At 64.4% G+C, this 57,671-nt stretch carries 58 protein-coding genes, 1 tRNA gene and 1 riboswitch (2 of these 60 cut by a window edge); of the genes, 55 read left to right on the top strand and 4 right to left on the bottom strand.

Annotated features, from left to right (window positions below):
- Positions 1-2,623, bottom strand: part of the annotated coding region (locus U1E26_05395) for an NHL repeat-containing protein (protein ID MDZ4169070.1) (this coding region is incomplete at its 3' end). 3,464 nt of the annotated region lie to the left of the window's left edge; 2,623 of its 6,087 annotated nt are in view.
- 176 nt (positions 2,624-2,799) lie between these two features.
- Here U1E26_05395 and U1E26_05390 point away from each other — a divergent pair.
- The 5 genes from U1E26_05390 (at position 2,800) to U1E26_05370 (ending at position 7,689) form a co-directional block, all read left to right on the top strand.
- A complete protein-coding gene (locus U1E26_05390; protein ID MDZ4169069.1) occupies positions 2,800-4,287 on the top strand; it encodes a sugar transferase in 1,488 nt (495 codons plus the stop codon).
- Positions 4,288-4,330: 43 nt separating this feature from the next.
- Entirely contained in the window at positions 4,331-5,413 is a 1,083-nt protein-coding gene (wecB, locus tag U1E26_05385) for a UDP-N-acetylglucosamine 2-epimerase (non-hydrolyzing) (protein MDZ4169068.1), read from the top strand.
- A 65-nt stretch (positions 5,414-5,478) separates the two neighbouring features.
- The gene (gene wecB / locus U1E26_05380) at positions 5,479-6,570 is read left to right on the top strand and encodes a UDP-N-acetylglucosamine 2-epimerase (non-hydrolyzing) (GenBank protein ID MDZ4169067.1); all 1,092 of its coding nucleotides are present in this window, start codon (positions 5,479-5,481) and stop codon (positions 6,568-6,570) included.
- Positions 6,571-6,603: 33 nt separating this feature from the next.
- Positions 6,604-7,581 (top strand): UDP-glucose 4-epimerase GalE, encoded by a 978-nt coding sequence (gene galE, locus U1E26_05375; GenBank protein MDZ4169066.1) that lies wholly within the window; start codon positions 6,604-6,606, stop codon positions 7,579-7,581.
- A 33-nt stretch (positions 7,582-7,614) separates the two neighbouring features.
- Positions 7,615-7,689: transfer RNA gene (locus U1E26_05370), tRNA-Val, on the top strand.
- A 226-nt stretch (positions 7,690-7,915) separates the two neighbouring features.
- Here the strand turns inward: U1E26_05370 and U1E26_05365 are convergent.
- The gene (locus U1E26_05365) at positions 7,916-8,590 is read right to left on the bottom strand and encodes a DUF2510 domain-containing protein (protein MDZ4169065.1); all 675 of its coding nucleotides are present in this window, start codon (positions 8,588-8,590) and stop codon (positions 7,916-7,918) included.
- Between the two features lie 298 nt (positions 8,591-8,888).
- Here U1E26_05365 and U1E26_05360 point away from each other — a divergent pair, with 298 nt between their 5' ends.
- Together U1E26_05360 and U1E26_05355 are read left to right on the top strand one after the other, a co-directional pair.
- On the top strand, positions 8,889-9,314 hold the full coding sequence (locus U1E26_05360) for a putative toxin-antitoxin system toxin component, PIN family (GenBank protein MDZ4169064.1): 426 nt from the start codon (positions 8,889-8,891) through the stop codon (positions 9,312-9,314).
- Positions 9,311-9,547: a DUF6290 family protein gene (locus U1E26_05355; protein ID MDZ4169063.1), complete on the top strand. Its 237-nt coding sequence runs from the start codon at positions 9,311-9,313 to the stop codon at positions 9,545-9,547. The genes U1E26_05360 and U1E26_05355 overlap by 4 nt, the downstream gene beginning before the upstream one ends.
- A gap of 135 nt (positions 9,548-9,682) precedes the next feature.
- Here U1E26_05355 and U1E26_05350 read toward each other — a convergent pair whose 3' ends face one another.
- Together U1E26_05350 and U1E26_05345 are read right to left on the bottom strand one after the other, a co-directional pair.
- On the bottom strand, positions 9,683-9,979 hold the full coding sequence (locus tag U1E26_05350; GenBank protein MDZ4169062.1) for a type II toxin-antitoxin system RelE/ParE family toxin: 297 nt from the start codon (positions 9,977-9,979) through the stop codon (positions 9,683-9,685).
- Positions 9,976-10,254 (bottom strand): addiction module protein, encoded by a 279-nt coding sequence (locus U1E26_05345; protein ID MDZ4169061.1) that lies wholly within the window; start codon positions 10,252-10,254, stop codon positions 9,976-9,978. The genes U1E26_05350 and U1E26_05345 overlap by 4 nt, the downstream gene beginning before the upstream one ends.
- 227 nt (positions 10,255-10,481) lie before the next feature.
- Between U1E26_05345 and U1E26_05340 the strand changes: the two genes are divergently transcribed.
- From U1E26_05340 to mnmA, 48 genes are all read left to right on the top strand, one after another.
- A complete protein-coding gene (locus U1E26_05340; protein ID MDZ4169060.1) occupies positions 10,482-11,210 on the top strand; it encodes a response regulator in 729 nt (242 codons plus the stop codon).
- Between the two features lie 69 nt (positions 11,211-11,279).
- The gene (locus tag U1E26_05335) at positions 11,280-13,331 is read left to right on the top strand and encodes an ABC-F family ATP-binding cassette domain-containing protein (GenBank protein MDZ4169059.1); all 2,052 of its coding nucleotides are present in this window, start codon (positions 11,280-11,282) and stop codon (positions 13,329-13,331) included.
- A gap of 164 nt (positions 13,332-13,495) precedes the next feature.
- Entirely contained in the window at positions 13,496-13,855 is a 360-nt protein-coding gene (locus tag U1E26_05330; GenBank protein MDZ4169058.1) for an NADH-quinone oxidoreductase subunit A, read from the top strand.
- On the top strand, positions 13,843-14,397 hold the full coding sequence (locus U1E26_05325; GenBank protein MDZ4169057.1) for an NADH-quinone oxidoreductase subunit B family protein: 555 nt from the start codon (positions 13,843-13,845) through the stop codon (positions 14,395-14,397). Before U1E26_05330 ends, U1E26_05325 begins: the two co-directional genes overlap by 13 nt.
- Positions 14,394-14,864: an NADH-quinone oxidoreductase subunit C gene (locus tag U1E26_05320; GenBank protein ID MDZ4169056.1), complete on the top strand. Its 471-nt coding sequence runs from the start codon at positions 14,394-14,396 to the stop codon at positions 14,862-14,864. Before U1E26_05325 ends, U1E26_05320 begins: the two co-directional genes overlap by 4 nt.
- Positions 14,865-14,886: 22 nt before the next feature.
- Positions 14,887-16,032 (top strand): NADH-quinone oxidoreductase subunit D, encoded by a 1,146-nt coding sequence (locus U1E26_05315; GenBank protein ID MDZ4169055.1) that lies wholly within the window; start codon positions 14,887-14,889, stop codon positions 16,030-16,032.
- On the top strand, positions 16,029-16,991 hold the full coding sequence (locus tag U1E26_05310; protein ID MDZ4169054.1) for a complex I subunit 1 family protein: 963 nt from the start codon (positions 16,029-16,031) through the stop codon (positions 16,989-16,991). Before U1E26_05315 ends, U1E26_05310 begins: the two co-directional genes overlap by 4 nt.
- Positions 16,982-19,039, top strand: a complete 2,058-nt coding sequence (locus tag U1E26_05305; protein ID MDZ4169053.1) for an FAD-dependent oxidoreductase — start codon at positions 16,982-16,984, stop codon at positions 19,037-19,039. The genes U1E26_05310 and U1E26_05305 overlap by 10 nt, the downstream gene beginning before the upstream one ends.
- On the top strand, positions 19,039-19,527 hold the full coding sequence (locus U1E26_05300) for an NADH-quinone oxidoreductase subunit J (protein MDZ4169052.1): 489 nt from the start codon (positions 19,039-19,041) through the stop codon (positions 19,525-19,527). Before U1E26_05305 ends, U1E26_05300 begins: the two co-directional genes overlap by 1 nt.
- A complete protein-coding gene (locus tag U1E26_05295) occupies positions 19,524-19,817 on the top strand; it encodes an NADH-quinone oxidoreductase subunit K (protein MDZ4169051.1) in 294 nt (97 codons plus the stop codon). The genes U1E26_05300 and U1E26_05295 overlap by 4 nt, the downstream gene beginning before the upstream one ends.
- Positions 19,817-21,658 carry an NADH-quinone oxidoreductase subunit L gene (nuoL, locus tag U1E26_05290; protein MDZ4169050.1) on the top strand — a complete coding sequence of 614 codons (1,842 nt, stop codon included), beginning with the start codon at positions 19,817-19,819 and terminating at the stop codon, positions 21,656-21,658. The genes U1E26_05295 and nuoL overlap by 1 nt, the downstream gene beginning before the upstream one ends.
- Positions 21,659-21,665: 7 nt before the next feature.
- The gene (locus U1E26_05285) at positions 21,666-23,105 is read left to right on the top strand and encodes an NADH-quinone oxidoreductase subunit M (GenBank protein MDZ4169049.1); all 1,440 of its coding nucleotides are present in this window, start codon (positions 21,666-21,668) and stop codon (positions 23,103-23,105) included.
- Position 23,106: 1 nt separating this feature from the next.
- Positions 23,107-24,594: a proton-conducting transporter membrane subunit gene (locus U1E26_05280; protein MDZ4169048.1), complete on the top strand. Its 1,488-nt coding sequence runs from the start codon at positions 23,107-23,109 to the stop codon at positions 24,592-24,594.
- 238 nt (positions 24,595-24,832) lie between these two features.
- Positions 24,833-25,087, top strand: coding sequence for a flagellar biosynthesis anti-sigma factor FlgM (locus tag U1E26_05275; GenBank protein ID MDZ4169047.1), 255 nt, complete (start codon positions 24,833-24,835; stop codon positions 25,085-25,087).
- Between the two features lie 123 nt (positions 25,088-25,210).
- On the top strand, positions 25,211-25,495 hold the full coding sequence (locus tag U1E26_05270) for a hypothetical protein (GenBank protein MDZ4169046.1): 285 nt from the start codon (positions 25,211-25,213) through the stop codon (positions 25,493-25,495).
- Positions 25,496-25,537: 42 nt separating this feature from the next.
- The gene (locus tag U1E26_05265) at positions 25,538-27,208 is read left to right on the top strand and encodes an ATPase, T2SS/T4P/T4SS family (protein MDZ4169045.1); all 1,671 of its coding nucleotides are present in this window, start codon (positions 25,538-25,540) and stop codon (positions 27,206-27,208) included.
- 2 nt (positions 27,209-27,210) lie between these two features.
- Entirely contained in the window at positions 27,211-28,407 is a 1,197-nt protein-coding gene (locus U1E26_05260; protein ID MDZ4169044.1) for a phosphopentomutase, read from the top strand.
- Entirely contained in the window at positions 28,404-29,714 is a 1,311-nt protein-coding gene (locus tag U1E26_05255; GenBank protein MDZ4169043.1) for a thymidine phosphorylase, read from the top strand. Before U1E26_05260 ends, U1E26_05255 begins: the two co-directional genes overlap by 4 nt.
- A gap of 17 nt (positions 29,715-29,731) precedes the next feature.
- Positions 29,732-32,362 (top strand): CBS domain-containing protein, encoded by a 2,631-nt coding sequence (locus U1E26_05250; GenBank protein ID MDZ4169042.1) that lies wholly within the window; start codon positions 29,732-29,734, stop codon positions 32,360-32,362.
- Complete coding sequence (locus tag U1E26_05245) at positions 32,359-33,018, top strand: site-2 protease family protein (protein MDZ4169041.1); 660 nt, start codon at positions 32,359-32,361, stop codon at positions 33,016-33,018. Before U1E26_05250 ends, U1E26_05245 begins: the two co-directional genes overlap by 4 nt.
- 133 nt (positions 33,019-33,151) lie before the next feature.
- Positions 33,152-34,231 carry a tryptophan--tRNA ligase gene (gene trpS / locus U1E26_05240; GenBank protein ID MDZ4169040.1) on the top strand — a complete coding sequence of 360 codons (1,080 nt, stop codon included), beginning with the start codon at positions 33,152-33,154 and terminating at the stop codon, positions 34,229-34,231.
- Between the two features lie 12 nt (positions 34,232-34,243).
- On the top strand, positions 34,244-35,020 hold the full coding sequence (locus tag U1E26_05235; GenBank protein MDZ4169039.1) for a segregation/condensation protein A: 777 nt from the start codon (positions 34,244-34,246) through the stop codon (positions 35,018-35,020).
- Complete coding sequence (gene scpB, locus U1E26_05230) at positions 35,020-35,649, top strand: SMC-Scp complex subunit ScpB (GenBank protein MDZ4169038.1); 630 nt, start codon at positions 35,020-35,022, stop codon at positions 35,647-35,649. The genes U1E26_05235 and scpB overlap by 1 nt, the downstream gene beginning before the upstream one ends.
- Positions 35,650-35,653: 4 nt before the next feature.
- Positions 35,654-36,424, top strand: a complete 771-nt coding sequence (locus U1E26_05225; GenBank protein MDZ4169037.1) for a pseudouridine synthase — start codon at positions 35,654-35,656, stop codon at positions 36,422-36,424.
- Complete coding sequence (locus U1E26_05220) at positions 36,425-37,036, top strand: bifunctional adenosylcobinamide kinase/adenosylcobinamide-phosphate guanylyltransferase (protein ID MDZ4169036.1); 612 nt, start codon at positions 36,425-36,427, stop codon at positions 37,034-37,036.
- Between the two features lie 25 nt (positions 37,037-37,061).
- Positions 37,062-38,144 carry a nicotinate-nucleotide--dimethylbenzimidazole phosphoribosyltransferase gene (gene cobT, locus U1E26_05215; GenBank protein ID MDZ4169035.1) on the top strand — a complete coding sequence of 361 codons (1,083 nt, stop codon included), beginning with the start codon at positions 37,062-37,064 and terminating at the stop codon, positions 38,142-38,144.
- Positions 38,141-38,926, top strand: coding sequence for an adenosylcobinamide-GDP ribazoletransferase (locus tag U1E26_05210; GenBank protein ID MDZ4169034.1), 786 nt, complete (start codon positions 38,141-38,143; stop codon positions 38,924-38,926). Before cobT ends, U1E26_05210 begins: the two co-directional genes overlap by 4 nt.
- Positions 38,926-39,507: a histidine phosphatase family protein gene (locus U1E26_05205; protein ID MDZ4169033.1), complete on the top strand. Its 582-nt coding sequence runs from the start codon at positions 38,926-38,928 to the stop codon at positions 39,505-39,507. The genes U1E26_05210 and U1E26_05205 overlap by 1 nt, the downstream gene beginning before the upstream one ends.
- Positions 39,508-39,627: 120 nt before the next feature.
- On the top strand, positions 39,628-40,734 hold the full coding sequence (hisC, locus tag U1E26_05200; protein ID MDZ4169032.1) for a histidinol-phosphate transaminase: 1,107 nt from the start codon (positions 39,628-39,630) through the stop codon (positions 40,732-40,734).
- The gene (locus tag U1E26_05195) at positions 40,731-41,888 is read left to right on the top strand and encodes a prephenate dehydrogenase (GenBank protein MDZ4169031.1); all 1,158 of its coding nucleotides are present in this window, start codon (positions 40,731-40,733) and stop codon (positions 41,886-41,888) included. The genes hisC and U1E26_05195 overlap by 4 nt, the downstream gene beginning before the upstream one ends.
- Positions 41,885-43,201, top strand: coding sequence for a 3-phosphoshikimate 1-carboxyvinyltransferase (aroA, locus tag U1E26_05190; GenBank protein ID MDZ4169030.1), 1,317 nt, complete (start codon positions 41,885-41,887; stop codon positions 43,199-43,201). The genes U1E26_05195 and aroA overlap by 4 nt, the downstream gene beginning before the upstream one ends.
- 52 nt (positions 43,202-43,253) lie before the next feature.
- A complete protein-coding gene (gene cmk, locus U1E26_05185; GenBank protein ID MDZ4169029.1) occupies positions 43,254-43,925 on the top strand; it encodes a (d)CMP kinase in 672 nt (223 codons plus the stop codon).
- Positions 43,922-44,608 (top strand): lysophospholipid acyltransferase family protein, encoded by a 687-nt coding sequence (locus tag U1E26_05180; protein MDZ4169028.1) that lies wholly within the window; start codon positions 43,922-43,924, stop codon positions 44,606-44,608. The genes cmk and U1E26_05180 overlap by 4 nt, the downstream gene beginning before the upstream one ends.
- Entirely contained in the window at positions 44,605-45,438 is an 834-nt protein-coding gene (locus tag U1E26_05175; GenBank protein ID MDZ4169027.1) for a 4-hydroxy-3-methylbut-2-enyl diphosphate reductase, read from the top strand. Before U1E26_05180 ends, U1E26_05175 begins: the two co-directional genes overlap by 4 nt.
- Positions 45,438-46,832 carry a DUF512 domain-containing protein gene (locus U1E26_05170; protein ID MDZ4169026.1) on the top strand — a complete coding sequence of 465 codons (1,395 nt, stop codon included), beginning with the start codon at positions 45,438-45,440 and terminating at the stop codon, positions 46,830-46,832. The genes U1E26_05175 and U1E26_05170 overlap by 1 nt, the downstream gene beginning before the upstream one ends.
- Before the next feature lie 5 nt (positions 46,833-46,837).
- On the top strand, positions 46,838-48,145 hold the full coding sequence (der, locus tag U1E26_05165) for a ribosome biogenesis GTPase Der (protein ID MDZ4169025.1): 1,308 nt from the start codon (positions 46,838-46,840) through the stop codon (positions 48,143-48,145).
- A gap of 6 nt (positions 48,146-48,151) precedes the next feature.
- Entirely contained in the window at positions 48,152-48,811 is a 660-nt protein-coding gene (gene plsY, locus U1E26_05160; GenBank protein ID MDZ4169024.1) for a glycerol-3-phosphate 1-O-acyltransferase PlsY, read from the top strand.
- A 2-nt stretch (positions 48,812-48,813) separates the two neighbouring features.
- The gene (locus tag U1E26_05155; protein MDZ4169023.1) at positions 48,814-49,830 is read left to right on the top strand and encodes an NAD(P)H-dependent glycerol-3-phosphate dehydrogenase; all 1,017 of its coding nucleotides are present in this window, start codon (positions 48,814-48,816) and stop codon (positions 49,828-49,830) included.
- 31 nt (positions 49,831-49,861) lie between these two features.
- Positions 49,862-50,536, top strand: a complete 675-nt coding sequence (gene rpe, locus U1E26_05150) for a ribulose-phosphate 3-epimerase (protein MDZ4169022.1) — start codon at positions 49,862-49,864, stop codon at positions 50,534-50,536.
- Between the two features lie 6 nt (positions 50,537-50,542).
- The gene (locus U1E26_05145) at positions 50,543-50,971 is read left to right on the top strand and encodes a hypothetical protein (GenBank protein MDZ4169021.1); all 429 of its coding nucleotides are present in this window, start codon (positions 50,543-50,545) and stop codon (positions 50,969-50,971) included.
- Positions 50,972-51,010: 39 nt separating this feature from the next.
- Positions 51,011-51,130: riboswitch (FMN riboswitch) on the top strand.
- On the top strand, positions 51,115-52,272 hold the full coding sequence (gene ribD / locus U1E26_05140; protein ID MDZ4169020.1) for a bifunctional diaminohydroxyphosphoribosylaminopyrimidine deaminase/5-amino-6-(5-phosphoribosylamino)uracil reductase RibD: 1,158 nt from the start codon (positions 51,115-51,117) through the stop codon (positions 52,270-52,272). Its footprint overlaps the riboswitch before it by 16 nt.
- A gap of 16 nt (positions 52,273-52,288) precedes the next feature.
- Positions 52,289-52,957, top strand: a complete 669-nt coding sequence (locus U1E26_05135) for a riboflavin synthase (GenBank protein MDZ4169019.1) — start codon at positions 52,289-52,291, stop codon at positions 52,955-52,957.
- 2 nt (positions 52,958-52,959) lie between these two features.
- Entirely contained in the window at positions 52,960-54,189 is a 1,230-nt protein-coding gene (locus tag U1E26_05130) for a bifunctional 3,4-dihydroxy-2-butanone-4-phosphate synthase/GTP cyclohydrolase II (protein MDZ4169018.1), read from the top strand.
- Positions 54,190-54,216: 27 nt separating this feature from the next.
- Positions 54,217-54,681, top strand: a complete 465-nt coding sequence (gene ribE / locus U1E26_05125; protein ID MDZ4169017.1) for a 6,7-dimethyl-8-ribityllumazine synthase — start codon at positions 54,217-54,219, stop codon at positions 54,679-54,681.
- 385 nt (positions 54,682-55,066) lie between these two features.
- Positions 55,067-55,513 (top strand): Rrf2 family transcriptional regulator, encoded by a 447-nt coding sequence (locus U1E26_05120; protein ID MDZ4169016.1) that lies wholly within the window; start codon positions 55,067-55,069, stop codon positions 55,511-55,513.
- Positions 55,514-55,517: 4 nt separating this feature from the next.
- Positions 55,518-56,699: a cysteine desulfurase family protein gene (locus U1E26_05115; protein MDZ4169015.1), complete on the top strand. Its 1,182-nt coding sequence runs from the start codon at positions 55,518-55,520 to the stop codon at positions 56,697-56,699.
- A gap of 28 nt (positions 56,700-56,727) precedes the next feature.
- On the top strand, positions 56,728-57,198 hold the full coding sequence (gene nifU / locus U1E26_05110) for a Fe-S cluster assembly scaffold protein NifU (protein ID MDZ4169014.1): 471 nt from the start codon (positions 56,728-56,730) through the stop codon (positions 57,196-57,198).
- A 28-nt stretch (positions 57,199-57,226) separates the two neighbouring features.
- A protein-coding gene (gene mnmA / locus U1E26_05105) for a tRNA 2-thiouridine(34) synthase MnmA (protein ID MDZ4169013.1) crosses the window boundary here: on the top strand, positions 57,227-57,671 show its beginning. The gene runs 614 nt beyond the window's last position; 445 of the gene's 1,059 nt are visible here — the first part of the coding sequence; its start codon is at positions 57,227-57,229; its stop codon lies beyond the right edge, outside the window.

The raw sequence follows: 57,671 nt of genomic DNA, 5'->3' as shown, positions 1-57,671 counted from the left end.
CCGTCAAGTTGATCTGTACGCCGGTGATCACACTGCCGTTGTCCAGACGGTAGCGCGGCAGCGCGCTTGATAGGTTGTCCTGGGCGAACAGGTTGATGGTCGCCGGACCCGCATAGAACTCCACAGCATCTGTCCACGAGGTGGGTGGCGTGGAGTCCACGCGCAGGGTGCGTGTCTGGGTCGTCTCTTGGTTCTCCTGGTGGTCAATAGAGTAGAACGAGATCTCGTACTGGCCTTCGGCGAACTGGTGGGTGCCCGGGACGTACGGAATCCAGGGACCGCCGTCCACCGAGAGAACGGTTTCTGAGACACCAGATCCACCCACGTAGTCGGAGGCGGTAAGCACCAGCTCGCGCAGCGGCAGACCCTGCACCCATCCCGATTCGGGAATGTTTGAGTCGGTCGTGGGCGGCTCTTCGTCGGGCCGTTCGATAGAGACGTACAGGGTGTGAACGCCTTCGGAGTTCCCGGCCACGTCAGTTGAGCGATAGAAGATCGTGTAGTTACCCCAAGTCGGCAGATCGATCACGGTGCCCTCAGTGAAGCTCGGCTGGTAGTCGAAGCGCCACTCAGTCCGCTGGAGACCTGATCCTCCGTCGAAGGCTTCGAGGGTCACCGTGCCGGTGCCGATGGCACCGACCGGTACGTTCGCCGTTGTCTGGGGCTTTGTCTTGTCCAGCTTCAACGTCGCGGTCTGCGTGGCCTCTTTGTGTCCCAGCGGGTCGACGGAGTAGAACTGGAGGGTGTGGATGCCCTCGTCTGTGAAGAGCACTGGTGCCGTGTAGGTGGCCCAATCAGACTCACCGAGCTTGTAGTAGGTAGCCTCGACACCCGAAACGGTGTCCGTGGCAGTGAATGACACGAGCGTGTCCTCGGTGAACCAGTCATCACGGCGCTGATCCCACGTCGTCTGAGGCGGATCCTCGTCATACGGGGCTACCACGAACGAAACCTCGTGGGCCTGCTCAACGTTGCCTGCGCGATCGCGGGAGTGGTAGGACAAGTAGTGAGTGCCTTGTACGTAGGTGACGCGGGTCGTATCTGTTTGGAACACGCCGTCCAATAGTGACTCGGTCACCGCTACCCCTGACAGGGTGTCGGTGGCGATCAGCGAAATTGAGGCGAATCCGTAGTAGGTGGTTTCGACGCTGGCGAAGGTCTCAGGCGGCGTACCATCGAGGAAGATGCTCTCTTGGACCACATCCTCGATGTTGCCTATGCGGTCGACCGAGAAGTACTTGAGTATTCTCTCGCCCTCACCTTCCACGGTGATCGAGTCCACGTAGGACTCCGACGGGGGGCTGCCGTCAAGCGAGTAGTACGTGCCAGAGACCGTGGTGCTGGCGTCAGTGGCAGACAGGTGGAGCGAAATCGGAGGAATCGCCCATCCGCTCTCCCAGTTGGCCACCCAGTCGCTTACCGTGGTGGGGGGCGTGATATCCGGCTCTCCGGCATTAAGCCCGAACTTCCGTACCGCGCCATCGAAGAGGTACATGCCATCGTGGTCTAAGTAGTTCGTCGTCAAGACAGTGCCGTCTTGGTCGACGAGAATCTTCATGGGAGACGAGAAGACGAAGCCCGGGGCGGTCGTTGAGAATGCCCCGAGCCACTCTGCATCCTGAGTGAAACGGACGAAGCGGTCCTCGGTGTTCCAATCGAGCACGTACACGACGCCGAAGCTGTCGATATGCACATCGCGCGGGTTGTACAGGGAGTCTGTGGAGCCAGTGAAGTCGGCGGAGTACGATGCCACGAGGGATGCCTGCGTGCCCTCAACTGAGAAGTGCTTCACCCGGGAGTTGTAGCTGTCCGCGACCCAGACGGCTCCGGCGGTTGTGAGGAAGGATCCGGCCGGGTGGTCGAAGTCGGTGTCGCCGGTACCGGGGGTGATGCTGCCGATCGCCATCACGGGAACATCGGCTTGATTGAACTTCACGACACGGTTGTACGCGTAGTCGGTCACGACATAGGTGCCGTCGGAGGTGAACGCTATGTCGATCGGGCACTTGAACCGATCCATCGACTCGGTGACCTGGGAGAGATTAGTAGGACCCGGCTGGTTGTCGACGGGGTACTGACCGACCTTGGCCCCCGTGCTGGGGTTCACGATGATAATCCGACCGTCGCCTTCGCGCGAGTCCCACGCCTCGTCGCCGGTGACGCTCAGGTTGAGGCCGGCATCGGCGATGTAGAGTAGCCCGTTCGGCGAGAGCTTCACGTCCAAGGGGTAGCGCAACCCGAGCCCGTCGGAGTACACGTTGAGCACAACCCCTTCGGGGCTGTACTGGACGAGCCGTGCAGGAGCGTAGTCGAGCCCGGTCCAGTCGTTCTCGACGGTCCAGACGTTGCCCTCGACGTCGACGGCGAACCCTTCCGGAACCATCGTGGCCAGACCGGGGTCGTTCGTGTACACGGAACCGGTCACAGCGTAGGTGTCGGTGATCTGCGGAAGCGAGTACTCCGCGCTTGCCGTCAGCGGGAGGGACGCGACGATCACGGCGAGCGCCGCCACGACGAAGCGTGCCACATTCGACCCCTTGAGATGTGTGCTCAACACCGGTTCCTCCTCGATCGCCGGGCCCGTGCCCGGTGGTCCGTCAATAGCGCACAGGGCGCGCTGCATGCGCACCCCTCTTCTATATCGAACGGTTCAGGCGCGAACCTTATAGGCGCACACGAGAAATGTGAGCAATATCACGGAACGACTGACCGTTCATCCTCACATGCGCCCGTTTGTCGCAAACGCTATAGTGGGGTGTCGCGTCAACCGCCTGTGCACAGCAAAGGAGAGCCCCGTTCATGACCGATGAGGCGCCGGTTCGCGTAGTCCGGCCCGTGGTGCGCTCAGGTGGCAGTCGACGCTCGCGACGCTTTCGGTTGGCGCTGGCGCTCGCGATGGCAGACGCCGCAGCCATCTTCGTGGCGTTGATGCTCGCCACTTGGGTGAGATTTGGCTCCGCTACTGCGCGGGTGGCATTCGACTACACCGATCTGCACATAGCGTTCTGGCAGTTGACGGTCGTCACCGTGCCGCTGTGGGTCGGATTCATCGCGCTGGCGGGTCTGTACGATCTCGATCGCGTGACCTTCGGCATCACGGACTCAGGGCGGATCGCGCGCGCACTGTCTCTCGGTCTTGTCGCACTGATTCTTGTTACCTATATGGCGAGAGTCCCGGGTCTGTCCCGAGCATGGACGCTCCTGGCCTGGGTGTTCTCGATCCTGCTCGTACTGCTGGCAAGAGTCATCTTCTCCGCGGTCCGTTCGGCCGGCCATCGACGTGGTCGCTGGCTGCAGCCGACGCTCATCGTGGGCAGCAACGCCGAATCCGCCGATATCATCAGGGTGCTTCACGCGAGTCCTGAGGCAGGGCTGGTTCCGCTCGGATGTTTGACATCGTCGCAGGCCGAGCGCCTTGAGCTCGACTTCTGTTCCGACGACGTCCCGGTCCTAGGGAGCGCTCGTGAGATCACCGCGGTGCTGGAGGAGTCGTGCGCCCGTACGGTCATCATCGCCTCATCCGCGTTTGACCACGACGTCCTGGCTCGCATGATCGCGGAGCTGCGGGACGCTGACGTCGATGTGCACATCTCCTCGGGACTCTTTGAGGTCCTGACCAGTCGCGTCTTGGTAAGTGAGATCGCCGGCGTCCCGCTCATTACCGTCAAGGGAATCTCCCTGTCACGGGGCAACCTTCTGGTGAAGCGGGTATTCGACCTCGTCATGTGCTCGATCATCGTGGTTCTCGGCGTTCCCGTCTGGATCGCAATCGGCCTTGCGATCAAGCTCACCAGTCCGGGTCCGATCTTCTATGCACAGCAGCGCGTTGGTCGGGCGGGAGAGACGTTCGGCATGCTGAAGTTCAGGTCCATGTACCGGGACGCGGACAGCCGCTTGGCCGATCTCAGGGCTGACAACGAAGCCAGCGGGCCTCTGTTCAAGATGAAGGACGACCCCCGCGTGACCCCCACCGGGAAGTGGCTGCGCAAGTTCTCTCTCGATGAGTTCCCTCAGCTCATCAACGTAGTGCGCGGCGAGATGTCTCTCGTCGGGCCCAGGCCCCCGCTACCCCACGAGGTGGAGAAGTACTCGCCGAATGACTGGAGGCGGCTTGAGGTCGTCCCCGGAATGACGGGGCTGTGGCAGGTGTCCGGGCGCAGCAGCCTGACCTTCGACGAGATGGTACGTCTTGACCTGTTCTACATTGAGAACTGGTCGGTCGGACTCGACCTGACCCTGCTGTTCCGCACGATTCCTGCGGTGCTGTTCGCCCGCGGGGCCTACTGACGACCGCGACACCGTCGGCGTCTGACCGAGAGGACCACTGCGCATGCGATTGATCGTCGTAGTCGGGGCGCGCCCCAACTTCATCAAGGTCGGGCCGCTCATGCCCGCGTTTGCCGCCGCGGGGATCGAGGCCTCCATCGCCCACACCGGTCAGCACTACGATGCGTCGATGTCCGACGTGTTCTTTCGTGACCTCGCGCTTCCCGAGCCGGCTTGGTTTCTCGGTGTGGGATCCGGCACTCACGCGGTGCAGACCGGCAAGGCGATGATCGCGCTGGAGGAGCTCTTGATCCGGGAGCGTCCCGATGCGCTGCTCGTGGTCGGTGACGTGAACTCTACGCTCGCCGGGGCGCTTGCCGCGGTCAAGATCGGGATTCCCGTCGTTCACCTCGAGGCCGGACTGCGCAGTGGGGACATGTCTATGCCCGAAGAGGTGAACCGCCTCGTGACAGACCAGCTGTCGGCGATGCTGCTCACGCCGGTGGCGACGGCTGCGGACAGTCTGCTCGCAGAGGCCTGTGATCCGGCGCGCATCCACTTTGTCGGCAACGTCATGGCCGAGTCCGTACTTCGCCATCTTCCTCAGATTGCCGATCGTGACGTGTGTGGGTCGCAGGGCCTCGTTCCCGAAGCCTACGTGCTCTCCACGGTTCATCGTCCCGAGAACACCGATCACCCGCTGCGTCTTGCCCAGATCATCGCAGCATTTGGAGACATCGGTATGCCGGTGCTGCTGCCGGCGCACCCTCGCACGCGGCCGCTCCTTGAGGCTGCGGGCGTTACGGACGGCGGGCCTGTGCGCGTTGTCGATCCGGTGGGCTACCTGGATATGCTCGCTCTGCAGCGCGATGCCGCCGTCGTGGTCACCGATTCAGGGGGAGTTCAGGAAGAGTCCTGCATGGTGGGGACGCCGTGCGTCACGGTTCGCAGGAATACTGAACGTCAGGTGACCCTTGAGATCGGTTCCAACCGGTTGACCGGCGCGGATCGTGGCGCAATCGGCAGTGCAGTCTCGGCGGCGCTTGCGGGGACTCGCGAGTGGACCGCGCCTGAGCGCTGGGACACTGCGGTGGCCACGCGGGTGGTGGACGCACTTCAGGGCGGAATCCTTCCGCTCAGCGATTAGCTAGCGGCAGACTCGGGAAAGCGTAGGGGAGAGAGTCAACCCCTCTGCCTGCGAGAGAGCTGCCGTTGCGAATCATAGTCGCCCTCGGTGCACGACCGAACGTGGTCAAGGTCGGTCCGCTTCTGCCTGAACTGGCGCGGGCGGGTATTGAGTGCGACGTCGCATTCACGGGTTCGCGGGGAGCCCCCCACGATGATGACTCGGCTGAAGGCCTCTCGTTCTACGGCGTCGACCTCATCACTCCGCGCTGGTTTCTCGATATCGGCACGGGGACTCACGCGATGGAGACCGGCAAGGCCATGGTCGCCTTCGAGGGTCTTTTCGGCCGCGAGCGTCCCGACGCGGCTCTCGTGGTCGGGGACGTGTCTGCAACCCTTGCGGCCGCCGTCTCAGCAGTGAAGGCCGGTGTGCCGGTCATCCACCTCGATGCGGGGTTGCGCTGCGGGGATCTGCGCGTCCCGGAGGAGGTGAACCGGGTTCTCGTATCCCGTATCGCGTCGTTGCATCTGACGCCCACTGAGAGGGCGTTGGAGAACCTGGAAGACGAGGGCGTGGAACCTGAGCGCGTTCACTTCGTCGGTAGCATTCTGGCGGAATCGGTGATCCGACATCTTGATGCGATCGCGGGAATCGACGTGGCTGGAGCATACGGTTTGGTGACCAACGGCTACGCGCTCGGCTGCTTCCATCGTCCTGAGAACCTCGCGGATCCTGCGCGGCTGTCGGCCATACTCGAAGGGCTCGCGGCTCTGCCGCTGCCCGTGCTCGTGCCCGACACGAACGGGCTGCGCGCGGCGATGGCAGAGGCGGGACTGCAGGCCGCTGGAGCCGTGTCAGTGGTAGACGCGGTTCCCTATCGGTCGATGCTGGCGCTGGAGCGCGATGCGGCTGTAGTGCTGACCGACTCCACCGGAGTCCAGGAGGAAGCGTGCTCCATCTGCACACCCTGCATCACGGTGCGCGACTGCACCGAGCAGGTCGCTACCGTGGAGGCTGGCGCCAATCGCCTGGTTTCGGCAGACAGTGATGCGATCATCGAGAGCGTTGCGAACATTCTTGCGGAGCCACCCACGTGGGTGGTGCCCAAACGCTGGGACCGCGCGGTGTCCGACCGTATCGTCCGCGCCATCAAACGCGGAGTGGCCCCGCTCGTGTAGAGTCGGTTTCCGCCATCGACCACAGGAGGCTTCATGCGCGTTCTGCTGACCGGTGCCGCCGGATACATCGGTTCGATCACGACACGTACCCTCCTTGACCGCGGACACGAGTGCATCGTCCTCGACAACCTCGTTCACGGGTGGAGGGAGTCTGTCGATGCGCGGGCGCAGTTCATCGAAGGCTCGGTGGGCGATTCTGAGGTCGTCGCTCGCGCGCTCGATGGGTGCGACGCCGTGGTGCACATGGCCGGTTTGATCGAAGTGGCCGAGTCACAGAAGAATCCCGACCTGTACTTTCGAGTGAACTCCCTCGAGCCGCTGGTGCTCCTTGACGCCATGCGAGCTGCAGACGTCAAGGCACTCGTGTTCTCGTCCACTGCAGCGGTCTACGGCGAGCCCACCCGCGTTCCCATCGCAGAGACGGCACGTACCGAGCCGGTCAACGCCTACGGTGCCAGCAAGCTCGCGTTTGAACGCAGCGTGACGGATTGCGAGTCTTGGGGGCTGCGCGCGGTGCGCTTTCGCTACTTCAACGTGGCCGGCGCGTGGCCCGACGGCTCTGTGGGCGAAGCGCACGCGCCTGAGACGCACCTGATTCCCCGCATACTGACCGCGATCAGGGACGGGGCTGAGCGAGTCGAGGTCTTCGGCGGCGACTACGCCACCAAGGACGGCACGTGCGTCCGCGACTACATCCATGTGTGCGATCTGGCCGCTGCACACGCCTTGGGTATCGAGCGCCTGGGGGCTGGTGAGGACGGCGGGGTTTTCAACCTAGGCAACGGTTCGGGCTTCTCCAACCTCGAGGTGGTGCGGGCGTGCATGCGCGCCGCGGGCCGTGAGATCGAGGTCATGATCGGCCCGCGTCGAGAGGGAGACCCAGCGAAACTCGTCGCATCCGCGGCCCGGGCCAAGTCGGTGCTCGGATGGGTTCCTGAGCGGGCTGAGCTCGATGGCATCGTCGCCGATGCATGGCGATGGCACCTTGCCCACCCGAACGGGTACCGCTAGACTGTTTCCTCGCCGTCTGAGCACGGTGAACACGGGCGATTAACTCAGCGGGAGAGTGCCACCTTCACACGGTGGAAGTCACTGGTTCAAATCCAGTATCGCCCACCATCTGCATTTGAAGGCCCCGGAAGGCTCCCTAGACAGGAGCTCGAAGGGGCCTTTCCACTGGTAGGAGGCTATGTCGCCGTCCTCCACCCCTAGGTTCCAAAGTACCGTCTGGACTACAAAGCCCTGCCCACACATCAAGCGCAAGGATAGAGAGGCCCGACTCCGCGGGCTGGAGCCGGGTCCTTTCTGCATCTCTGGCGAAGGCCTAGCCGAAACCGCGCAGTCTCTATCGCTTCTCTAGAATCGTCAAGGTCCAGTCGCAGTTCGCAGAAGTCACGTCTAGGTAGTACGTCCCAGGATCCTTCACGAGCATCGTGGAGTCCTTCCCGGCTTCACTCACCATGACTTCCGGAAAACCGCCTTCCTTCTGGAGGTTCTGGCCTTCAGGCACGACGTAGATGCCGCATATCAGCGATTCTCCACCCTTCACGGAGTACTTGAGTTCAACCTCCCCGCTGCCGATTTCGAATGTCTTCGATCGCTTGTTCCCTTTCCCGGAAAGGGACGTTACCTTGACCCACTTCGGTTCGGGCTCCGGTTCGGGCTCCGCGGCCGCTGGTTCCTCAGCAGCCGGCTCGACAGATGGCTCTGCGGGAGTCGAGGCGGCAGGCTCGTTCTGTGCAACTGAAGACGGCTCGGAGTCGTTTCCGCCCAACATGTTGCCGACGATCGCAAGCCCTATCAGAACGGCGAGAACGATGAACCACGTCCGCTGATAGACAGGCTTCTTGCCCACTTGCTGGCCGGCCGGAGTAGGTGCGGCCGCCTGTGCGGGTGCAACAGGTTGTGATGGAATGCTGGCGGTTGGTGCGAAGTCTTGAGTCCATGCGGCTCCATTCCAGTACCGCTGTTGCCCTGGGTTCTCCGGATCGGGATACCAGCCAGCAGGCGCGTTGCTCACGCGATCACCCCCATCACTAATGAGCCGTCCCTCCCGAACGACCCTCTGAGCCGCATCATACCTGAACCGGTGGAGTGCCCGTCCGCCCCCATTGCGCTAATGAGCCAACCGGCTCCGAAGTCGTCCACCAAGGCCCACCACTCACATTGAAACGCCCCTTCGGGCCCTCTTCGGAGGAACTCGATGGGGTGTTCTAGCTGGTAGGACGGCGGTCTATGGCAAGCGCTCTACCTGCGCGGTCTTGTCTTCTGTGCCACAGCGGTTTGACCCAAGGTGTGGTATCGCATATGATACCGTTATGGTTGAGCGCATCGTCATCGACACCAGCGTCGCGGTTGCCGGGCTCCGGAGCTCGCAAGGCGCGTCTTTCCGCGTGCTTCAACTCGTCGATACCGGAAACTTCGAGATCGCCCTCTCCGTTCCGCTCGCCCTTGAGTACGAGGATGTACTCAGGCGGGAGAGTACCGGAGTCGGTCTCGCCACAAAGGATGTGGACGTGCTGGTGGAGTACTGGTGCAGCGTGGCCCACCTGCAGGAGATTCACTTCCTGTGGCGCCCGGTATTGAAAGATCCGAAAGACGACCATGTTCTGGAGCTCGCGGTCGCCGCCGGGTGCGGCATGATCGTCACCCACAGCATCCGCGACTTCTCGCGATCGGTCGCTTGGGGCGTTGAAGCGGTTCGGCCCGGTGAGTTCCTACGAAGGATCGGAGTGACATCATGAGCACGATTAGCCTGCGTCTGCCGGAGTCGCTGCACAAGAAGGTGCGCGAGCTCGCCAAGGAGGAGGATGTGTCTATCAATCAGCTCATCACCACCGCCCTGGCGGAGAAGATGGCCGCGCTCATGACGGTTGATTATCTCCGCGAGAGGGGAGCGCTTGGTGATCGGGCGTCGTACGACGCCGTTCTGGCCAAGGTGCCAGACGTCGAGCCGGGCGAGGGAGACGAGCTGTAGGCGTCATGCGCAGCGCGACGCCGATTGAGCTCCGCTCGCTGCGCTTCACTGACCGGCTCGCGGTCAGCCGATGCCACGATGCTGTCCCAGACTCCTGGCGTTCTGCTAGCGAAACGCTTGTTCGACCCACGCGGACTAGTGTCGCCCGCTCCAGTAGTACGGCCTTCTGCTGCCATGCGCAACGGCCAGTATGCGGACGTGACCGCCGACGAAGGAGTAGACAAGTGAGTAAGGAAATCCGTGGACGAGCATTCTACGATTCCGGTCGCGCAGCACCGCGCACGACTCCGGGTACTCGCGAATGTGCGCGATCGCGCTCACCACGGCATCGATGAACAGCGAGCCGAGACCCCGGTGCTCGGTGTCGTAGTACGCGGCCGCCTCGTTGAACTCGTCGGTGGCGACCTCATGAAACGAGTAGGGCGCGATCACCGCAGGCGGGCCCGGGCGTCAGCGATGACCTGGTCACCAGGAATGAGTCGAGCAGTGCCGGCGTCGATTTCTGCATCCCGCCGCGATGCCTCCTCAAGCCACAGATGCTCGATCTCAGATTCGCTGAGGGCGTCCAAGCTGAGAAGGAGATCGGTCGCGAGTTCCGCTCGCTCCGCTGGGCTGAGTTGGCGCGCCACCAGTTTGAGTTCCTCAACGGTCATGGTGAACCTCACGTTCTTCGCGAAGGGCCTGTCGTCATTGTACGACGAGCCCAAGACATCGTCGCTCCCCGTGGCGTTGGGTCGAAAAGAGGAATGTACCGACGCACACGTCGCTTCGCCGCTCTACTGCGTCTAAGTATATCCCCGCCGACAAGCAGCACGGCGCCACCGTCGCGTTCATTCGGTCGCTTCCCTCGGGGCTTCCGCATTCGCGAGTCGGCAGGTATCATTCAGCGCGAGCCGCGGGGGCGGCCCACTACGGGAGAGGCGCACCACGCTCCATGGAGAACAATCATTTCAGCATTCTCGTTGTTGACGATTCAGAGGTTCTGCGCCGACTTGCGGCCGTGACCCTCACGAGTCTGGGCAACTACGAAGTCGATCAGGCGTGCGACGCGGCTGAGGCCCTCGAGTGTCTGATCGACAAAGACTACGACGTCATCATCACCGACTACTACATGCCGGGAATGGATGGGATCGAGTTCATCCGCCGTGTACGTCGGCGCTCTGGCTGTGAGCGTCTTCCCATCCTCATGGTCACCACTGAGCGCGACCCCTTCATCGAAGAAGAGGCACGCGCGGCCGGCGCAGACGAGTTCCTCACCAAGCCGTTCGAGCCGCTTGTGATCCGGGAAACCCTCGATCGCGTGCTGCAGGCAGCCAAGGCGCCCGCGATGTCTCTGCGTATCGATGCTCAGAGCCTGCTCGATTCGCTGCCCTACGCCGCGATGGTTCTCGATCGCCACCACAACGTCATTCTGGGCAACGGGGTCTTCTGGCGTAGCGCCGGAGGGGGTATTGACGATGCGGGTGTCAACTGCGCCCGCGCGATGCATGAAGCGCAGACTGCGCCCGCCAACTGCCCGTTGGACTCTGCCGTTAGCTCCGGAGGCCCCGCCGAGGAGGTAGTGGCCGAGGCAGGTGCTCTCTACCGGGTGTCGGTCTTTCCGATGGCACTCTCCGACGATGAGGGCCAAGCGCTCTACCTGCATCTCACGCAGCCGATCTGAGCTGAAGCCAGACTCCGGCTCGACGGTGAACTCGGGCCTTGGCGCGCACGGTGGTAGAATCCACCGGCTGTGATTCTCACCTGTGACAACCTCACCAAGACCTTCGGCGAGCGGGTTCTGTTCCGCGATGTCTGTTTGCGCGTGGGGGCCAGAGACCGCGTCGCCCTTGTCGGTGCCAACGGTGCGGGCAAGACCACCCTGCTCGACATCATCGCGCGCCGCACCGATGCCGACGAAGGCAGCGTCAACTTCTCCAAGGACGCCGTAGTCGGCTACCTCGAGCAAGAGGCGATCGAGATGGCCGGGCGAAGCGTGCTCGCTGAGGCGCTCACCGCTGCCGAACACGTCACCTCGCTTGAGCATCGGTTGCGACTGCTCGAGGAGCAGATCGCCGAGGCCGACGAGTCTGACCACGAGCGTCTGCTTGCCGAGTACGGGCGGCACCAGGAGCGCTTCGAATCACTGGGAGGCTACACCGTCGAGTCAGAAGCGCGCGCCGTGCTCGGGGGTCTCGGCTTTCGCGAGGCTGACCTGGCCCGGGACGCGAGCGAGTTCTCCGGTGGATGGCTGATGCGCCTGGCGCTGGCCAAGCTTCTTCTCACCAAGCCCGACGTCTTGCTGCTTGACGAGCCCACCAACCACCTTGACCTTGAGAGCGTCACGTGGCTTGAGTCGTTCCTGCGTGGCTACGAGGGCGCGATCGTCATCGTGAGTCACGACCGGGCGTTCATGGACGGCATCGTCGACCGGGTTGCCGAGATCGAGAATCGCCAGCTCACCCTGTACGTGGGCGACTACTCGGCCTATGAGAAGAGCCGCGAGTTGCGGCTTGAGCAACTGCGTGCGCAGCGCGAGGCCCAAGAGAAAGAAATCGCCCACATGCAGGTGTTCGTGGATCGATTCCGCTACAAGAACACCAAGGCTAAGCAGGCCCAGGACCGGATGCGGCGCATCGAGCGCATACGAGCCGAGATGGTCGAGGTACCTGAAGAGCGCAAGAAGGTTCGCTTCGCGTTCCCGCAGCCTCCGCGTACCGGGGAGATGGTCGCCTCGCTCAGTGAGGCGCGCAAGGCATACGGCGACCTTGTGGTCTACGACGGCTTGGACCTGAAGCTGTATCGCGGCGACAAGGTGGCGCTGGTGGGTCCCAACGGCGCGGGCAAGTCCACGCTGCTCAAGATGCTCGCGGGCGTTTTGCCCTTGGACGCCGGAGAGCGGGAACTGGGCGTGCGCGTGGAGACGGCGTACTTCGCTCAGCATCAGCTCCAGGCGTTGAGCCTCTCAAGCACGGTCTATCAGGAGCTCGATGCAGCCGCGCCTGGCTGGACGCAGAGCCAGGTCAGGGGCCTGCTGGGAGCCTTCCTGTTTCATGGCGACGATGTGGACAAGAAGGTGAGCGTGCTCTCAGGCGGAGAGAAGGGCCGGATCGCCCTGGCCAAGATGCTGGTACAGCCGGCACCGTTTCTGTGCCTGGACGAGCCGACGAACCATCTCGACATCGCATCAAGCGACGTTCTTGAGCAAGCGCTTGAGCGCTACGAGGGCACGATTGCGCTGATCACGCATGACAGGCACCTGATCCGCGCGATAGCGAACAAGGTGATCGAGGTCATCGACGGTCGCGTCACGGTGTTCGATGGCGACTACGACTACTACCTGTGGAAGCGTGAGCAGCGCGACGCGGTGGTGGCCCCGGGCTGTGCCCCGGAGCCCACGGCTACTCGCACTCCGGCCCCTGAGGTCTCCGAGGCGCGCGAGGGACGAACGCCCCGCCGGGTTCATGGGCCTGCTGCGGAGCCCGCGAGCTCAGGCGAGTCCGTGATCGGACCAAAGACCCGCGATCAGAAGCGGCTTGAGGCGGACGCCCGCAATCGAGCGTACCGCGCCACCAAGCTGCGCAAAGAGCGCCTTGCGGCGGTTGAGTCCCAGCTTCTGCGTGAGCAGACGCGCTATGACGAGCTGGTCGAAGCGATGGCTGACTCATCGCTGTACTCCGACCGCGTGCGCTTCGACGCCGCGATGGCCGAGTACACGGCTCTGAAGGGCTCGATTCCCGTACTGGAAGGCGAATGGCTCGACCTGTCGGAGCAGATTGCGCTCCTCGAAGCTGACTGCACGTAGTCGCTGCCGGTACGCGAGCCTGCTGGGTGCGGACCGCGTTTCTGAAACCCGTTCTGACCTGCGCATTACCTCGCGCGAACCGGACTTTGTAACAATGTTTACATGCGCAGGGGCTGACGATACACTGTCAATCACTTGGCGTTCTGCGTGAAAGGGGCGGGGGGTTGCCCGGCGGCACTGTCTGGTTTGTGATCGGCTTCTCTCTGGCTGCGACGGCCTTCATCGGCGTCGTGTTCCTTGCTAACGCTCTGCTCTCACCGCGGCGCCCTACGCGGGAAAAGGGCGAACCCTACGAGTGCGGGATGGATCAAGCCGGGGCGCCCTGGTCCGCACAACGCGTGCGCTTCTCCACAGTCGCCATGCTCTTCGTCCTGTTCGACGCAGAAGCGGTGCTCCTCTTCGCCATCGCCACTCAGCTGCGCGGCAGTCTGATAGCCGTTCTCGAGGTTGCCGTCTTCGTCGCTTTTCTTGCTCTCGGGCTTGTCTACGCATGGCGCAAGGGGGCGCTTGAATGGCGCTCGTAGACAAGGTCGGATCCGCCATGGACACCGGTCCGGGTGGGGTGGTGCTCACGAGCGTCGACGCCCTCGTGAATTGGTCGCGGGGGCAGTCGCTGTGGGCGTTTCCGATGGGCACGGCATGCTGTGCTATGGAGCTCATCGCCGCTTCCTTCTCGAAGTTCGACTTCGATCGCCTGGGGACGTTTCCCCGGCCCGATCCTCGCCATACCGACGTCATGATCTTGGCCGGTACCATCACCGAGAAGATGAAGCCCGTGGTCAAGCGTCTCTACGAGCAGATGCCTGACCCGAAGTGGGTCGTCGCCATGGGCAACTGCACCATCTCAGGGGGAATCTTCTACTACGACACGTACTCGGTGGTGCGCGGCGCCGACGAGTTTCTACCGGTTGACGTCTACATCGCAGGGTGTCCGCCGCGGCCGGAGTCTCTGCAGGATGGCATCGTCCAGCTCAGAGAACTCGTGCGCGAGGAGTCGATTTCGCCTGGGCGCCGGCACGAGAGGCGCATGTTGCTGCCTCGACCTGGTGACGGTGAGCACCGGTGACTCACGACGAGATGACGGCGCTTCTGGAGCGCATCGCAGCGCACAACCCCGTGCTTTTCCCCTTGTTCTCACTCGAGTTCGGAGACGCAGTCGTGGGGGTTGAGCGAGGCGAGCTGCTGGCCACCTGCCGTGACCTCTTCGACGCGGGCTTCGATCGGCTGGGTATGGTCACCGCCGTCGACCGCGGCGAGGTCTTCGTTCTCGTCTACCGACTGCACTCCCGCTCGCTGTCAGCGGCCATCTTCGTGAAGACCCAGGTGCCCCGACACGATCCATGGGTGGACACCGTTGTGGACGTGTGGCCTGCGGCCCTGTGGCAGGAGCGAGAGGTCTTTGACCTGTTCGGGGTGGAGTTCCAAGGTCACCCGGACCTGCGGCGCATCCTCCTTCCCGAGGATTTCGTCGGTCATCCCCTTCGCAAGGATTACGACGACCCGCGCATGATTCGTCGACCCGACTACATCTGAGAGAGGGGGTGAACGTAGCACGATGCCCATGACCATCGAATCCAGTCGCCCTGCGTCCACCCCCGACGGCACGCCTGTTGAGGAGCTGGTGGTCAACATCGGTCCCTCGCACCCGTCGACTCACGGTGTCGGCCGCGTGATCGTGCACCTCGACGGGGATATCGTCGTTCGGGCGGAGCCGGTCATCGGCTACCTGCATCGGGGCATCGAGAAGATGGCCGAGAGCCGCACGTACCTACAGGTGGTGCCGCTGACGGATCGGCTGGACTACGTCGGCTCGATGTATGCGAACTGGTCGTACTGCCGCGCTGTCGAGCGCCTTGCGGGGATCCGCGTGCCGGAGCGCGCCGAGTACCTGCGAGTCATCGTGTGCGAGCTTCAGCGCATCGCGAGCCACATGATGGGCATCGGTGCTTCGGCGGCCGATACCGGGGCGTCCACCTTCTTCATCTACGCGTTCGATCACAGGGAGCGCATCGTCGAGCTATTCGAGGAGCTGTGCGGCGCTCGGCTGACCTACAACTATGTTCGGCCCGGGGGCGTCTCCTACGACGCCCCCGAGGGCTGGTTCGACCGCGTCACCGCGTTCACCCAGGCGTTCCGCTACGGTTTCGACGAGTTGGACCAGCTCTACTTCGGCAACGCGATCGCCCGTGGGCGGCTGAAAGGGGTCGGGGTGCTGACCCCGGAGGATGCCGTCGCATGGGGCGCTTCCGGGCCCACTGCGCGTGCCAGCGGCGTCAACTGGGACCTGCGCAAGCACGATCCCTACTCCGTCTACCCTCGCATGGACTTCGATGTCGTCGTCGGCGAGCGAGGCGACGCGTATGACCGGGGCCGTTGCCGCCTGTTCGAGTGTCTGGAGAGTTGCCGCATCATCGATCAGGCGGTCGCCCAGATCTCGGGCGGTCCGGTTCGCACTGAAGGACTTCGCCGGCTGATCGCGCCCAAGCCGGGCGAGGCCTACGATCACATCGAGTCGGCACGGGGTTCACTCGGCATCTATCTCGTGAGTGACGGGACACCGAAGCCGTACCGCATGCACGTCCGCAGTCCGGCGTTCTGCAACCTCGCACTGCTGCCCATGCTCGCCGAAGGGCACACGCTGTCCGATCTCATCGTCGTGCTCGGATCCTTGGACCCCGTGTTCGGGGAGGTGGATCGGTGAGCACCGCAGCTTCGTCGTTCGGCTGGGGAGCCCTGTACGGCCTGGCGGCCTCAGTTGTCATTGCGCTGGGTGCTCTGGTCGGGGTGTGGGGCGAGCGCAAGATCGCGGCGAAGATCCAGATGCGCCTCGGTCCTCAAGAGGCCGGGCCGTTCGGTCTGCTGCAGACGCTGGCCGACACGGTGAAGCTCGTGCTCAAGGAGGATGTGACACCGAACTCGGCCGACGTGCCGGTCTTTCGCACCATGCCGTTTCTGGTGTTCGTTCCCTGCGCTGCGGCGCTTGCGGTCGTGCCGTATGCGGCAGGTTGGTCACCCTTCGGTATCGAGGCGGGAGCCGTCTTCTTCCTCGCCGTCCCCGGCATCAGCGTTTTGGGGATCCTCTTGGCCGGCTGGTCCAGCCGCAACACTCTGGCGTCCATCGGAGGCGTGCGTGCTGCGGCCCAGATGGTCTCCTACGAGCTGCCCCGCACGCTGTCGGTGCTGGCCCTGTGTTTGTTGGCGGGTTCGCTCGACACCGGCGTCATGCGAGCCGAGTGGCGTTGGTGGTGGATCCCGCTCGTCGCCGTGGGTTTCCTCGTCTACTTCATAGCGTCGCTCGCCGAGCTCAACCGGGGGCCTTTCGACCTGCCGGAGGCCGAGTCTGAGCTGGTGGCGGGCTACTTCGCCGACTACTCGGGCATCCGATGGGCGATCTTCATGATGGCCGAGTACGGCGGAGTCGTCGCCGCATCACTTTTCGGCGCCGCCGTGTTCTTCGGTGGAGGGCTGGGGGTTCCCGGCCCGGTCGGTGGCGTGATCTTCGTCGTGCTCGCAGTGCTCATCGCCGTGGCCATGATCTGGGCCAAGTGGACGTTTCCGCGCATGCGGCCCGACCAGCTGATGGGCTTCGCCTGGAAGGTACTCACGCCCCTGGCGCTCGTGCAGCTTCTTCTCGTGGGGGTGGTACTCCCATGGCTCTAGAGACGAAACGGCCGCACGGCTCCGTGCCGGATCGCACACCCACGAGCGTGCGCATCGCCGTGAACGTGACCGATGAGTACGCCCCGGGGATCAGGGGTTTCTTCGAGAAGTGGGCGAGCGCCTTCACCGGTCTGGGCATCACCGCGCGGCGAACCCTGGTCAAGCCGGGCACGTTGCGCTATCCGGCAGAGAAGGTGACGATCTCGCCGCGGTGGCGCGGTGCACTGAAACTCACCGGAATCCTCGGCCGCGACAGCGTCGCACTCATCGAGGGCCCGGCGGGATCCTACAACGACGTCGTTGACTCGCTGTACCGGGCCGATCGCCTGCCTCCGTGCGTGGGCAACTGTCCGGCCAATGTTGACGCCAGAGGCCAGGCCTTTCTCTTGGCCGATGACCTCGTGGCCGAAGCCTATGAGCTGGTGCGTTCGCGCAATGTGATGCCCGGGGTTCTGGGGCGTATCTGCCATCACCCCTGCGAGTCGGCATGCAAGCGCAACTACTACGACGACCCGGTTGCCATCCGGCCCCTTCACCGGGTCGCCTACGAGCGTTACGCCGATCACCGCGAGGAACGGGTCAAGCCACTTCCGATCACGCGAGACGAACGTGTGGCGATCGTCGGTTCAGGCCCGAGTGGGCTGGCTGCGGCCCTTGACCTCATGCAGGCTGGCTTCGAGGTCCACGTCTACGAGAAGGAGCACTCCCCGGGTGGTGCACTCCTGTCCGGCGTGCCGGCGTACCGCCTGCCTCGTGACGTTCTGGCGCAGGAGATCGCCGATCTTCAATCCATGGGAATGCGGCTTGTGACCGGTGTGCAGATCGGCGTGGACGTGCCCATCGACCACCTGGTGGGCGAATACGAGGCGGTGCTGATCGCCGCGGGGCTTCAGGTGAGTCGGCTTCTGCCCATACCGGGGGCCGACGCGGAGGGTGTCTGGGGCGCGCTCGACTTTCTCAAGGCGGGCAACGGGAAGGGCGACTGCGGCGCCAAGGGCAAGCGAGTGCTTGTCATCGGCGGAGGCAATGTCGCGGTCGATTGCGCCCGTGTCGCGCTGCGATGTGGTGCTGCCGAGGTGACCCTCTCGTCGCTCGAGTCGATGGACGAGCTTCCTGCCCATCCCTGGGAGATCGAAGAAGCGCTCGATGAAGGCGTTGTGGCGATGTGCTCTTACGGGCCCAACAAGGTGCTCGTTGCCGACGGACAGACCACCGGCATGCGTCTGCAGAGCTGCCTGTCGGTGTTCGACGCCCAGGGACGCTTCGCGCCGGTGTTTGCCGAGGAGTTCACCGACCTTTCGGCCGACGTCGTGGTCTTTGCCGTGGGCCAGGCCCCCGATCTATCGGGCTTGGTGGCCGGGAGCGATCTGGTGCTCACCGAGCGCGGGCTGCTGCCGGTTGACGGCACCCTGATGACGACGCAGGTCCGCGGCATCTTCGCCTGCGGTGAAGTCGTGACCGGGCCGGGTTCGGCCATCGCATCCATAGCGAGCGGGCATGAGGCGGCCACATCGATTCTTCGCCACCTCGACGGGGTAGACCTCGGTGCGGACCGCGTGTATCGGCCGGTGCCCGTCTACCCGCGTTATCAGTCGGCCACGCTGGACGGTGTCGAGGTGGCCAGGAGGCGCACCGAAATGCCGATGGCCAAGGGCACCGATCGTGCCCGGGACTTCCGTCAAGTAGAACTCGGCTTCACCCATCTCGAGGGGCTCGCTGAGGCGGCGCGGTGCTTGAGATGTGCCTCTGAGGTCTGTGTCGGATGCACGTTCTGCGCCCGGACGTGCCCGGACTACGCGATAGCGGTCGAACGCATCGACGACCCCGGAGAGCGTTCCGTGACGCGCTTCGACCTGGACCTGTCGAAGTGCTGCTTCTGCGGCTTGTGTGCCGAGCAGTGCCCGACCGATGCGCTGCACCACACCGGTCAGTACGAGCTCAGCTTCTACCAGCGCGAGTACACGGTGTTCGACAAGGAAGAGATGGTGCGCTCCGGTGACGGGTATCGTGCCACTGGTCGGGACGCCCCTAGAGCGGGTGAGGCCTGATGGGAGCCACGGTGCTCTTCTGGCTTCTCGCCCTTCTGGCGGTTGGCGGCGCGCTCAGCGTTCTGCTGACGCGTGATGTGATGCGTCTCGGGCTTGGGCTCGGAGCGTTTCTGCTGGCTTTGGCCGGATACTTCGCGGCCTTCGGCTTCGGCTTCCTCGCGCTGGCGCAGATCTTCCTCTACGTCGGCGGCGTTCTCGTCCTCATCGTGTTCGCCATCATGCTCATCCACCGGGACCAGCCCGGTTCGCCCAGTCTCCAGTCGCGACACGACCCGATCGCCGCCGTGGCCGCCATCGGGATCTCGGTGCTGCTCGCGGCGGTTCTCCGTCCACTCGTCATCGACGGGCCCGCGGCCGCACCGAGCGGTGTGGATGCCCTCGGTGCGGAGCTGCTGGGTCGGATGCTTCCGCAGTTCGAAGTCGCGGGGCTCCTCCTGCTGGCCGCCTTGGTCGCGGTTGTCACCCTCACCGGCGGTGATGACGAATGAGCTCGGTGATACTCGCCTGCGCGCTCTTCGGCATCGGTCTGTACGGCACGCTCGTGCGACGAGACCTCATTGCGGTGCTCGCATGCGTCGAGGTGATGATGGGCGCTGCGCTACTGCTCCTGCTGGCGCTGGGCTCGAACCTGGGCGGGGGCGCCGCCATCGAAGCGATCGGAGTGCTGGTCCTTGTTCTGGCTGCTGCTGAGGCGGCCGTCGGGCTTGCATTGGTCGTGGTTGCGGCGCGCGTACTAGGAACCACCAGGCTCGACGAGATCGACGAGGTGCGCGGATGATGAGCGCACTGGTGTCGAACGCCTGGATCGTGGTCGTCGGGCCGATTCTGATCGCCCTGCTGGGGGCGCTGGTCGTGCGCGGCCAGGGGCTTGTAGCGCCGGCGCTGGCGGCCACGGGCCCGCTTGCCACCGTCGCGGTCGCGCTCGCAGCACTCGTATCTCTGCCGGCCGGCGGGCACGCGGAGGCGGGTACCCGATTGGCCGAGGGGTCGGTGACGTGGTTCGCCACGAGTACCGCGTCTCTTCAGCTGGCCTGGGCGGTAGATGCGCTCACGGGGTGGATGCTGCTGGTGGTTGGCGTGGTTGCCACGTGCGTCGTGGTCTTCTCCATCGGATACCTCAGCGGCGATTCAGGGTGGGGGAGGTACTTCGCGCTCATCTCCCTGTTCACCGGTGCGATGAACCTTCTTGTCATTGCAGACTCCTTCACCGCGCTGTTCGTGGGCTGGGAGCTTGTCGGCGCCTGTTCGTACCTCCTCATCGGATTCTGGTATCAGAAGCCCGCGGCGGCTGCCGCTGCGACCAAGGCCTTTCTCACGACGCGCGTGGGTGATGTGGGCTTGCTCGTGGCCATAGCGGTGCTCTGGGTGGCCACCGGCACCGACTCCTACTCGGGCGTCATGTCGCAGTTGGGCGCTCTGCCGGCCGCCACCATCAACCTGGCTGCGGTCGGTCTTGCCATCGGCGCGATGGGAAAGTCCGCGCAGTTCCCGTTGCACGCATGGTTGCCGGACGCCATGGAGGGGCCGACGCCGATCTCGGCCTTGATCCACGCTGCAACGATGGTTGCTGCCGGTGTCTTCCTGGTGGTCAGGGTGTGGCCGCTCTTCGAGGCTTCGGCTCAGGCTACGTCCCTTCTGCTTGCGGTGGGATTGGTCTCGGCTCTGGGTGCGGCACTGGTGGCGACCGTCCAGCGAGACATCAAGAAGGTCCTGGCCTACTCGACCGTCTCGCAGCTGGGATTCATGTTCGCGGCGCTCGGCGTCGGAGCACCTGAAGCAGCATTCTTCCACCTGATGACGCACGCGGCGTTCAAGGGGCTGCTGTTCCTTGTCTCGGGCAGCGTCATCCACGGCGCAGGCACGCAGGACCTGCACGAGATGGGCGGGCTGCGTCGTGCCATGCCGATCACCTTCGCCGCATGGAGCATCGGGGTTCTGGCGCTGGCGGGCGTGGTCCCGTTGTCCGGGTTCTTCAGCAAGGACGCCATTCTCGAAGCCGTGTGGCACGCGAGTCCGCTCGCGGGTGGTGTGCTGTTCGCAGCGAGCCTGCTGACCGCGTTTTACGCCGCGCGAGCTACGCGGTTGGCCTTCTTCGGGTCTGCGGTGCCCGGGGCGCACGCACACGAATCCCCTCCGATCATGCTGGTGCCGCTCGTCGCGCTGGTGCTGCCTGCGGCGGTTGCGGGCAGCGGGATGGGCATCGTCTCGTCCTCGCTGGGCGCCCAGCATGCGCCGCTGGCCATCGGTGTGTCTGCGGCAGCACTTCTGCTCGCGGCCATCGGGGGGATCGCGGGGTGGATGTCGTCTGCAGGACCTGCCCGCGATGGGGTCACGCGTGCACGCTGGGGAGGTGCTGGCGACACGATCGCGTCGGCCTACTACTGGGACGCGCTGGTGGATCGCGCCATCGTGCGCCCCACGGTCGGTCTCTCGCGCGGGCTGTGGGCGTGGGGTGATCGGCTGATCGCTGACGGCTGGGTCGAGGGACTCGCGCGTGCGGTTACCTCGATCTCATCCGGCGTGCGCCGACTGCAGTCCGGCGACGCTCAGGCGTATGCGTCGGTGATAGCCGCTTCGGTGGCGATCATTCTTGCAGCTACGATCTGGCTGGGGAGGTAGCGGCGCGATGGTCGTACTGGATCTGATCGTTCTCGTGCCGCTGGTGCTGGCTGTGGTGTCTGCCGTGGCCGGGCGCAGATGTCCGGGATGTCCGCGTTGGCTCGCGTTGGGCGGGGCTGCCCTTCAGGCCGCGATGATCGCCGTGGTTGCTCCATCCGTGGTCGCGGGTGAGGTGCTCACCGGGCTTCCAGCGGGAGCGGGTCAGATCGTGTGGTCTCTGCGCCTCGACGGGCTCGCTCTGCCGTTCGTGGCGCTGACGGCATTGATCGGCCTTGCGGCTGCTTCGGCGTCATGGGGCGAGAGCAGGCGTCCAGGCGGCCATTTCGCGTTGCTACTTCTGCTTCAAGCCGCCCTCGGCGCGGTGTTCATGGCCGACAGCCTTCTGTTGTTCTACATCGCCTGGGAGTCGGTTCTCGTGCCGATGTTCCTGCTCATCGGGGGCTGGGGTTCTGCGGATGCGCGCCGTGCTTCGATGAAGTTTCTCGTCTACACGTTTGCCGGAGGCGCGGTGCTGCTGGCTGCGATTCTGATGGCGCTTGTCCGGGTCGGAAGCACCTCCATCCACACCATCTCCGAGGCTGGCGGCGTTCCGGGGATGCCCGCATGGTTCTTCTGGGTCATCGCCTTCGGGCTTCTCGTCAAGGTGCCCGTGGTCCCGTTGCACACGTGGCTGCCCGATGCGCACACCGAGGCGCCCACCGCGGGGTCGATCATCCTTGCGGGCGTCCTGCTCAAGATGGGCGGATACGGCCTGATGCGTGTTGCCGTGCCGTTCGCACCGCAGGGCTTCGCTTCGGCAGCGGATGTCTTGGCGGCCTTGGGGCTCGTGGGTATCGTCTGGGGAGCCGCCACGGCGCTCGTACAGACCGACCTGAAGCGCCTGATCGCCTACTCTTCGGTTGCCCACATGGGCTTTGCTACCCTGGCCATCGCCGTGGCGACCCCGGCTTCGTGGGCCGCGGCCGTTGTTGTGATGGTCAGCCACGGATTCGTGGCGGGCATGCTGTTCCTGCTTGTGGGCGTGTTGTACGAGCGCGTTCACACTCGGGAGCTGTCTGCCTTCGGAGGGCTGGGCTCGATCATGCCTCGCTGGGGGACGGCGTTCGTCTTCGCAGCGCTTGCCTCTGCCGGGTTGCCCGGGCTCTCTGGCTTCCCGGGCGAGTTCATGACGTTTCTGGAGGCGTTCCGCAGCTACGGTGCGTGGATGTTACTCGCGGGTGGGGGAGTCATCCTCGCTGCTGCGTACAATCTGCGTGCTGTCAGGTCGGCGGTACAAGGACCACCGGGAGAGTTCACCGCTCTGCGGGATCTCGGTACGCGCGAGACCCTGACGGTGGCTGCCCTCGCCGTAGCCATCGTGCTGATCGGCCTGGCCCCCCACCTCATCACCGGTGTCGTGGATGCCGTCTTGAGCGGGTCTTCGTGGCTCACAAGCGGGGGAGTGTGACATGGAGGCCACTGCGTTGTTCTGGCTCATGGTCGCGCCCGCTCTGACGGGTTGCGTGCTGGCTCTGATGGCGGATGCCTTCGGCTCCCGAGAATCACACGCTTCGAGCGCCATAGCAGCAGCACTGCTTGGCGCCGCGGGGCTCGCCGGAGTGGTCGGTGGTGCGACGACGGCACCCACCCCAGTCTACGAGACGTTCTCGGTGGGTGGCGCGCAGTCGACGGTCTCGGGGCTGATCCTTGCGCTGACCGGCGCAGCGGTCGCCTCACTTCTCGGTTCCAAGGTGGCGTGGCGAGGGAGAGTCACCGTGCTCGCGGCTCTGGCTGCCACCGCCGGCGTCCTTGCCGCGTCGTCCACAGACCTCGTCCTGACGTTTCTTGCCCTCGAGACGGTTTCCGTATGCGCCTACGCTCTTGTCGGGGCATCGCGCAGTAGGGCTTCGTCCGAGTCAGCCCTGAAGTACTTCGTCCAAGGGGCCGTTGCGACGGCTGTTCTCGTCATGGGTATCGGTGTGCTGAGCGCCGTGACACGCGGTGATGCCGCGTACTCCTCGTTGAGCAAGACGGTTCTGATCGCCGGGGTCACGATTCCGATTGTCGCCGGCTTCGCTCTGGTCTTTGTCGGTCTCGCCTTCAAGGTCGGTCTTGCTCCGTTTCACACGTGGGCCCCTGACGCCTATCAGTGCGCCCCGGCCCCGGCGGCAGGTGTCCTCGCGGGACCTGCGAAACTCGCGGCCGGAAGCGCGTTGGCCATCTTCTTCTTCAGCGCGGTCCCCGCTTCTGAGGCTGTATTCGAGTCTGGTTCGGCGATGGGCGATCTGCTGCCGATACTGGGTGTGATCGCAGCCCTATCGATGGTGTGGGGATCGCTCGGGGCCCTGGGTCAGGGATCGTACACGCGGATGCTCGGGTACGCCGCGATCGCCCAGGCCGGTTACGCGTTGGTTGCCGTGGTTTCGCTCAATCCGGGCGCGGCCATCATGCAGCTGAGCCTGTACGCCCTGGGGTCGGTCGCAGCGTTCGTCGGGGCGTTCGCCGTGACGTCGGTGCGTCCGGAGTGGGATGGCTCGATCGCCGGTCTCAAAGGGGTCGCCCGAGCCCATCCGCTGCTTGGGGCCAGCATCGCGCTTGCCATGGTCTCTCTTGTCGGCATCCCGCCCCTGGCGGGGTTCTGGGGCAAGTTCCAGGTGTTTGGCGCCGCCGTGTCGGCTTCTTCGGCCCTTGGCGCACGCGGGCTGGACGTAGCCTCCTGGTGCTACGCGGGCCTCGTTGTCGTGGGTATTGCCTCGTCGGTCGTCTCCGTCGCCTATTACGGGGCCGTCGTCAGAGCCCTGTACTCGGGTGAGGGGGAGTCGTCCGATGCGGCTGATTCCGGCGGCCTCACGGTGCCGATCGTGGTGACCTGCGTGCTGGCTGGGGCGTTGCTCGTGATCGGCTGGGTGCCCTTCCTCCTTGGACTGGAAGCGCCCCTGCGACTCTTCGCCCTTTAGGCGGCTTCCTGAATGCACGTAAAGGGACTCTTGAGGAGTCTTGTTCTGGGGTGATAGAATCGTCAACAAGTTGCATGCGAATGCAACCCCTTACCCCTGAGCCTCAAGGTGCCGGCCTTGGGGCTCCCCCTTTTTTGGGGTAGGTGACGACCACCCGGCGTGCGCGGCGTCACAGAAACACACGACCTCCATGATCCTGGATGTTAAGGCCTCGCTTCACGCGGCCGATACAGTGCACATGATTATCTCAGATGAACAAGCCAAGCTTGCCGCCCAGTTTTGTGCCGGTGGTCCTTGCGTCGCCACCAGCAGCCACATCCCCGTGTCTGCGGAGTTCATCGCCCAGGTGCACGACGTGGTCGATCGTCAGCCCGAGATCAGGGCGGACCGTGTAGCCGAGGCGAGGCAGCGTCTTCTGAGCGGTGGGACTCTCGACTGCGGAGAAGTCGCCCGCAAGATGATCTCCCGCATCGTCTCCGACAGCTTGCGGTAGCGGCGGGCGGGGTGGCGCTGCGGCGGCGGGCGGTCACGCCCAGCGCTGGCGCTTTGGGGGCGTTTGCGCGGATAATCAGATTCGGTGGTACCGCACCGTTCTGACGCCGCGAAAGGACCCCCCGTGAGCTCGAAGCCCCTTCGTACCATCCTCACGATCGTCATGGATCTGCTGATCGTCGTGGCGATCGCTCTCACCGCACGCATGGTCATCTCGTTCTTCGGCACGCTTGCCGCGACTCAATGGGGTGAGCTCATCCTGACGATCACCGACAGGTTCGTGCTCCCGTTGGGCATAGAGCCTATCAAGACCCCTTACGGCGGCGTCTTCGATATCACTGCGGCCATCACCATCGGCGTCCTGCTGCTGGTGGAGTGGCTTCTCAGCGTGGCTCGCTCGCGAGGATGAGATCAGCTCGTCGCCTGGTGAACCTGACCTAGGAGCAATCGAATGACGTACTCACGCGAGCGGCTCGGCGAGATTCTCGTGACGGCTGGGTTGCTCTCCACCGAACAGCTCGGCTCCGCTCTCCTTGCGCAGGAGGAGTACAGCGGCAAGATCGGCGAGCTGCTGGTGCACGAGGGCATCTTGTCGGAAGAGCAGATCGCTCAGGCGCTGGCCGATCAGAAGGGGCTGGCTCACGTCAATCTCGCAACGGTCTCCATCGATCGGCAGGCCGCTCTCGCCCTGCCGTTGCGGGTGTGTCGTCGTCACGCGATGATCCCCATCGCGCTGGAGGGCGAGACGCTGACCGTCGCGATGGCCGACCCTCTCGATATAGAGGCCGTCGACGACGCGCAGCTCATGACCGGATATCACGTGCTGGCGGTGGTCGCCGCGGCCACCCAGATTCGTCTGGCTATCGAGAAGTACGTGGCCGGGGCGGACGTCTTGCAGGAGCTTGAACTCGTTGAGCGGGGCAATGACTCGGTCGACGTGGTGGCCAGCGGTGATGACGACTCAGGAGTAGCGGTCGTCCGTGTGGTCAACCAGATCATCCGGGAGGCGGTGCTCGAGCGCGCGAGCGACATCCATTTCGAGCCTGACGAGCAAGGAATCCGCGTCCGCTACCGCGTAGACGGCGTGCTCAGAGAGGCGGCGGGACTGCCGAAGAGCTCTCAGGCCGAGCTTCTGTCGCGGGTGAAGGTCATGGCCGACCTCGACATCACGGAGCGGCGTCGACCTCAGGACGGCAGGTTGAGCGTGCGCGTCGCAGAGCGCTCCCTCGATGTGCGTGTTGCAACGTTGCCTACTCCGCGAGGTGAAGCGATCACGCTGCGCATCCTCGACGGTGAAGTCGCGTTTCATCCGATCGAGGACATCGGGATGAACTCCGAGGACCTCAAGCTGGTGCGCTCAATGCTCAGCAAGCCGTACGGGGCGCTCTTCGTTGCCGGGCCCACAGGTTCCGGCAAGTCCACGACCCTCTACGCGCTTCTGAGCTCCATCAGCACATCAGCGCGCAAGATCATCACGGTAGAGGACCCCATTGAGTACACGATGGACGGCATCACTCAGATAGCCGTCAATCAGAAGGTCAACCTCACCTTTGCCGCTGGACTCAGGACGATTCTGCGGGCTGACCCGGACATCGTGATGGTGGGAGAGGTGCGCGATCCGGAAACGGCTGAGATCGCCGTGAGGGCCGCGCTGACCGGCCATTTGGTTCTCACATCCATCCACACGAACGACGCGCCTTCTGCGCTCACCAGGCTCACCGACATGGGAGTGCCGCCCTACATCACGGCATCGGGCCTGCTGGGCGCGGTTTCTCAACGGCTCGTGCGCCAGCTGTGTCCTCACTGTAAGCGAGAGGCGCACAAGGAGAACGAGCTCCTCAGGGCGATCGGCTTTCCCGAGGCCGAACTAGAGAGCCTGGTTCTCTACGAGGCGGTTGGGTGTGAACGGTGCGGCATGACCGGATACCGCGGCCGGTTGGGCGTGTTCGAAGTGATGGAGTTCACGCCGGACATGCACGCCATGTTCCTGCGCCACGCAGCGTCTGCGGAGCTTCGAGAGGCCGCCATCGCCCGCGGCATGCGCACTCTGAGGCAGGACGCGCTGCGCAAAGTCGCTTTGGGCCTGACCACGCTCGATGAGGTCGAGAGGGTGGTGGTCTGATCATGGGACGACAGCCCCGAGCTATCGTCTTGGTTCTGGACAGCGTCGGTGTCGGGGAGCTGCCCGATGCCGCAGAGTACGGTGATGCCGGCGCCAACACCATCGGAAACACCTCCCGTGCCGCCGGTGGCCTTTCGATGCCGAACCTGGGCGCGATGGGCCTGGGCAACATCACCGATATCGAGGGTGTCGCGCGCGTGGCGAAACCGCGCGCTTCGTGGGGTCGCAATGCTGAGGCTTCTGCGGGCAAGGACACCACGACCGGGCACTGGGAGATGATGGGAATGCAGCTCAAGCGGGCGTTCCCCACCTACGAGGATGGCTTCCCCCACGACGTGATGGAGGCCTGGACGCGGGAGACGGGGCTCGGTTGGCTCGGGAACCACCCCGCAAGTGGCACGGTCATCATCCAGGAGCTGGGCGCTGAGCATCTGTCCTCGGGAAACCCCATCATCTATACGAGCGCTGACAGCGTCTTCCAGATCGCAGCCCACGAGGATGTGATTCCGATCGAGCGCCTGTACGAGCTGTGCTCGATCGCCCGCAACCGCGTCTGCGTGGGCGAGCATGCGGTGGGGCGCATCATCGCGCGGCCCTTCATCGGCCCTGATGCGGCCGGCGTATTCCAGCGCACCCATCGTCGGCGCGACTTCGCACTTGAGCCACCTGAGCCCACCGTTCTTGATCGGCTCTCCGAGGCCGGCATCCTGAGCTACGGCATCGGCAAGATCGGCGAGATCTTCGCATGGCGCGGCATCTGCGAGTCACCCCACTCCGAGAACAACATGCACGGGTTCGACAATCTGCTCGCCCGCGTCAACGACGATACGGACAACGGATTCGTCTTCGCGAACCTCGTGGATTTCGACATGATCTGGGGGCATCGCAACGACGCCGAGGGGTACGCACGCGGACTCGAGGCGGTCGATGCCCGCATTCCCGAACTCGTGGAAGCCATGCGCCCCGGAGACCTGTTCATCCTCACCGCGGATCACGGGTGCGATCCGACGAGCGACTCCACGGATCATTCGCGCGAGTACACGCCGTTGATCGCATGCGTGAAGGGCGTCGAAGGCGGGGTCGATCTGGGCACTCGTTCGACCTTCGCCGACATCGGTGAGACCGTCTTGGACTTCTACGGGCTCGCGGGGTCGTGTGGCAGGGGAGCGAGTTTTCTTGCCGAGGTGCGCGGGCAGTGAGCGCTCCGACCTTCGAAGAGCTCATCGAGGTCAAGCGTGACGGAGGCGCACACGCGCGGCGCGACATCGATCGGGTCGTCGCCGGCTTCTCGACGGGCGAGATGCCTGACTACCAGATGGCCGCATGGATGATGGCCGCCTACCTCAAGGGCTTGAACGCCGATGAGACCGTCTGGCTCACGGATGCCATGGTGCGGTCAGGCAGAGTCGTCGACCTGTCGTCGATTCCTGGCGTCAAGGTGGACAAGCACTCCACGGGCGGGGTGGCCGACACTGCCACGCTGGTGATCGCGCCCATCGTGGCGGCGTGCGGGGTTCCTGTGGCCAAGATGAGCGGGCGAGGGCTCGGGCACACCGGCGGGACCCTCGACAAGCTGGAGTCGATCCCGGGCTTTCGAGTGGAGCTGTCCGCGGAGGACTTCGTCGAGCAGGTTCGACGCATCGGCATCGCGGTCATCGCGCAGACTCCGGACATCGATCCTGCGGACAAGAAGATGTATGCGCTGCGTGACGTGACGGCGACGGTGCCGAGCATTCCCTTGATTGTCGGATCCATCATCTCGAAGAAGATCGCCGGGGGAGCCGATGCCATCCTGCTCGATGTGAAGGTCGGTTCCGGCGCGTTCATGCGCACCCTCGACGACGCCCGTGAGCTCGCATCTGAGCTCGTGCGCGTGGGCCGGGAACTGGGACGCGAGGTCGTGTGTGAGCTCACCGACATGAATGAGCCTCTTGGCATGAGTGTGGGCAATGCGCTCGAGGTCGCCGAAGCGATCCGGGTGTTGCAGGGATCGTCGACGTCGGCTGCGCTTCGCGAGGTGTCCTGTGCTTCGGCGGCACGACTACTCGTCATGGGTGGCGCTGCTGCGGATCGAGATGCTGCCCGGGTGCGGGTCGCCGAAGCGATCACTTCCGGGGCTGCCTTGGCCAAGATGCGGGAGTGGGTCGTAGCGCAGGGCGGCGATCCGGCCGTGGTTGATGACCCTGCGTCGCTGCCCGGAACAGCGCTCGAGCGTGTCGTACGATCGGATCGCTCCGGCTATGTCGCAGGATTCGATGCGTCAGGGGTGGGTAGGGCGGCGATGCTGACCGGCGCGGGTAGGGAGACCCTCGAAGACCTCATCGATCCGGGCGCCGGACTCGTCTTGAAAGTCCGGACGGGGGACGCGGTGGCAGTGGGCGACCCCTTGGCGACGCTCTACGCTGCGTCCACGGAGCGACTCGATGCCGCGCAGGAGCGCTTCATGTCGTCTGTGGCGGTGGCCGCAGAGCCGCCGCTGCCACCGACGCTCTTCCACGAGCTATAGAGGAGAGGTCGCCCACCGTGCGCATCGTCGTAGGACATGCGAATCCTGACTTCGATGCGTACGCGTCCACCGTTGCAGCTGCCCGGCTCTTCGACGGCTCACTCGGGGTGTACCTCGGTTCTCAGAACGCGAACGTCCGCGCCTTTCACAACCTGCACGAGGAGTTCCTGCCCTTCACCGATCTCAAGGGTCTCGAGCTTGCCAAGATCGACTCAGTCGTGATGGTTGACACCCGGGATCCGCGCCGAATCGGAGAGTTGTCCGAAGTCGTGACGCGCGCGGACGTGGAGGTCGTGATCTACGATCACCATCGGCCTCAGGAAGGAGATCTGGTCGGGGCGGACGACCGGAGCATCGACACCGGGTCCACTACGAGCATTCTCGTCCACGAACTCAGGCGGCGTGGCCTTGATCCTCCTCCGTTGGAAGCGTCGCTGTATCTGCTCGGTATCCATGAGGACACCGGGTCGCTGACCTACCCGGGAACCACCGCTTTCGATGCGGATGCAGCAGCCTGGTTGCTGGCGCGCGGGGCCGACATCGAGGTACTCAACCAGTTTCTTTCACGGGCCCTCGATCCCGCCCAAAGAGACCTCCTCGAGCAGTTCGAGGAGTCTCTCGAAGTCTGGCCAATCAACGGGCAACGCATCGCTGTCGGCGTCGCTTCCGCCGACGAGTATGTCGACTCGGCCAGCGTTTTGACCCACTACGTCGTTGAGGATCTGGGGTATCGAGCCGCCATCGGGATCGTCAGCATGCCCGAACGGCTCCAGGTCGTAGCGCGCTCGCGGCTGGCCGAGGTCGATATGGGCGCGGTGATGGCACACCTCGGGGGAGGTGGTCACGCACAAGCGGCGTCAGCCGGCTTCCGTGAGCTCAGCATCCCTGAAGCTCTCGCCCGAGTCCGTGGTGCCCTTGAGGCCGAGGTGCGCCCACCGGTCACGGCGAGCGATGTGATGAGTTCTCCGGTTCGCTCGATCGGGCCCGAGGTGTCGATGCGGGCGGCGGGTGACGTCATGGCCCGTTGGGGGCACGGCGGGTTGCCCGTGGTCGATGGCCAGATACTCATGGGTCTTGTGACGCGCAAGGACGTCGACAAGGCTCTCCGTCACGAGCTCGATCACGCACCGGTGAAGGGCTTCATGGGGCGCAGCGTCGTCACAGTCGGACCTGAAGCCGACCTGCCTGAACTCGAGCGGTTGTTGGCGAGCAGGGGCATCGGGCGCGTCCCGGTCGTCGAGGACGGGGTGATGGTCGGCATCGTGACGCGCAAGGACGTCTTACGTGCACAGCACGGCTCCTCGTATCTGGAGGGTGGTCCCTTTGCCGGAAGCCCGGGTGCCGCACGCCGGTTCAAGGCGGGCGTCGAGGCCCTGCTTCCCCCGAAGGCGCGGGGTGTGCTCGAGGTGCTCGGCCAGGTCGCAGCCGACCAAAGGGTTCGGGCTCACGTCGTCGGCGGATTCGTGCGCGACATGCTCATCGGACGTGAGAATCTCGACATCGATATCGTGGTGGAAGGCGATGGCGTGGCGTTCGGTGACGCCGCAGCCAAGGCCTTGGGGATACAGGCGCGCAGCCATTTGCGATTTGGTACGGCCGTGCTGGTGGTCAGCAAGGAACTTCACGTCGACATCGCGAGCAGTCGCTCTGAGTACTACAGCCGACCCGGCGCTCTCCCCACCGTGGAGAGGTCGACGCTGCGCCAGGACCTGTTCCGGCGTGACTTCGCCATCAACGCGATGGCTGCATGCCTCGATCCGGGCTGCTTCGGCCAGGTTGCTGACCCGTTCGGCGGCCTGGGCGACTTGGACGCCGGCGTGGTACGTGTGCTGCACGGACTGTCCTTCGTCGAAGACCCGACCAGGGTGCTTCGAGCCGCACGCTTCGAGGTACGGTATGGGTTCGACATGGATGCAGACACCGAGCAGCATGCGGTGCGTGCCGTTGAGCTGGATCTGCTCTCTGAGGTGTCGGGCGCCCGTGTCCGTGAAGAGCTGCTCGACGTTCTATCCGAGGCCGACCCGGTCTCGGTCCTGCGCAGACTTGACGAGCTGGGGGCGCTTGCGGAGATTCTGCCCGTCGGCGGGTCGGGGTCAGCGGCGCTCTACTCGGTGACCGAGGCGCTTGTGGCGGCAGACGGTCTCTTCGAGGGGGCGACGCGGCTCGATCGGACCGGACTGCTTCTGGCTGGGCTTGCCGGAGCGGGTCGGCGAGACGGTATAGAGCGTTGGATTCGCCACTACCGCATCGGGCGCGACGGCGCGAGGGCCTCACTCGAGTTGTCGGCTTGCGGGGGGACGGAGAAGGCACTCGCCGACGGACGCGGCATGCGTGATTCGAGGCTGGTGCGGATGCTTCAGGATCTGGCTCCGGAGACCATCGCGATCCTATGGGCGCGCGGCAGTGACGTGAGCCGGTCGCGGATCGAGCGCTACGTGCGTACCCTTGCAGCGATCAGACCGTCGGTGAGCGGTGCGGACCTGATCGCCTTGGGGGCCGAACCATCCGAAGCCTTCTCGGCTATACTGGCGCGTACTCGTGACGACCTCGTCGACGGGCGCGCCGTTGGGCGAGAGGCTGAGCTGGCCAATCTGCGTAGGCGGTCCGTGCGTGCGGGGCTCATTTCTTCTCGGAAGGACCCCGCTTGAACGTCGGTACCCAGACGATCATCCAGCTTGGGCTGTTACTGATATCGATCACCGTGCACGAGTACATGCACGGCTACGCCGCGTTTCGACTGGGGGATCCCACCGCCAAGAACGCGGGCCGGCTGTCCCTCAATCCGATACGGCACATCGATCCCTTCGGCACGGTGCTTCTGCCCTTGCTGTTGTCTCTGGGCGGGGGCCCTATCTTCGGCTACGCCAAGCCCGTGCCGGTGAACCCGCGCTACTTCCGCGATATTCGCCAAGGTGACCTCATCACGGGGGTCGCCGGACCAGCGGCCAACCTGGGCTTGGCCCTTGTCGGCGCCGCCCTCGCGTGGATGGCCCTCTTCGCGGGAGCGATCCTCGGTGAGGGAATCGCCCAATGGCTCTACCTGATCGGCGTACTGCTCACCCAGACGAATCTGTGGCTGATGTTCTTCAACCTGATTCCCATACCGCCGCTGGACGGGTCAAGCGTCGTTCCGCTGTTTCTGAACGACCGGGCCTTGATGAAGTGGTACGAGATGCAGAAGTACTCATTCGGTGTGCTGATGGTGCTGTTGTGGGGAATCCCCGCACTGACGAACTTCAACCCGCTCGGCGTCTACTTCAGCTGGACGGTCGAGCCACTCATGGCCCTGTTGCTGCCGGGGTAGCGGGCTTGGTGTACGCACGGTCGTCGGGGAGCCGGCCGACTGCGTTTGGCGGCGTATCGCGACAACGCCCTATCGCTGCTGCGCTACAATCATCCGCACTCGCCGCGAACGCATAATCGAGGGGATTTCACGCGTGACCAAGAAGCGAACTCTCACCGGTTACCGGCCCACCGGAAAGCTCCACCTGGGCCACTGGTTCGGTAATCTTCAGAACATGCTGCGCATGCAGCACGAATACGATGCGTACTACTTCATCGCCGACTTTCACGCCCTCACGAGCGACTGGGCGGACCCTTCGGGTGTCACGCAGTACACCGAGGAGATGGTTCTCGACTGGTGCGCAGCCGGCCTGGACCCTGAGGTCTGCACGATCTATCGCCAAAGTGACGTACCCGAGGTTGCAGAGCTGATGCTCTACTTCTCGATGGTGTTGCCCATGCCGTGGCTGGAACGTACGCCCAGCTACAAGGAGCAGCGCGCGCAGGTGACCACGAAGGATCTCGGTAACGTCGGGTTCTTCCTGTACCCGGCGCTCCAGGCGGCTGATATCGCTATCGTTCTGGCCGATGCTGTTCCCGTGGGCGAGGATCAGTTGCCGCACCTCGAGTTGACACGTGAGATCGTGCGGCGCTTCAACAACACCTACGGTGAGTTTCTGGTCGAGCCGCAAGCCATCATCGCTACCGCCGGAGCGCGTGTTCCCGGGACCGATGGGCGCAAGATGTCCAAGTCGTACGGCAACTCCATCTTCATCTCGGATTCCGAAGATGAGATGCGGACCAAGGTCATGAGTTTCATGACCGACCCTGCACGCAAGCTCAAGACCGACCCTGGTGACCCGGACATCTGCCCCCTCCACCAGGTGCACAAGCTCATCGCACCTGCCGAAGAGATCGCCGAATGGGACCGATGCTGCCGCGTGGCAGACTGCGGCTGCGTCGCCCACAAGCGCAAGCTGGCCGATGACCTCGTCGCCTACCTCGCGCCGTTTCGCGCGAAGCGTGCCGAGCTTGCGGCGCGCCCCGGTTATGCGGCCGAGGTCCTGTCCGCAGGCGCCGGAAAGGCCAAGCCGGTGACCAGTGGTGTCGTGGCCACGTGCCGTGAGCTCATCGGCCTCGATCCTCGCACGGAGCGCTCTGCCGGTATCGGTCCGGCGACTCATGACACTGCTGTCGAGGAGTCCCGGCCGTCATTCCTCGACGCAGGCGAGTAGGCGGCCACGCGCGTGGGTTACACGGTCAAGACAGATGTCTTCGAGGGTCCGTTCGATCTTCTGCTGCACCTTGTCAGCCGGCAGAAGCTCGATGTCGGTGCCATCAACGTCACGAACGTGGCTGACCAGTACTTGGATCACATCGAACGGATGCACGATCTCGACCTCGATGTGGCCAGTGAGTTCCTGCTCCTGGCCGCGACGCTCCTGGAGATCAAGGCCGCATCCCTGCTTCCCAAGGCCGATGCGTTCATCGGTGACGAACTCGATGATCTCAGCCCCGGCGAGGCGCGTGACATCCTCATCGGCAGACTGCTTGCCTATAAGCAGTTCAAGAACGCCGCGTCCGAGCTATCCCAGCGTATGGAGAACGAGGGCCGGCAACACCCGCGTCAGGCGGGGCTTGAAGTCGACTTTCTCGGGCTCATGCCCGATTACCTCGAGGGCCTGACCCTTCACGCCCTTGCGCTCATCTGCGCGGAGCTCGAGCACCGGCGTGAGGTGATCTTGCTCGAGGCCGAGCATGTCGCGAGCATGCCCATCTCGCTCGAACTGCATGCGGAGAGCGTCAGGCGGCTCATCGCGCGATCCGGGACGGCATCCTTCAGCGAACTGATCGGCGTCGACTCCGACCCTGAGATCGTCGTTGTGACGCTCCTTGCCGTACTCGAGCTCTACAAGCGTGGGGTCGTGGAAGTCACTCAACAGTCGCAGTTCGGCGACATCATCATCACCCAGTTGAGCCCAGAGGAAGCCGCAACACGCGGCTGGCGTGGAGAGGACGACTGATGACGGCGGAATCAAGTATGAGAGGTGCCGTCGAGGCGCTGCTTTTCGTGAGCGATGAGCCGGTGAGCGCTGCTCGCCTGGCTAAGGTTCTTGATGCTTCACCGGGCGATGTCGAGTCGGCGCTTGCGGGGCTTGCACAGGACTACCGGGAGGCGGAGCGCGGTTTCCAGCTCAGAGAGGTCGCGGGAGGATGGAGGCTCTACACCCATCCCGCGCACCACGACATCATCGAGGCCTACGTGTTGTCGTGGGACACGCGGCGGCTGTCACAGGCAGCTCTTGAGGCTCTGGCCGTCGTGGCCTACCACCAGCCGGTGACCCGTGCAGGAGTCAATGCCGTTCGCGGCGTGAACTCAGAGGGCGTCATCGCCTCACTCATGGAGAAGGGGCTTGTCCGCGAGGCCGGCCGAGACAAGAATCAGGGCAACGCCATCCTGTACTCGACAACGCGCACGTTCCTCGAGAAGTTCGGGCTCAAGGACATCTCTGAGCTGCCGCCGATCGACGAGTTCGCGCCCGACGGTGATACCGAGCGCGCGATTCGCGATCGACTGTCGGCCACGCAGGGACCCTTGAGCATCGAGGTCGACGGCGACGTGGATGAGGACGAGATCGCAGTGGTGGACTAGAGCCGTGACTGAGGCACGCGACGACGGGCTCCTCCTCCCCATGCGCCTCCAGCGTTTCCTCGCACGGAGCGGGGTGGCCTCTCGCAGGGGCAGCGAGAGCCTCATGAGCGCGCGCCGCGTACGGGTCAACGGAGTCGTTGTCACCGAGATGGGCGCTAAGGTCGACCCCGCAGTCGACGTGGTGGAAGTTGACGGGGTCACCGTCGGAATCGCCGCTGAATGCACCTATCTCGCTCTTCACAAGCCACGAAGCGTCATGACCACGATGCGGGACCCTGAGGGCCGGGTGACGGTTGCTCAGTACGTGCCGGTGGAGGAGCACCCGGGCCTGTTCCCGGTTGGACGTCTGGACTTCGACACCACGGGATTGCTGCTGTTCACCACCGATGGTGAACTCTCGCACCGGCTCTTGCATCCACGCCGCAAGGTGCCCAAGTGCTATCGCGCGCTGGTCGATGGGCATCCCGACGAGCAGGACCTGGCCGCCCTGTCGGTGGGGGTGGAGCTGGACGACGGCATGACTGCTCCGGCAGTGGTGGAGGTTCTTGAGAACATCGGTCCGCGATCACTGATGGAGATCGTCATCACCGAGGGACGCAAGCGCCAGGTCCGACGTATGTTCAGCGCAGTGGGTCATCCCGTGATTGAACTGGAGAGAGTGACCTTCGGTCCGGTGTCGCTTGGGGGCCTCGAGCCCGGGCGGTGGCGCCGGTTGAGCGCTGAGGAAGTCACTGCCCTCAGAGACGCGGTAGCCAATGAGGACGGTGAATCGTAGATGGGTCTGGTGGTCTTGACGGGTGGCGCTCGAAGCGGCAAGTCCCGCATGGCGCAGAGGCTCGCAAGTGACTTGCAGGCCCGTGGTCACGCGGTTACCGTCATCGTTTTCGGGGTCGAAGCGGATGCGGAGATGGTCTCGCGTATTGAGCGACATCGTGCGGACCGGCCCGAGGGGTTCGAGGTCGTCGAGGTGGACGCGGGAGACGACTCATGGTTGGCGCAGCTCTCCGGCGAGCAGGCCGTTCTCGTGGACTGTCTGGGCTCATGCGTGTCGGGCATCATGTCCTCAGCGTGGGAAGCGCTCAGGGGGGACGCGCCCGGGGCCGATGAGAACACGCTTCTGAAGCCCGAGTACGTCGACCGGGTCGAGAGCGCCGTGGCCCGCGTGGTCGACGCACTGTGCGCCGCAAAGGGCGCCACCATAGTCGTCACCAACGAAGTGGGCGAGGGCGTCGTTCCCGAGTGGGCCTCGGCGCGGCTGTTTCGCGATCTGATGGGACGCTCCAACTCGCGCCTCGTCGCCAACTCCGACGCCGGGTACCTGTGCGTGGCGGGTCGCGCCGTCGATATCCGCGGCCTTCCCGGGCGCATCATCTGGCCGGAGGACTGAACCCTTGGACGCGAGGAGCACACACGTGACCGACGACATCTCGTCGTATGAGTTGCAGCTGTCAACCGTGACCGGGTCCATCGTGGGCACCGACCCGGACGCAGAGATAGCGGCTTGGAAGCGTCTGGACTCGCTCACGAAGCCTCCCCGTTCGCTCGGCCGTCTGGAAGACATCGCCGCGCGCGTGGCCCGAGTCCAAGGCACCGACCGCCCCTCCTGCGGGCGCAAGGTGATCGTTGTTGCGGCGGGGGACCACGGGGTGGTGGCCGAGGGGGTCTCGCCGTATCCGCAGGACGTGACGTGGCAGATGGTCGCGAACTTCGCAAACGGTGGAGCAGCCATCAACCAGATCGCGGCCTCGGTCGGAGCCGACGTCGTCGTGTACGACGTCGGGGTGGCATGCGATGTCTCGCACATCGAGGGCGTCATCGTGAGGAAGGTGGCTCCCGGCACGGCGAACATGGCCCTAGGCCCCGCCATGAGTCGCGAGGAGTGCGCTCAGGCGGTGCTCGAGGGGGTGTCAGCGGCGCGCGAACTCGCCCAACGGGGGTACTCGCTCATCGGAACCGGTGAGATGGGCATAGGCAACACCACGTCGGCCTCGGCCCTCACGGCCGTGTTTGCCGGAGCGGCCGCCGAGACGGTGGTCGGACGTGGCACCGGACTGGACGACTCCGGTGTCGCGCACAAGACCCAGGTCGTATCGCAAGCCGTGCTCGTGAACCGCGCGACTGAGCTCGATTCCCTTGGAGTGCTCTCGGCGCTCGGAGGGTACGAGATCGCCGCACTTGCGGGTGTCATGATCGGGTGTGCGCAGGAGAGGGTCGTCGTCGTGGTGGACGGCTTCATATCGGGTGCGGCAGCGATGGCGGCGGTCGCCCTGTGTCCTGCCGTGCGCGACTATCTCCTGCCCAGCCACCTGTCGGCCGAACCCGGGCATGCGGTCCAGATGGAGGCACTCGGCCTGCGGCCCGTGATCGAGCTCGACATGCGCCTTGGAGAGGGCACGGGGGCGGCCCTGGCGTTCGCACTCGTTGATGCCGCCTGCAGGGTGATGTCAGGGATGGCCACGTTTGCCGAAGCAGGCGTCAGTGAGCAAGCACAGTGACTGACGACACCGGTAAGCGCCCCGTTCTGCGAGATGCCCGGCTCGCCCTAGCATTGCTCACGGTGGTGCCCTCAGGCGTTCTGTGGCCCGAGAGGGAGCGTACGGGCGTGGCCGCTTGGTTCGCCGCTGTCGGACTGGTGTTCGGCTGGGTCGCCTACTCGTTCGCTGCGGCGGTGCCCGTCTCCGTCGCGCAGAGCGTCGGCGGGCTTATGGGGGCGCTCATGGTACTTGCCGGCGCGCTCGTCACCCGGTTGCTTCACTACGACGGCTTGGCTGACGTGGCCGACGCGTGGTGGGGTGGCGACTCTGCTGAGCGTCGTCTCGCCATCATGGCTGATTCGCGTACCGGGGCCTTCGGTGCCACCGGTGTCGCGCTGGTGGTGATCGTCCAGGTCACGGCCGCATCGAGCCTGTTGGCGACGTCTTCAGCTGCGCTGTTGATCGCCCCGGTCGTCGGTCGTCTCGCGGCAACCATCGCGGCGTGGATCGGGGAACCTGCGCGGGACGGCGGGCTCGGGCGCTCCGTCATGGGCCGCCCCCGCTTATCGGAGGTCGCGATCGCGCTCGCCGTGTGCGTGTTGACCGCTGGGGGCGCGTATGCGATTCAGGGGGTCATCGGTCTGATACTGATGGGTGCCGGCATGGCTTCGGCGTTGGTGGTTCCGCACTACATCGCGAAACGCGTGGGTGGTGTCACCGGTGACGTCATGGGCGCGAGCATCATCGTTGTGGGGACGCTCATCCTTGTGGCCGGTGCGTTGGTTAACGGGGTCTTCGGGTGATGACGTGCGAGATACTGCTCGTGCGGCATCCCGAGACGACTGCGAACGTCGAGGGACGCTTGGTCGGACGAGGGAGCGCGCCCTTCACCAGAACCGGGCGTGCGCAGCTGCGCCGGGTACCCCGTAAAGTCGTGCACTTCAAGCCAGACGTCGTGTGGTCGAGCCCCCTTGAGCGTGCACTGGTGCTTGCGAATGCGGCCGGCCGTGCCTGCGGGCACGAGGTTCATGTCGACTCCCGGCTGATGGAGTTGGATTTCGGTCAGGCGGAGGGCATGACGTTTGAAGAGGTCGCAGCCGCCGGAATGGCCTTCAACTACCGGGATAGAGAGCGCCCCGTGGCACCAGGAGGCGAGTCACGAGCCGACATCGAGCGACGCTCGTCCGAGTTCTGCCGTGAGCTGATCGCTCAAGGAGGTCGTCACGCGGTCGTCACGCACGGCGGCGTCTTTCGTGCGGCGCTCGTAGCGCTGCTCGGATTAGCAAGTACTGATATCTGGGCGTTCCACATCCACAACGCCCAACTCGCCACCGTTCGCGTCGTGGACGGCCATGGCACGCTGGAGAGATACGTCGAGGGATAAGCGCGTACGGGGTCTGCGAGCGTCGCGTCGCCAATCCCGCGTATGCGACAATCGGCATACGTTGAGTGGTAGCCTTTCGCCGATGACTGCGGTCGGCTCCTAAGGTGAGGGGAGTAGGTTATGGACTGGGAGAGTCTGATCCGCGATGAGCTGGCCCCCCTGGTGCCCTACGCGCCGGGGCTGCGCGCGAGCGAGGTGCGCGAGAAGATCGGCGGCGGCACGGTCCACAAGCTCTCGAGCAACGAGAACCCCCGTGGTCCCGTCCCTCTGGCGGTTCGGGCCATGCAAGAGGTCGTATCGCGTGCCAACATCTACCCCGATGGTTCGTGTAGGGCGCTCAAGCGTGCGCTGGCAGCGCACCTGGATGTCGAAGAGCGCCACGTTGTTGTGGGCAATGGGAGCAATGAGCTGCTGCGCATTCTGGCTCAGAGCACCCTTCGTCCCGGTGACGAGGTGGTGTTCGCGTGGCCGAGTTTCGTTGTCTACCCCATGGTCGCTCAGCTCATGGGAGCAACAGCCATCCGGGTGCCTCTGACCGCAGACCAGACGCATGACCTGGACGCGATGCTTGCTGCCATCACCCCTCAGACCAGACTCGTCTTCGTGTGCAATCCCAACAACCCGACGGGAACGATGGTCGGCTCCGGGGAGTTTCATCGCTTCCTCGATGCGGTTCCGCCGCATGTCCTTGTGGTGGTGGATGAGGCCTACTACGAGTACGTCACCGACGACGATTACCCGGACTCGCTTTCCCGGTTTGACGGCGAGCGCCCGCTTGTGGTCTTGCGCACCTTCTCGAAGATCTACTCGCTGGCGGGCCTGAGGGTCGGGTACGGCGTCATGCCAGAGGCGATGGTAGCCGCCGTGAACAAGGTTCGTGAGCCGTTCAACGTCAATACCGTGGCGCAAGTCGCGGCCTATTACTCGCTGGAGGACCAAGCCGAAGTGGCCTCTCGTCGTGCCGAGAATGCGGCCGAACGTTCGCGGTTGTGCGAAGCGTTCGATCGCCTGGGAATCACGTGGTTCTCCTCACAGGCCAACTTCGTCTACATCAGCACCGACGCACCGCGCGAGGTCTTCGACGGGCTGTTGTCGCAGGGGGTGATCGTCCGGGATTTCGGCACCGCCCCGGCTCTGCGCGTCGGTATCGGCACCCCGGATGACACCGACGCCACGATCGCCGCATTCGAAGCGGTATGGCCGACGCTCGTGAACGGGGAGAGATGAGCTCGGGCCGCGTGTTCGACAGCGTCTGCGTGATCGGAGTCGGGCTTATCGGGGGCTCCTTCGCGGCTGCGTGCAAGCAGCTCGCTGACCCTCCCATCGTACGCGGTGTCGACACCGATCCCGTCAGCGTTGCCCGAGCCCTGGAGCTCGGGATCATCGACGAATGCGCCCTGGCCGGATCGGGCGAGGCAAGCGGCTGGATCGAGTCAGACGGAAGCGACCTGATCGTTGTCGCCACCCCCGCCCGTCATGCCGAGGAGTGGCTTGCGACGATCGGGGCTGCGGGCTTCACGGGAATAGTCACCGACGTCGCCTCGACCAAGACGGGGGTCGTGGCGTCCGCGCGCAAGCACCTGAGTGATCCCACGCACTTCGTCGGCGGTCATCCCATGGCCGGATCGGAGAGAAGCGGTGTTGAAGCAGCTCGGGGAGACCTCTTTGACGGTGCCTACTGGTTGCTCACTCCCGCGCCCGACACCGATCCTGACGCGTATCGTCGGGTGCACGCGCTGGTGAGCGCGTTTGGTGCCCGGGTCGTTTCGGTGGACGCCAAACGTCATGATGAGGCGGTGGCCGTCGTCAGTCATGTTCCTCACGTCGCAGCGGCGGCACTGTGCGACGTCGCAGGCGCCCACGCGGGGCAGGGCGGAGAGATCTTGCGGTTGGCGGCCGGCGGGTTCAAGGACACCACACGTATCGCGGCGGGTTCACCTGAGCTGTGGACGGGCATCTGCCTCGACAACGCAGATGCGCTCGCTTCAGGCCTGCGTGAGCTCAGGATGTCGCTTGGTGAGTTCGAGGCGATGGTGCGTGGAGGCGATGCGGAGTCCATTCGCAGCTGGCTGACTTCAGCTGCCGATGTGCGCCGTTCGCTGCCGCAGCAGTGGGTGCCTGCAACCGCCCGGCTCACCGAGCTGGTCGTCCCGATGGTCGACCGTCCGGGGGTCGTGGCCGAGGTCACGAGCGCCGTCTCGCGCGCAGGATGCAACATCGAGGGCATCGACATCGATCACGAGACCGAGGACCGCGCCCTTCTGGTGCTGGTCCTTACTGACGAAGGTAACGTCACGCAACTCGCCCAGGAGCTTTCAGACCTCGGGTACGAAGCGAGTTTCTCACCGCTGGAGATCGTAGAGGCGGGGAGTGACACGTGAGCACGGTGAGCTTCCCTCCACCCCTTAGGGGCACGGTGCAGGTTCCCGGGGACAAGTCCCTTTCACACCGCGCGGTGCTCTTCGCATCGATGGCGGAAGGGCGATCGCATCTGGTCGGCGTTCTGGCATCCGAGGATGTTCGATCGACCATTCGTGTGTGTCGCGCGCTGGGGGCGCACATCGAGGCAGACGATGAGTCCGGGGAGGATTTCGGTTCCCTGTCGGTGCTCGGATGGGGCGAACGCGGACCCCACGAGCCGGCCGGCCCGCTCGATTGCGGCAACTCGGGTACCACCGCCCGGCTGCTGATGGGCGTGTTGGCAGGGTGGCCCATCGACGCCACGCTCATCGGCGATGCATCGCTTTCGAAGCGTCCCATGGCCCGCGTCGTCGATCCCCTCGAAGCGATGGGTGCCCTCTTCAAGACGACACCGCACGGGACCCTTCCCGTGACCGTTCGGGGTAGCTCCGATCTGATTCCCGCGCACTACGCGAGTCCCGTTGCGTCCGCTCAGGTCAAGACCGCAGTTCTGCTTGCCGGCCTGCGCGCGAGCGGTCCCACGAGTGTGAGTGAACCGTATCCCAGCCGCGACCACACCGAGCGCCTACTGCCTGCATTCGGTGTGCTTCCCGATCTCGACCCCGTACACGGCGTTACCGTGTACGGGCCGACCCATCTGTACGGAACCGAACTCGCGGTGCCGGGCGATCCGAGCTCAGCGGCATTCCTCGTCGTGGCCGCCCTGCTTATTCCCGGCAGCGAGATCACGCTATCCCACGTGTCTCTCAACCCCACGCGCATCGGGTTCTTGAGGGTGATCGAGCGCATGGGCGCTGATGTGTCGTTCGATGAGAGCGAATCAGCGGGGCTCGAGCCCGTCGGCTCCATCTGCGCCGCGTACTCTCCGGTCATGAGCGGCACCACAGTCACCGCCGCCGAGGTTCCTTCACTGATCGACGAGATTCCCATCCTCGCCCTTGCCGCCGCATGTGCATCGGGAACCACGCGTTTCGAGGGCGTGGGCGAGTTGCGTGTCAAGGAGAGCGACAGGCTCTCGGCCATCGCCGACGGCCTTGAGGCCCTCGGAGTCGTGGTCAGGGCGGGCGCTGACTGGCTGGAAGTGGACGGGACTCGGGAGCTTTCGGGCGCCACGCTTCATTCGCTGGGGGACCACCGGCTTGCGATGACATGGGCTGTGGCCGCTCAGATAGCGCAGGGCGAGACCGAGGTGTCCAACATGGACGCCATGGCCGTCAGCTACCCCGGGTTCCTGCGTGACCTGCGAAAGCTCATGAATAGGGGCACACCGTAGTACAATTCCCGCGCCTCCAAGAAGTACAGACTCCGACCAGGAAGACGACGTTATGATCATCGCCATCGATGGACCCGCGGGATCGGGGAAGTCCACCGTTGCAAAGCTCGTCGCGCAGCGTCTGGGGTTCCACTACCTTGATACGGGGGCGATGTATCGAGCCGTGGCGTTCCGCGTCCTCGCGAGCGGCGTGTCCGTCCACGACACTGAGCGAGTCGGCCAGATCGCCGAGCAGTGCGAGGTGTCCTTCGGTCACGAGCCCGGCGAGCACCTTCCGTCTCGTGTCTTCATCGAAGGCGAGGACGTCACCGCGGCGATTCGTGTTCCGCATGTCGATGACGCGGTCAGTGCGGTGGCAAGTATGCCGCGCGTGCGGGCCGCGATGCTCGGTCAGCAACGCCGCATCGCAGCCGCAGATGACATCGTGATCGAGGGGCGGGACATCGGCACCGTGGTGTTTCCTGACGCCGAGATCAAGGTATTCCTGACGGCTACCCCTGAAGAGCGCTCACGGAGGAGGGCGGCGCAGCAGGCGGCAAGCGGTCTACTGGTAGATCCCGTCGGCGTGCGTGAGTCGATGCTGCGTCGGGATGAGGCTGATTCAGGGCGGCAGATCGCTCCTCTTGTGCCGGCAGACGACGCGCACGTTCTGGACACGACCGGTCTGGGGCCTAAGGCAGTCGCAGACAGGATCGTGGCCTACTTCGAGGAGCCGAGTCCATGAGTTCGGAGGAGTTCCGCGGCAAGCCGTTGGCCGGCGATGACTCCCCGCGTTGGGTGCTCGGGCGTCTTGTGCGCGGGACACTTGGACGCTTGCTGCTGCTCGCTTTTCGTGTACGGCTGCACGGTCGGAACAACGTGCCTCAAAGCGGCGCGATCCTTGCGGGTAACCACGTGAGCTACCTCGATCCCGCGATCATCTGGTCCGCCATACCCCGGCCCGCTCACTTCGTGGGAAAGGTCGAACTCTGGGACACGGGCTGGCTCGGATTCCTCCTTGATCGGTTCTGGGTCATCCCGGTCAAACGCGACTCTGCGGACAGAGAGATGATCCAGACCGCGAGCGCGTTACTCGCCGCCGGTGACCTTCTGGGGATGTTCCCTGAGGGTACAAGGAAGAGAGACCTGAGCTCCGATGAGCTCGGAGCAGCCCATGGCGGCGTTGCCTTTCTTGCCATTCGCAACTCTTGCCCGGTTGTTCCGGTGGGTATCGCCGGCACCGAGGAGGCCTTGCCTGCAGGCGCCAAGCTGCCACGCTTTCCGCGTGTCGCGATCGTTATGGGCGAGCCTATCGACCCCGCCCAGTTCGTCGGCGGGCGCAAGGAGCGCACGGAAGCCATGACTCAGGCCATCATGGAACGCATAGCGGCAGCGCGGGATGAAGCGCGGAGGGTCAGGATCTCATGAGGGTCGAAGTCGCTCGTCACGCCGGTGTGTGCTACGGGGTTGAGCGTGCACTCAAGCTGGCCGAAGAAGCGGGCGCCAAAGGTGGCCCTGTGTGCACCCTCGGTCCCCTGATCCACAACCCGCAAGCGGTCGAAGCGCTCAAGTCGAAGGGCGTGGCGACCGCAGCGTCACTCGAAGCGGTGAGCGAAGGCACACTCGTCGTCAGAAGTCATGGGGTCGATCCGGCCATCATCTCGGAGGCGCAGGCCAAGGGACTGTCGGTGGTCGATGCAACGTGCCCGCACGTCACGAAGGCCCATGAAGCCGCTGAATCCCTGATGCGCAGCGGATACCTGGTGGTGATAGTCGGCGAAGCGGACCACCCTGAGGTCGAGGGCATCATGGCGCACGCCGGGGGGAGCGCGCTGGTCGTGGAGTCGGCGGAGGAGTTGCCCTCGCGACTGCCGTCGAGGCGAGTGGGAGTCGTCGTGCAGACAACACAGTCCGAGGCGCGGCTCGCTGAAGTCGTTGACGCGCTGTTGCCGCATGTGCGCGAGCTCTTGGTCCACAACACGATCTGTGCGGCCACCGCCAAGAGGCAGGCTTCTGCCGCTGAGCTTGCTGCTGCGGTGGACGTCGTCGTCGTCGTTGGCGGGCACAACTCCGGAAACACCACGCGGCTCGTTGAGATATGCCGTTGCGTCAACCCCCGAACCCACCACGTGGAGACCGATGACGATCTCGACACGGCGTGGTTCAAGGGCGCGGACAGCGTGGGGGTCACTGCCGGCGCATCGACACCTGATGAACAGATGCGTGGTGTCATCCGCGCCATCGAGGCGATGGAGTGATGGCTGGCGCCACGCGTGCGGACTACGGCCCTACCCGGGAGCACGGCGCTTTCGGGGGGATCGTGTCGTGTGTCGAGCAAGGCTCGCCTGCCGACCGCGCCGGCATCAGCCCCGGACAGCGCATCACCCATGCAGACGGGATGGCGGTTCGGGATGTGCTGGACTGGCGCTGGATCGCGGACTCAGCCTCGGTCACCGTCCGGTTGACCACGCTGCCCGGCGACGAGCACCGTGAGGTGGTGATGACCCGGAGCGGGGCCGAAGCCTGGGGAGTCGAGTTCTCTGACATCCTGTTTGACGGAGTGCGCACGTGCGCAAACCGGTGCACATTCTGCTTCATGACCCAGCTACCGTCGGGGTTGCGTCCGTCGCTGTACGTGCGGGACGACGACTTCAGGTTGTCATTCCTGCAAGGCAACTTCATCTCGCTCACGAATCTTTCCGATGCAGACGTCGAACGCGTGGCCGAGCAGTCCCTGTCACCGCTGTACGTGTCCCTTCATGCCGTGACACCTGAGGTGCGCTCGAAGCTGGTATGCGCCGCCTCCGACCGCGCGCTGGAGCGATTCGACCAGCTCGTCGAAGCGGGGATCGACCTCCATGTACAGATCGTGTTGGTCCCCGGCGTCAACGACGGAGCGGAACTGGACACGACACTCACGTGGCTTGCTGAGCGTGAAGGCGTCTCGAGCGTCGGAGTGGTCCCTCTTGGGTTCACGCGTCACCAGTCGGTGTTCACGCACTCGTACAACGAGCCTCTGGCTGCAGCCACGGTGATCCAGCAGGTTCAGCGATGGCAGTTCGCCATGCGCGAGCGCGACGGGGTGACCTGGGTGCATCTGGCCGACGAGTTCTACTTGAACGCGGGCGCACCGTTCCCCTCGCTGGAGTGGTACGACGACTACCCCCAGTACGAGAATGGTATCGGCGTGGTTCGAAGCTTTGCTTCCGAGGCTTTGGAGCTGCGTGCCGAGATCGAAGCGGCCGTGGCCGGTCTTCCCGCAGACGCCGAGCGAGTCACTCTCGTCACCAGCGTGATGTCAGCCACCACGCTGGCCGGCGCCCTTGATGCCTGCGGGGCCGTGGGCAGGGTTCGACTACTTGTCGTGCCCAACCGGTTCTTCGGGGGCAACGTCTCGGTCACCGGCCTGCTCACCGGCGAGGATCTGATCGCGGCCATCTCGGGCGATGTGTCCGGTTTGAGCCGGCCCACGGTCTATCTGGTGCCGGATATCGTCCTCAACGCGGACCGGGTCACGCTTGACGACATCCCCGCTGAGGGGCTCGGTGCGCACGCCGGAGCGGATGTCCGTGTGGTATCCTCCGACGTTCGAGGTCTGCTTGACGGACTGCTCTCAGTCGCTTCCAGACCGTTCCCCGAAACTGAGGAGTGAGGGCCATGGCCCTGCCCATCGTAGCCGTCGTCGGTCGCCCCAACGTGGGCAAGTCGACGTTCGTGAACCGTATCGCCCAGGCTCAGGACGCAATCGTCCACGAGGCACGGGGCGTCACCCGCGATCGCAGCTATCACCGCGCCGACTGGAACGGCGTGTACTTCCTGCTCATAGATACCGGTGGTATCGAGTCCGGAGACGCCGATGCGTTCCAGACCTCGATTCGCGACCAGGCCTTCATGGCCGCTGATGAGGCGGATGCCATCGTCTTCCTGGTTGATGGGCGCACGGGTGTGGCACCCGATGATCAAGAGGTCGCGCGCATCCTCAAGCGCACGCGCAAGCCGGTCTTTCTCGTGGTGAACAAGGTCGACAACCCGGGCTCCATGACCGAGACCTACGACTTCTGGTCGTTGGGTCTGGAGACGCCGTGGCCCGTCAGCGCCACTCATGGCAATGGTACGGGGGACTTGCTCGACGCCATCGTGGAGGTACTGCCGTCAAGCGAGCAAGAAGGGCCCAGCGACGCCATCGACGTGGCCATCATCGGTCGGCCGAACGCCGGCAAGTCATCGTTGCTCAACCGCATGACCGGCGTTGAGCGCGCCATCGTGTCGGATGTTCCGGGGACCACCCGTGACGCCATCGACATGCTCATCGAGCGCGACGGTGTGCGGTTCCGCCTGATCGATACCGCCGGTATCAGGCGCAAGTCCGTCATCGATGAGGACGTCGAGTACTACGGTTTCGTCAGAGCTATGCGAGCCATCGATCAGGCGCACGTCGCACTGCTCGTCATCGACTCGACTATCGGCCTGACGGACCAGGATCAAAGAATCGCCCGGTTCGCTGAAGAGCGTGGGTGCGCGATGATCATCCTGCTCAATAAGTGGGATGTGCTCGAATCGATCGAGGAGAAGGATGACTTGGTCACCCGTGTCACCGATCGCCTCGGATTCGTCGGTTTTGCGCCGGTCTTGCGCATCAGCGCGCTGACAGGTCGCAGCGTAGACAAGATATGGGGCGCGATCTCGGCCGTATACGAGAACTACGTCCAGCAGATATCCACGAGCCAGCTCAACAAGCTGCTCTCCGAGATGCGCGAGTTCGGGCACACCAAGAACGAAGGCGGCAAGTCGCTGCGCCTCCAGTACGTCACTCAGACGCGGACCTCGCCTCCCGGCTTCACCTTCTTCGCCAACCACCCCGGGATGGTCGACGACAACTACCGCCGCTACGTGGAGAATCGACTGCGTGAGCGGTTTGATCTCACCGGAACGCCCGTCCTGCTCCGTTTCAGGTCTAAGGACTAGTTCGACGTGGAGCTCGCGATTCGCATCGTGGCCGTGCTTGTCGCCTCGTATCTCATCGGCGGAATCCCCTGGGCGCTCATCATCGGCAAGAGCGTCTACCACATCGACTTGCGGACGTGCGGGTCGGGCAACCTCGGGGCGACGAACGTCTTTCGTGAGCTCGGTGCGCGTGCTGCGCTCTTCACCCTGTTCCTTGACGCCTTCAAGGGCGTCGTGGCTGTTCTGGTAGCCGGATTCATCGTGCCATCGTCGGTCTGGACTCCGACCACCTCGGAATGGGTTGCCGTGGGTGCCATGGCCGCGGCCGTCGTGGGGCATTCGTACTCTCCCTACATCCGGCTGTCCGGCGGCAAGGGGGTGGCGACATCTGCCGGAGCGCTCTTCGTGCTCACTCCGGCCGCCGCTTTCATCGAACTCCTTGTGTTCGCACTGGTGGTGAGTACGTCTCGCATCGTCTCGCTCGGCTCCATCGCCGTGGCGTTGACGTACCCTCTGCTCACCTTGAGGCTGTATCCCGACAACAGGCCCACTCAGATCACCGTGACGGCTCTGGCTGCTCTGGTCTTGTGGCGGCATCGAGCCAACATCGTGCGCATCGCACGCGGCGAGGAGCGTAAGATATCGGTGCGCGGCCGGGGACGATCTCACAGCGATACGGAGGAGTAGACGTGCACATCGCAGTCATCGGTGCAGGCTCGTGGGGCACCGCCGTGTCCTGGTTGCTGTCCGAGCGCGGCCATACGGTATCGCTGTGGGCTCGCGAGCCCGAAATCGCCGAGGGCGTGAACTCTGCGCACCATAACCCCCTCTACCTTCCCGACATCGCGCTTCCGGTCACCGTGCGTGCGAGTTCGATCATCGGTGAGGCGCTTGAGGGTGTGCAGGCGGTCGTGATGGTCACTCCGAGCGTTGGCGTTCGCGCGACAGCAGAATCCATGGTTCCCTACCTTGACCCCGACACCCCGGTCGTCATCCTCTCGAAGGGCGTTGAGCAGGGCACGCTCATGCTCATGACCGAGGTGCTCGTGGACGTGCTGGGCGGCAAGCATCGGGTCGCCGGCCTGTCGGGGCCTAACCACGCCGAAGAGGTCAGCCGGGGCATTCCCTCCGCTACGGTCGTTGCCAGCTATGACCCCTCGGTCGGCAACCTGTTCCAAGACATCTTCATGACCCCCTTCTTCCGTGTGTACACCAATCCTGACGTCGTCGGGGTCGAACTGTGTGGCGCATCCAAGAACATCGTCGCGATAGCAGCGGGTATGTGCGATGGGCTCGGCTACGGCGACAACACCAAGGCCACCCTCATGACGCGCGGTCTTGCTGAGATGAGTCGCCTGGGTGCTGCGCTGGGCGCTAACCCGCTTACGTACATGGGGCTGGCGGGCATGGGCGACCTCGTGGTCACGTGCACCAGCCGTCACTCGCGCAACCGCGGCATCGGCGAGTTCGTCGCCCAGGGCGGTACGGTGGACGAGTACATCGAGAAGACGAAGATGGTAGCCGAGGGGGCGGTCGCTTGTTTGTCGGTCGCTGAACTCGGAGCCCGCGAGGGAGTCGACCTTCCCATCACCGATATGGTGCGCCGCGTGCTGTACGAAGCGCTCGATCCGCGCGAGGCGGGCGTGCTGCTGATGGGGCGCGAAGCTCGCGATGAGCTGCACGGGATGGGCCTTGCAGCCGACTAGTTCTTCAGACCGCGAAGAGGGGAGCACCATCGTGTCGAGCCGGATACTCATGGCACCTTCCATCCTGTCGGCGGATTTCAGCCGTCTCGGTGATGCTGTAGGCGCGGTTGAAGCCGCCGGCGCCGACTACATCCATGTCGACGTGATGGACGGGCACTTCGTCCCCAACCTCACGATCGGTCCTCCGGTGATCAAGGCGCTCAAGCAGGTGACCTCCGTGCCGCTGGATGTGCACCTCATGATCGACAACGTCGATACCACCATCGACTGGTACCTGGAGGCAGGCGCCGACGTCATCACCGTTCACGCCGAGGCGTGTACGCACCTGCACCGTGTGCTTCGTAGCATCCGTGAGGCCGGGGCGTCTCCGGGGGTCTCTCTCAACCCGGGCACGCCGATCGGCCTGATCGGCGACGTTCTCGGGGAACTCGACATGGTGCTCGTCATGAGCGTCAACCCCGGATTCGGCGGCCAGTCGTTCATCCTGAACAGTGTGCGCAAGATCGCTGAGCTCGCCGAGTTCTGTGACGCAGAGGGTGTGTCCCCCCTGATTCAGGTAGATGGAGGCATCACCGCAGACACCATCGGTCCGTGCGTTGATGCCGGGGCCCGGTGCTTCGTCGCCGGCAACGCGGTCTTTGCGACACCCGACCCCGGTGCCGCCTTGAACGCCATCAGATCCGCCGGCGAGAAAGCTCTCGGGTAGGACGCGGTGCTCTACATCGAGGATGTGCACGGGCACGACTGGGCATACATCGTGAGGGTCCTCGCGGCCATCGAGCCCCTCGACATGGTTGCCATCCTGCATCAGGGAGACGGTCCGGAGGTCCTTGTCTCACCGTTCGGGCCGCTGCTTGTCCCGGAGTTCTTCGTGCGTCCGCCGCGCTGTTGTGAGGATGCCCACGGAACCACCAGTAGGCGACTTAGTGTCGATGAGGACCTGCTCGAGTGGCTGGAGCTTCATGATGACGGGCTCGAGGATATGGCGGCCGCATTCGCGCTCTATCCCCCACGAACCTATGAGTTCTTCGGAGCCTTTTTCCCCCAAGAACGAGTCGTGGTGGTTCAAGACGAACACGGCTCCGCTCTGGCCGCTGCGGGCATCCGGTTGGGCGATGAGCAGCCTCATTGGTGGGAGTAGCGCTGGCGGTTGCCGTCGCTGACCTGCTAGACTTCGGTGTGCTTTCTTCAGGGCGGGGTGCGATTCCCCACCGGCGGTGACAGCCCGCGAACCCCGAGAGGGGCCGATCCGGTGAGATTCCGGAGCCGACGGTGATAGTCCGGATGGGAGAAGGAAGGTTCATCGCAGCGATGCTGCTATTCACTGATGTGACCACGGGTGTCGATGACCCCTACCTGGCCCGGGCCTTGCGGCTCGCCGAGCGTGGTCGCGGGGCAACCGCACCCAATCCCTGCGTCGGCTGCGTCGTTGTCGCGGGGGGCCGGATCGTTGGCGAGGGTTACCATCCGCGCGCCGGTCAGGCACATGCTGAGGTGTTCGCGCTGGCCGATGCGGGTGTTTTGGCGCGCGGCGCAGACGTCTACGTCACGCTCGAACCCTGTGCTCATCACGGACGCACCCCGCCGTGCACCGACGCCCTCATCAGCTCCGGCGTGGCCTCGGTCACTATCGGCATGCGCGATCCCAGCGCTGAGGCGCGCGGTGGTGTCGAAGCGCTCGCGTCCGCCGGAATCGCGGTCCACGTGAGCGAAGCACCCGAACCGTTCATGCGAGCCAACACTGGTTGGCTCAAGCGCATCGCGGTCGGACTGCCCTGGGTCACGGTCAAGGTGGGCGCGTCGATAGACGGACGCCCGGCTATCACGTACGGCGAAAGAGCCTCGATGACCGGCCCGTCTGGAGCGCAGGTCACGCGACTCATGCGATCGAGGTGCGACGCGGTCGTCGTGGGAGCGTCCACCGTCGTCGCGGACGACCCTGAGCTTACCGTGCGCGACGAATCAGGCCGGCGCGCAGAGCACAATCCTTTGCGGGTGGTGCTGGCCAGAAGCGTGGCCCCGCCCCTTGATGCGCGCGTCTTCGTCGACGCCCATGCTCCCACCATGCTGCTGGCTCCTCAGAGGCTGCTCGACGGGGTTGGCGGGCATCTGCCCCGCGGAGTCACGACGATGGCGTACGATGAGGATGAAGGAGTAGCCGGTGCTCTTCGAGCACTGGGCTCTCACGGCGTCAACGATGTGCTGGTAGAGGCGGGGCCACGTCTGCTGGACGCCATCGTGTCAGCCGATGTGGCCGACGAGATCGTCGTCGTGACCGGCGGGGGATTCGCGGGGGACAGTGCGCCGGCGATGCTCGTAGGCGACGCGTGTGCAGGACAGACTGAGCTGTCCCGTCCGTTCGCTGCATGCGAGTCAGCCGTAGTCGGTGACATCGCGGTGACGAAGTGGATACGGTGCTCGCCTGAGTGTGGAAGTGCGTAGCCGAGAAGGGAATTCGATGTTCACGGGATTGGTTGAGACGCAAGGCATCATCACCCGGGCGGACCGGGTCGCCGGTGGCGCCCAACTCGAGGTGTACGCGCCTGAGTTCGGGCGCGACATGGCCATCGGTGACTCTATCGCCATCGACGGGGCCTGTTTGACCGTCGCCAAGTTCATCCGCGGTGCATTCGTGGCCGATGTCAGTGACGAGACGTTGTCCAAGACCACCCTGGGAGGACTCAGGCAGGGGGGTAAGGTCAATCTGGAGCGTGCGCTTCGGCTCTCCGACAGGCTCGGGGGACATCTTGTCACGGGCCACGTGGACGGTGTGGGCCGACTGCTGCTGCGCCACCCGTCAGGCAACTCCACCGTTTACCAGTTCCAAGTGCCGACCACGCTACTCGAGTATGTGGTCACCAAGGGTTCTATCGCGGTCGACGGGATCTCTCTCACGGTCGCTCAGATCAGGGGAGAGTCCATCGCTGCTGCAGTCGTGCCCCATACCGAGGAGGTCACGACCCTCAAGGAGAAGCCCATCGGAGCACCGGTCAACGTCGAGGTCGACATGCTCGCCAAGTACGTCAAGCGCTTCGTTGATGTGTATGCGCACGAGGGCGGAGGGGCGGAGGGCGCATCAAAGCGTGGTCTGGGCGATCTGCTGCGTGATTTCGCGGACGGAAAGTGACGATGGTGACGGGTTCGAAATCCCCCTTTGCCTCGATTGAAGAGGCGATCGCCGAGATCGCGGCCGGGCGGCTGCTGGTCGTTGTCGACGATGAGGACCGCGAGAACGAGGGTGACCTGGTCATGGCCGCCGAGCGCGCCACGCCCGAGGCCATCAACTTCATGATCACCCACGGGCGCGGGCTGGTCTGCCTGCCGCTGACATCCGATCGGCTTGAGGACCTGAAGGTCCCGCCCATGACCGATACCAACACCTCCGAGCAGGGCACCGCGTTCCACGTCTCCATCGGTGCCAAAGGCAAGATCACCACGGGCATCTCGCCCGCAGACCGTTGCGAGACGGTGCTCGTCGCCATCGATTCCGCCACCACGCCCGAGGACCTGTCGATGCCGGGACACGTCTTTCCCCTGAGCGCACGCCCGGGCGGCGTTCTTGAGAGGGCGGGGCACACCGAGGCCGCCGTCGATCTGGCGCGTCTTGCGGGACTGGTTCCCGCGGGAGTCATCTGCGAGATCATCAACGCCGACGGGAGCATGGCGCGGCGCCCGGAGCTTGAGGAGTTTGCGGCGACGCACGGCTTGAAGATGATCACCGTGGCCGACTTGATCCGCTACCGCCGGCGCAACGAACGTCTGGTGGAACGCGTGGCCGATGTCACCCTCCCCACGCGTTTCGGTGAGTTCCGTGGCGTCGGGTACTCGTCGACGACCGACCAGCGGACGCACATGGCGCTCGTCAAGGGGGAGGTGGCCGGTCGCGAAGACGTGCTGGTTCGCGTCCACTCGGAGTGCCTGACCGGAGACGTGTTCCATTCGCTGCGGTGCGACTGTGGAGCCCAGCTCGAAGAGGCGATGCGCCGCGTCGAACTACAAGGGGAAGGCGTCGTGCTCTACATCGTCGGGCATGAGGGCCGCGGCATCGGTCTGGCAAACAAGTTGCGCGCCTACGAGCTGCAGGAGGCCGGTGCGGACACCGTGGAGGCCAATGAGGCCCTTGGGTTCCCCGCCGACCTGCGCGACTACGGTATCGGGGCCCAGATACTGGTCGATCTGGGGCTGCACTCGATACGGCTCATGACGAACAATCCCCGCAAGATCGTAGGCCTTGAGGGCTACGGGCTTCGCGTTACCGAGCAGGTGCCACTCGAGATCGAGTCGTGTCCTGCCAACTACCGGTATCTCAGGGCCAAGAAGGAGAAGCTCTCGCACACCCTGGAAATGGCCGGGGACTAGAGGAGCGCAGGCGAAAGGACGGCACTAATGGTCAAGTACGAGGGACATCTGGTTGGAACCGGCCTCAAGGTCGGCATCGTGATCAGCCGCTTCAACGAACTGCTCGGCTCACGGCTTCTTTCGGGGGCGCAGGACGCCTTCGTGCGCCACGGACTCTCCGAAGAGGACATCGACGTCGCCTTCGTTCCCGGCGCATTCGAGATTCCGCTCGTTGCCAAACGCATGGCTGACTCCGGCCGCTACGACGCCGTTGTGGCGCTCGGTGTCGTCATTCGGGGCGGCACGCCACACTTCGACTACATCGCATCCGAAGTCAGCAAGGGCGTGGCAAAGGCCTCGCTCGATTCAGGTGTGCCGGTGCTCTTCGGGGTTATCACCGCCGATACCATCGAGCAGGCTGTCGAGCGCTCGGGCACCAAGGCGGGGAACAAGGGCTGGGAGGCTGCCATGTCTGCCATCGAGATGGCGACACTGGTGAAATCCCTGAGCTAGCACTCACACCAACGAACCGAGGCCCCGAAGCGCCATGACGGCGGTCGGGGCCTCGTGTATGGCTGGGTCAGATTCAGTGGGTCCTCGCCACCCTGGTGGCTATCAACCATGAATCCGGCTCCCCCAGTCAGCGCTTCCGCGCTAGGCAGAAGCGGGTGCTTATCGTAGCCGTGGAACGGCGTGTATACAACAGGACGTTTGTTCGATTTGACGTAGTACCACTGGGGAGCGCTGGAAGGTGCGGAAGGACCGATAAACGGCCTGATTTCGGGGACGGACACTTCGGTCCTGTGCAGCGGACTTCGCATGTTGACAGCGTGGCCAGACGGGGTACCATGCAATCACTACCTTTTCGGTAGGGATTCGATGTCCTTCGGGAGGTTCGGTGCGGCTAACGGCGAAGAGCGAGTACGGCGTGCTCGCGGCCATCGATCTGGCCTGTGCCTACGGGAGTGGGCCGATCAGTGCCCGCGAGCTCGCTGAGCGTCGTCATATTCCTCCGCGCTTCCTGGAGCAGCTGTTCGTCTCACTCAGACGCGCCGGTGTGGTGAGCGCGGTCCGTGGGGCCAAAGGCGGATTCGTGCTCAGCCGCGATCCGTCCGAGATCACGGTTCTCGACGTTGTCGAGGCACTCGAGGGCCCCCTGAACGCAAGCGTGTGCGATTCGGAGCGCGGTGAGACCTGCGGCCAGGTCGGCGCGTGCGCTGCGGCTCCGGTGTGGGCACGCGCAACGGAAGCGCTACGCGGCGTGTTCGCGTCTACCTCTATCGGGGAACTAGCCGGAGTACAGAGTCGGATGGATGATCGTGAGCGCGTGGGAATGGAGACCTGAAGCCATGAGTACCCGGTACTTCGACTATGCCGCAACCACACCCCTTGACCCGCGTGTCCTCGAGGTCATGGTGCCGTTCATGACAGAGCGCTACGGTAACGCGAACTCCCTGTACGCTCTGGGTCGCGATGCGTACCGCGGGCTTGAGGATGCCCGCGAGCGATTCGCAGCCTCTATCGGTGCGCAAAGTCCCAACGAAGTCCTGTTCACCGGGTGCGGTACCGAAGGCGACAACGCCGCCCTGATCGGCATCATGGCGCGGGTGGCCTCCGACGGGCCGGCACACCTCGTCGTCTCGTCGTACGAGCATCACGCGATTCTCGAGCCTGCCCACTGGCTGGAGAAGCAGGGTCACTCGGTCAGCTACGTGGCCCCGCGCGCAGATGGGCACATTCACCCGGAGGACCTTCAGTCCGTCATGCGTCCCGACACCAAGCTCGTGTCCATCATGCACGGCAACAACGAGATCGGTGCGCTCAACGACATCGCGGCTCTGTCAGCAGTCGCCCATGCGCACGGCGCACTCATGCACACAGACGCCGCGCAGACGCTCGGCAAGACGCCGTTCGATGTGAACGTCTTGGGCGTGGACTCGGCCACGTTCTCGGCCCACAAGATCTACGGCCCCAAGGGTGTCGGCGCGCTGTATCTGCGCCGAGGAACCAAGTTCGAGCCTCAGCTCAAAGGCGGCGGTCAGGAGTTCAAGAAGCGCTCCGGAACGCAGAACGTCGCAGGTGCGGCCGGGTTTGCCGCAGCGCTTGAGTTCATGATCGACGAGATGCCCGAAGAGTCGGTCCGCTTGGCTTCACTGCGCGACCGGTTGATCACCGGCATCACCTCCCGCCTTGAGAACACCGAGCAGACCGCTCCCGGTGGAGAGCGGCTTGCCAACATCGCTCCGCTGCTGATCAAGGGCGTAGAGGGCGAAGCCATGCTCCTCCAGCTCGATGCTCAGGGAATCGCCGTTTCCACGGGCTCTGCGTGTTCGTCCGGCTCCCTCGAGCCGAGTCACGTGCTTCTGGCATGCGGGGTTCCGCAGGAAGTCGCCCACGGCAGCCTTCGGCTATCGCTTGGACGCTTCACCACCGATGAGGATGTCGAGTTCTTCCTTGAGGTGTTCCCACCCATCGTCGAACGCCTTCGTTCGATGTCGCCCGTGTATACCCGCATGTTCGGCTCGAAGTAGCCGAATCACCCGAAAGGAACGAAGCGCCGTGCTCTACTCCGATAAGGTCATGGATCATTTCAACAACCCCCGCAACGTGGGCGTCATCGAGCAAGCCGATGGGGTGGGTGAGGTCGGCAATCCGGTGTGCGGCGACATGATGAAGATCACGATCGCTGTGGATCCCGACGATCACATCACCGACGTGAAGTTCCAGACCCTGGGCTGTGGCGCAGCTATCGCCACATCATCCATCGTCACGGAGATGGCGAAGGGCATGAGCCTCGAAGAGGCGGCGGCAATCTCCAAGCAGCAGGTGGCTGACGAGCTCGGAGGTCTGCCTCCTGCGAAGATGCACTGTTCGGTGCTTGCCACTGACGGTCTGAAGGTGGCGGTGGACGACTACCTCACCAAGCACCATCGCGAGCCGATCTCAGGCGAGATCAAGAGCGCAGATCCGAACTTCGACCCCCATGCCGACGAGGACGATCACGAGCACGACTCAGACTGCGAGGTCTAGGCCCCACTAGCGTGCGGCGAGGAGTGCGGTGACGGTGGCGCGGGTGTGGGTTGCCATGAGCGGTGGCGTGGATTCCTCGGTAGCGGCTGCGCTTCTCGTCGAATCGGGCCACGAGGTCACCGGCGTGACCATGCAACTGCTGCCGTCCGGCGACGAAGAGGGAGAGTGCTGCTTCGGGTCTGCGACGAGGGATGCGCGGCAAGTCTGTGACGACCTCGGCATCGCGCACCACACCCTGGACTTCCGGGACAGTTTCGAGCGGCACGTGATCGGCCCGTTCGCCGACGCCTATGCGCAGGGACGCACTCCCAATCCGTGTATCGCATGCAACGATCAGCTGAAGTTCTCCGATCTGATGGCAGGAGTCATCGCGCAGGGCGCGGAGTTCCTTGCCACCGGGCACTACGCCAGGATCGTACGCGATGCAACGGGCTCCACATGGCTCGCACGTGGGACCGACCCGGATAAGGATC

The sequence above is a fragment of the Coriobacteriia bacterium genome (genome assembly GCA_034370385.1).
Taxonomy (GTDB): Bacteria; Actinomycetota; Coriobacteriia; order Anaerosomatales; family PHET01; genus JAXMKZ01.
The sequence above is the reverse complement of the archived record's forward strand: the minus strand, read 5'-3'. Positions and strand labels throughout refer to the sequence as shown.

Bases quoted from the DNA above. Each gene is read 5' to 3' on its own strand.
- U1E26_05390 (MDZ4169069.1), top strand. From the start codon at position 2,800: ATGACCGATGAGGCGCCGGTTCGCGTAGTCCGGCCCGTGGTGCGCTCA.
- wecB (MDZ4169068.1), top strand. From the start codon at position 4,331: ATGCGATTGATCGTCGTAGTCGGGGCGCGCCCCAACTTCATCAAGGTC.
- galE (MDZ4169066.1), top strand. From the start codon at position 6,604: ATGCGCGTTCTGCTGACCGGTGCCGCCGGATACATCGGTTCGATCACG.
- U1E26_05360 (MDZ4169064.1), top strand. From the start codon at position 8,889: ATGGTTGAGCGCATCGTCATCGACACCAGCGTCGCGGTTGCCGGGCTC.
- U1E26_05355 (MDZ4169063.1), top strand. From the start codon at position 9,311: ATGAGCACGATTAGCCTGCGTCTGCCGGAGTCGCTGCACAAGAAGGTG.
- U1E26_05340 (MDZ4169060.1), top strand. From the start codon at position 10,482: ATGGAGAACAATCATTTCAGCATTCTCGTTGTTGACGATTCAGAGGTT.
- U1E26_05325 (MDZ4169057.1), top strand. From the start codon at position 13,843: ATGGCGCTCGTAGACAAGGTCGGATCCGCCATGGACACCGGTCCGGGT.
- U1E26_05315 (MDZ4169055.1), top strand. From the start codon at position 14,887: ATGCCCATGACCATCGAATCCAGTCGCCCTGCGTCCACCCCCGACGGC.
- U1E26_05305 (MDZ4169053.1), top strand. From the start codon at position 16,982: ATGGCTCTAGAGACGAAACGGCCGCACGGCTCCGTGCCGGATCGCACA.
- U1E26_05300 (MDZ4169052.1), top strand. From the start codon at position 19,039: ATGGGAGCCACGGTGCTCTTCTGGCTTCTCGCCCTTCTGGCGGTTGGC.
- U1E26_05295 (MDZ4169051.1), top strand. From the start codon at position 19,524: ATGAGCTCGGTGATACTCGCCTGCGCGCTCTTCGGCATCGGTCTGTAC.
- nuoL (MDZ4169050.1), top strand. From the start codon at position 19,817: ATGAGCGCACTGGTGTCGAACGCCTGGATCGTGGTCGTCGGGCCGATT.
- U1E26_05285 (MDZ4169049.1), top strand. From the start codon at position 21,666: ATGGTCGTACTGGATCTGATCGTTCTCGTGCCGCTGGTGCTGGCTGTG.
- U1E26_05280 (MDZ4169048.1), top strand. From the start codon at position 23,107: ATGGAGGCCACTGCGTTGTTCTGGCTCATGGTCGCGCCCGCTCTGACG.
- U1E26_05275 (MDZ4169047.1), top strand. From the start codon at position 24,833: ATGATTATCTCAGATGAACAAGCCAAGCTTGCCGCCCAGTTTTGTGCC.
- U1E26_05265 (MDZ4169045.1), top strand. From the start codon at position 25,538: ATGACGTACTCACGCGAGCGGCTCGGCGAGATTCTCGTGACGGCTGGG.
- U1E26_05260 (MDZ4169044.1), top strand. From the start codon at position 27,211: ATGGGACGACAGCCCCGAGCTATCGTCTTGGTTCTGGACAGCGTCGGT.
- scpB (MDZ4169038.1), top strand. From the start codon at position 35,020: ATGACGGCGGAATCAAGTATGAGAGGTGCCGTCGAGGCGCTGCTTTTC.
- U1E26_05220 (MDZ4169036.1), top strand. From the start codon at position 36,425: ATGGGTCTGGTGGTCTTGACGGGTGGCGCTCGAAGCGGCAAGTCCCGC.
- U1E26_05205 (MDZ4169033.1), top strand. From the start codon at position 38,926: ATGACGTGCGAGATACTGCTCGTGCGGCATCCCGAGACGACTGCGAAC.
- hisC (MDZ4169032.1), top strand. From the start codon at position 39,628: ATGGACTGGGAGAGTCTGATCCGCGATGAGCTGGCCCCCCTGGTGCCC.
- U1E26_05195 (MDZ4169031.1), top strand. From the start codon at position 40,731: ATGAGCTCGGGCCGCGTGTTCGACAGCGTCTGCGTGATCGGAGTCGGG.
- cmk (MDZ4169029.1), top strand. From the start codon at position 43,254: ATGATCATCGCCATCGATGGACCCGCGGGATCGGGGAAGTCCACCGTT.
- U1E26_05180 (MDZ4169028.1), top strand. From the start codon at position 43,922: ATGAGTTCGGAGGAGTTCCGCGGCAAGCCGTTGGCCGGCGATGACTCC.
- U1E26_05175 (MDZ4169027.1), top strand. From the start codon at position 44,605: ATGAGGGTCGAAGTCGCTCGTCACGCCGGTGTGTGCTACGGGGTTGAG.
- U1E26_05170 (MDZ4169026.1), top strand. From the start codon at position 45,438: ATGGCTGGCGCCACGCGTGCGGACTACGGCCCTACCCGGGAGCACGGC.
- der (MDZ4169025.1), top strand. From the start codon at position 46,838: ATGGCCCTGCCCATCGTAGCCGTCGTCGGTCGCCCCAACGTGGGCAAG.
- ribD (MDZ4169020.1), top strand. From the start codon at position 51,115: ATGGGAGAAGGAAGGTTCATCGCAGCGATGCTGCTATTCACTGATGTG.
- U1E26_05135 (MDZ4169019.1), top strand. From the start codon at position 52,289: ATGTTCACGGGATTGGTTGAGACGCAAGGCATCATCACCCGGGCGGAC.
- U1E26_05130 (MDZ4169018.1), top strand. From the start codon at position 52,960: ATGGTGACGGGTTCGAAATCCCCCTTTGCCTCGATTGAAGAGGCGATC.
- ribE (MDZ4169017.1), top strand. From the start codon at position 54,217: ATGGTCAAGTACGAGGGACATCTGGTTGGAACCGGCCTCAAGGTCGGC.
- U1E26_05115 (MDZ4169015.1), top strand. From the start codon at position 55,518: ATGAGTACCCGGTACTTCGACTATGCCGCAACCACACCCCTTGACCCG.